The sequence below is a fragment of the Ruminococcus sp. NATIVEDY161 genome, from assembly GCF_045819895.1.
Taxonomy (GTDB): Bacteria; Bacillota; Clostridia; order Oscillospirales; family Acutalibacteraceae; genus Ruminococcoides.
The window spans coordinates 518,791-576,461 of the sequence record NZ_CP162392.1 but is presented as its reverse complement, the minus strand read 5'-3'; the positions used below and the strand labels follow the sequence as shown (position 1 = coordinate 576,461).

Annotated in this window: 55 protein-coding genes and 1 tRNA gene (2 of these 56 only partly in view); 47 read left to right on the top strand and 9 right to left on the bottom strand. The window is 46.5% G+C overall.

Annotation, left to right across the window (positions count from 1 at the left end; all coding sequences use genetic code 11):
* From AB1I50_RS02755 to AB1I50_RS02690, 14 genes are all read left to right on the top strand, one after another.
* Positions 1-132, top strand: partial view of an SDR family NAD(P)-dependent oxidoreductase gene (locus tag AB1I50_RS02755; protein WP_407724682.1) — the 3' portion only. 627 nt of this gene lie to the left of the window's left edge; 132 of the gene's 759 nt are visible here — the last part of the coding sequence; its start codon lies beyond the left edge, outside the window; the stop codon is at positions 130-132.
* Between the two features lie 5 nt (positions 133-137).
* On the top strand, positions 138-1,025 hold the full coding sequence (locus tag AB1I50_RS02750) for a YihY/virulence factor BrkB family protein (RefSeq protein ID WP_407724681.1): 888 nt from the start codon (positions 138-140) through the stop codon (positions 1,023-1,025).
* 30 nt (positions 1,026-1,055) lie between these two features.
* Positions 1,056-2,804 carry an ABC transporter ATP-binding protein gene (locus tag AB1I50_RS02745; protein ID WP_407724680.1) on the top strand — a complete coding sequence of 583 codons (1,749 nt, stop codon included), beginning with the start codon at positions 1,056-1,058 and terminating at the stop codon, positions 2,802-2,804.
* 28 nt (positions 2,805-2,832) lie between these two features.
* The gene (locus tag AB1I50_RS02740; RefSeq protein WP_407724679.1) at positions 2,833-4,719 is read left to right on the top strand and encodes an ABC transporter ATP-binding protein; all 1,887 of its coding nucleotides are present in this window, start codon (positions 2,833-2,835) and stop codon (positions 4,717-4,719) included.
* 22 nt (positions 4,720-4,741) lie between these two features.
* Positions 4,742-5,635, top strand: a complete 894-nt coding sequence (locus AB1I50_RS02735; RefSeq protein WP_407724678.1) for a ComEC/Rec2 family competence protein — start codon at positions 4,742-4,744, stop codon at positions 5,633-5,635.
* Positions 5,636-5,637: 2 nt separating this feature from the next.
* On the top strand, positions 5,638-5,859 hold the full coding sequence (locus tag AB1I50_RS02730; protein WP_407724677.1) for a DUF3006 domain-containing protein: 222 nt from the start codon (positions 5,638-5,640) through the stop codon (positions 5,857-5,859).
* A gap of 91 nt (positions 5,860-5,950) precedes the next feature.
* Positions 5,951-6,034: transfer RNA gene (locus AB1I50_RS02725), tRNA-Leu, on the top strand.
* A gap of 747 nt (positions 6,035-6,781) precedes the next feature.
* Positions 6,782-7,273, top strand: coding sequence for a hypothetical protein (locus tag AB1I50_RS02720; protein ID WP_407724676.1), 492 nt, complete (start codon positions 6,782-6,784; stop codon positions 7,271-7,273).
* Positions 7,263-7,697 carry a dockerin type I repeat-containing protein gene (locus tag AB1I50_RS02715; protein WP_407724675.1) on the top strand — a complete coding sequence of 145 codons (435 nt, stop codon included), beginning with the start codon at positions 7,263-7,265 and terminating at the stop codon, positions 7,695-7,697. The genes AB1I50_RS02720 and AB1I50_RS02715 overlap by 11 nt, the downstream gene beginning before the upstream one ends.
* A 298-nt stretch (positions 7,698-7,995) precedes the next feature.
* Positions 7,996-8,337, top strand: coding sequence for a hypothetical protein (locus tag AB1I50_RS02710; RefSeq protein ID WP_407724674.1), 342 nt, complete (start codon positions 7,996-7,998; stop codon positions 8,335-8,337).
* Positions 8,331-8,588 (top strand): hypothetical protein, encoded by a 258-nt coding sequence (locus tag AB1I50_RS02705; RefSeq protein ID WP_407724673.1) that lies wholly within the window; start codon positions 8,331-8,333, stop codon positions 8,586-8,588. Before AB1I50_RS02710 ends, AB1I50_RS02705 begins: the two co-directional genes overlap by 7 nt.
* 21 nt (positions 8,589-8,609) lie before the next feature.
* A complete protein-coding gene (locus tag AB1I50_RS02700) occupies positions 8,610-8,870 on the top strand; it encodes a PqqD family protein (RefSeq protein WP_407724672.1) in 261 nt (86 codons plus the stop codon).
* 39 nt (positions 8,871-8,909) lie between these two features.
* Positions 8,910-10,040, top strand: a complete 1,131-nt coding sequence (locus AB1I50_RS02695) for a nucleotidyltransferase domain-containing protein (RefSeq protein WP_407724671.1) — start codon at positions 8,910-8,912, stop codon at positions 10,038-10,040.
* A gap of 183 nt (positions 10,041-10,223) precedes the next feature.
* Positions 10,224-10,736 carry an HdeD family acid-resistance protein gene (locus AB1I50_RS02690; protein WP_407724670.1) on the top strand — a complete coding sequence of 171 codons (513 nt, stop codon included), beginning with the start codon at positions 10,224-10,226 and terminating at the stop codon, positions 10,734-10,736.
* Between the two features lie 257 nt (positions 10,737-10,993).
* Here the strand turns inward: AB1I50_RS02690 and AB1I50_RS02685 are convergent, their stop codons facing one another.
* Positions 10,994-11,920 carry a DMT family transporter gene (locus AB1I50_RS02685; RefSeq protein ID WP_407724669.1) on the bottom strand — a complete coding sequence of 309 codons (927 nt, stop codon included), beginning with the start codon at positions 11,918-11,920 and terminating at the stop codon, positions 10,994-10,996.
* Positions 11,921-12,103: 183 nt separating this feature from the next.
* On the opposite strand from AB1I50_RS02685, the gene AB1I50_RS02680 reads away from it, so the two are divergent.
* The gene (locus tag AB1I50_RS02680; protein WP_407724668.1) at positions 12,104-13,369 is read left to right on the top strand and encodes a cation:proton antiporter; all 1,266 of its coding nucleotides are present in this window, start codon (positions 12,104-12,106) and stop codon (positions 13,367-13,369) included.
* A gap of 77 nt (positions 13,370-13,446) precedes the next feature.
* On the opposite strand, the gene AB1I50_RS02675 is transcribed toward AB1I50_RS02680, so the two are convergent.
* From AB1I50_RS02675 to AB1I50_RS02655, 5 genes are all read right to left on the bottom strand, one after another.
* Positions 13,447-14,259: a L,D-transpeptidase family protein gene (locus AB1I50_RS02675; protein WP_407724667.1), complete on the bottom strand. Its 813-nt coding sequence runs from the start codon at positions 14,257-14,259 to the stop codon at positions 13,447-13,449.
* Positions 14,260-14,373: 114 nt separating this feature from the next.
* Positions 14,374-14,604, bottom strand: a complete 231-nt coding sequence (locus AB1I50_RS02670; protein WP_407724666.1) for a hypothetical protein — start codon at positions 14,602-14,604, stop codon at positions 14,374-14,376.
* A gap of 130 nt (positions 14,605-14,734) precedes the next feature.
* Positions 14,735-15,031 carry an STAS domain-containing protein gene (locus AB1I50_RS02665; protein WP_407724665.1) on the bottom strand — a complete coding sequence of 99 codons (297 nt, stop codon included), beginning with the start codon at positions 15,029-15,031 and terminating at the stop codon, positions 14,735-14,737.
* A 17-nt stretch (positions 15,032-15,048) separates the two neighbouring features.
* Entirely contained in the window at positions 15,049-17,010 is a 1,962-nt protein-coding gene (locus AB1I50_RS02660) for a SpoIIE family protein phosphatase (protein ID WP_407724664.1), read from the bottom strand.
* A 118-nt stretch (positions 17,011-17,128) separates the two neighbouring features.
* On the bottom strand, positions 17,129-17,572 hold the full coding sequence (locus AB1I50_RS02655; RefSeq protein WP_407724663.1) for a DUF5684 domain-containing protein: 444 nt from the start codon (positions 17,570-17,572) through the stop codon (positions 17,129-17,131).
* Between the two features lie 373 nt (positions 17,573-17,945).
* Between AB1I50_RS02655 and AB1I50_RS02650 the strand changes: the two genes are divergently transcribed.
* The 14 genes from AB1I50_RS02650 to AB1I50_RS02585 all read left to right on the top strand — a co-directional run bounded on the left by AB1I50_RS02650 (position 17,946) and on the right by AB1I50_RS02585 (position 38,409).
* Complete coding sequence (locus tag AB1I50_RS02650; RefSeq protein ID WP_407724662.1) at positions 17,946-18,254, top strand: hypothetical protein; 309 nt, start codon at positions 17,946-17,948, stop codon at positions 18,252-18,254.
* Positions 18,255-18,275: 21 nt separating this feature from the next.
* Entirely contained in the window at positions 18,276-19,310 is a 1,035-nt protein-coding gene (locus tag AB1I50_RS02645; protein WP_407724661.1) for a V0D/AC39 family V-type ATPase subunit, read from the top strand.
* Between the two features lie 24 nt (positions 19,311-19,334).
* Positions 19,335-21,275, top strand: coding sequence for a V-type ATP synthase subunit I (locus AB1I50_RS02640; protein WP_407724660.1), 1,941 nt, complete (start codon positions 19,335-19,337; stop codon positions 21,273-21,275).
* 19 nt (positions 21,276-21,294) lie between these two features.
* The gene (locus AB1I50_RS02635; protein ID WP_407724659.1) at positions 21,295-21,720 is read left to right on the top strand and encodes an ATP synthase subunit C; all 426 of its coding nucleotides are present in this window, start codon (positions 21,295-21,297) and stop codon (positions 21,718-21,720) included.
* Positions 21,721-21,729: 9 nt separating this feature from the next.
* Complete coding sequence (locus tag AB1I50_RS02630) at positions 21,730-22,038, top strand: V-type ATP synthase subunit F (RefSeq protein WP_407724658.1); 309 nt, start codon at positions 21,730-21,732, stop codon at positions 22,036-22,038.
* 30 nt (positions 22,039-22,068) lie between these two features.
* Entirely contained in the window at positions 22,069-22,659 is a 591-nt protein-coding gene (locus tag AB1I50_RS02625; RefSeq protein ID WP_407724657.1) for a V-type ATP synthase subunit E, read from the top strand.
* Between the two features lie 23 nt (positions 22,660-22,682).
* A complete protein-coding gene (locus AB1I50_RS02620; protein ID WP_407724656.1) occupies positions 22,683-24,437 on the top strand; it encodes a V-type ATP synthase subunit A in 1,755 nt (584 codons plus the stop codon).
* A gap of 12 nt (positions 24,438-24,449) precedes the next feature.
* Entirely contained in the window at positions 24,450-25,823 is a 1,374-nt protein-coding gene (locus AB1I50_RS02615; protein ID WP_407724655.1) for a V-type ATP synthase subunit B, read from the top strand.
* 11 nt (positions 25,824-25,834) lie between these two features.
* Positions 25,835-26,473, top strand: a complete 639-nt coding sequence (locus tag AB1I50_RS02610) for a V-type ATP synthase subunit D (protein ID WP_407724654.1) — start codon at positions 25,835-25,837, stop codon at positions 26,471-26,473.
* Positions 26,474-27,193: 720 nt separating this feature from the next.
* Positions 27,194-34,183, top strand: a complete 6,990-nt coding sequence (locus tag AB1I50_RS02605; protein ID WP_407724653.1) for an InlB B-repeat-containing protein — start codon at positions 27,194-27,196, stop codon at positions 34,181-34,183.
* Positions 34,184-34,197: 14 nt separating this feature from the next.
* Positions 34,198-34,359: a hypothetical protein gene (locus tag AB1I50_RS02600; RefSeq protein WP_407724652.1), complete on the top strand. Its 162-nt coding sequence runs from the start codon at positions 34,198-34,200 to the stop codon at positions 34,357-34,359.
* Between the two features lie 94 nt (positions 34,360-34,453).
* A complete protein-coding gene (locus tag AB1I50_RS02595) occupies positions 34,454-35,329 on the top strand; it encodes a leucine-rich repeat protein (RefSeq protein ID WP_407724651.1) in 876 nt (291 codons plus the stop codon).
* A 72-nt stretch (positions 35,330-35,401) separates the two neighbouring features.
* Positions 35,402-36,106 carry a hypothetical protein gene (locus AB1I50_RS02590; protein WP_407724650.1) on the top strand — a complete coding sequence of 235 codons (705 nt, stop codon included), beginning with the start codon at positions 35,402-35,404 and terminating at the stop codon, positions 36,104-36,106.
* Between the two features lie 149 nt (positions 36,107-36,255).
* On the top strand, positions 36,256-38,409 hold the full coding sequence (locus AB1I50_RS02585) for a GH25 family lysozyme (protein ID WP_407724649.1): 2,154 nt from the start codon (positions 36,256-36,258) through the stop codon (positions 38,407-38,409).
* Positions 38,410-38,484: 75 nt separating this feature from the next.
* On the opposite strand, the gene AB1I50_RS02580 is transcribed toward AB1I50_RS02585, so the two are convergent.
* From AB1I50_RS02580 to hisH, 3 genes are all read right to left on the bottom strand, one after another.
* Positions 38,485-41,112 carry a dockerin type I domain-containing protein gene (locus AB1I50_RS02580; RefSeq protein ID WP_407724648.1) on the bottom strand — a complete coding sequence of 876 codons (2,628 nt, stop codon included), beginning with the start codon at positions 41,110-41,112 and terminating at the stop codon, positions 38,485-38,487.
* Positions 41,113-41,271: 159 nt separating this feature from the next.
* Positions 41,272-42,027, bottom strand: coding sequence for an imidazole glycerol phosphate synthase subunit HisF (gene hisF, locus AB1I50_RS02575; protein WP_407724647.1), 756 nt, complete (start codon positions 42,025-42,027; stop codon positions 41,272-41,274).
* Positions 42,028-42,029: 2 nt separating this feature from the next.
* A complete protein-coding gene (gene hisH / locus AB1I50_RS02570; protein ID WP_407725312.1) occupies positions 42,030-42,644 on the bottom strand; it encodes an imidazole glycerol phosphate synthase subunit HisH in 615 nt (204 codons plus the stop codon).
* Between the two features lie 189 nt (positions 42,645-42,833).
* On the opposite strand from hisH, the gene AB1I50_RS02565 reads away from it, so the two are divergent.
* From AB1I50_RS02565 to xseA, 18 genes are all read left to right on the top strand, one after another.
* Entirely contained in the window at positions 42,834-43,724 is an 891-nt protein-coding gene (locus tag AB1I50_RS02565; RefSeq protein WP_407724646.1) for a MurR/RpiR family transcriptional regulator, read from the top strand.
* Positions 43,714-44,952 carry a BaiN/RdsA family NAD(P)/FAD-dependent oxidoreductase gene (locus AB1I50_RS02560; protein ID WP_407724645.1) on the top strand — a complete coding sequence of 413 codons (1,239 nt, stop codon included), beginning with the start codon at positions 43,714-43,716 and terminating at the stop codon, positions 44,950-44,952. The genes AB1I50_RS02565 and AB1I50_RS02560 overlap by 11 nt, the downstream gene beginning before the upstream one ends.
* 60 nt (positions 44,953-45,012) lie before the next feature.
* A complete protein-coding gene (gene cmk, locus AB1I50_RS02555; protein ID WP_407724644.1) occupies positions 45,013-45,681 on the top strand; it encodes a (d)CMP kinase in 669 nt (222 codons plus the stop codon).
* The gene (locus tag AB1I50_RS02550; protein WP_407724643.1) at positions 45,681-46,313 is read left to right on the top strand and encodes a lysophospholipid acyltransferase family protein; all 633 of its coding nucleotides are present in this window, start codon (positions 45,681-45,683) and stop codon (positions 46,311-46,313) included. Before cmk ends, AB1I50_RS02550 begins: the two co-directional genes overlap by 1 nt.
* A complete protein-coding gene (locus tag AB1I50_RS02545) occupies positions 46,294-48,333 on the top strand; it encodes a bifunctional 4-hydroxy-3-methylbut-2-enyl diphosphate reductase/30S ribosomal protein S1 (RefSeq protein WP_407724642.1) in 2,040 nt (679 codons plus the stop codon). The genes AB1I50_RS02550 and AB1I50_RS02545 overlap by 20 nt, the downstream gene beginning before the upstream one ends.
* Before the next feature lie 68 nt (positions 48,334-48,401).
* Positions 48,402-48,977 carry a hydrolase gene (locus AB1I50_RS02540; protein WP_407724641.1) on the top strand — a complete coding sequence of 192 codons (576 nt, stop codon included), beginning with the start codon at positions 48,402-48,404 and terminating at the stop codon, positions 48,975-48,977.
* A 67-nt stretch (positions 48,978-49,044) separates the two neighbouring features.
* Positions 49,045-51,024 carry an NAD-dependent DNA ligase LigA gene (gene ligA, locus AB1I50_RS02535; protein ID WP_407724640.1) on the top strand — a complete coding sequence of 660 codons (1,980 nt, stop codon included), beginning with the start codon at positions 49,045-49,047 and terminating at the stop codon, positions 51,022-51,024.
* A gap of 81 nt (positions 51,025-51,105) precedes the next feature.
* Positions 51,106-52,047 (top strand): ATPase, T2SS/T4P/T4SS family, encoded by a 942-nt coding sequence (locus tag AB1I50_RS02530; protein WP_407724639.1) that lies wholly within the window; start codon positions 51,106-51,108, stop codon positions 52,045-52,047.
* Positions 52,037-52,531, top strand: coding sequence for a stage III sporulation protein AB (locus AB1I50_RS02525; protein ID WP_407724638.1), 495 nt, complete (start codon positions 52,037-52,039; stop codon positions 52,529-52,531). The genes AB1I50_RS02530 and AB1I50_RS02525 overlap by 11 nt, the downstream gene beginning before the upstream one ends.
* A gap of 18 nt (positions 52,532-52,549) precedes the next feature.
* Positions 52,550-52,744 carry a stage III sporulation protein AC gene (gene spoIIIAC / locus AB1I50_RS02520; protein ID WP_407724637.1) on the top strand — a complete coding sequence of 65 codons (195 nt, stop codon included), beginning with the start codon at positions 52,550-52,552 and terminating at the stop codon, positions 52,742-52,744.
* Entirely contained in the window at positions 52,744-53,133 is a 390-nt protein-coding gene (locus tag AB1I50_RS02515) for a SpoIIIAC/SpoIIIAD family protein (RefSeq protein ID WP_407724636.1), read from the top strand. The genes spoIIIAC and AB1I50_RS02515 overlap by 1 nt, the downstream gene beginning before the upstream one ends.
* Before the next feature lie 3 nt (positions 53,134-53,136).
* A complete protein-coding gene (locus AB1I50_RS02510; protein ID WP_407724635.1) occupies positions 53,137-54,249 on the top strand; it encodes a stage III sporulation protein AE in 1,113 nt (370 codons plus the stop codon).
* Positions 54,246-54,719, top strand: coding sequence for a stage III sporulation protein AF (locus tag AB1I50_RS02505; RefSeq protein WP_407724634.1), 474 nt, complete (start codon positions 54,246-54,248; stop codon positions 54,717-54,719). Before AB1I50_RS02510 ends, AB1I50_RS02505 begins: the two co-directional genes overlap by 4 nt.
* Before the next feature lie 9 nt (positions 54,720-54,728).
* On the top strand, positions 54,729-55,163 hold the full coding sequence (locus AB1I50_RS02500; RefSeq protein ID WP_407724633.1) for a SpoIIIAG-related protein: 435 nt from the start codon (positions 54,729-54,731) through the stop codon (positions 55,161-55,163).
* A gap of 14 nt (positions 55,164-55,177) precedes the next feature.
* Positions 55,178-55,717 (top strand): SpoIIIAH-like family protein, encoded by a 540-nt coding sequence (locus AB1I50_RS02495; protein WP_407724632.1) that lies wholly within the window; start codon positions 55,178-55,180, stop codon positions 55,715-55,717.
* A gap of 116 nt (positions 55,718-55,833) precedes the next feature.
* Positions 55,834-56,259: a transcription antitermination factor NusB gene (gene nusB, locus AB1I50_RS02490; RefSeq protein WP_407724631.1), complete on the top strand. Its 426-nt coding sequence runs from the start codon at positions 55,834-55,836 to the stop codon at positions 56,257-56,259.
* Positions 56,256-57,200 (top strand): peptidase M22, encoded by a 945-nt coding sequence (locus AB1I50_RS02485; RefSeq protein ID WP_407724630.1) that lies wholly within the window; start codon positions 56,256-56,258, stop codon positions 57,198-57,200. Before nusB ends, AB1I50_RS02485 begins: the two co-directional genes overlap by 4 nt.
* On the top strand, positions 57,187-57,671 hold the start of the coding sequence (xseA, locus tag AB1I50_RS02480; protein ID WP_407724629.1) for an exodeoxyribonuclease VII large subunit. It continues 718 nt past the right edge of the window; 485 of the gene's 1,203 nt are visible here — the first part of the coding sequence; the start codon lies at positions 57,187-57,189; its stop codon lies beyond the right edge, outside the window. Before AB1I50_RS02485 ends, xseA begins: the two co-directional genes overlap by 14 nt.

Genomic DNA, 57,671 nt, shown 5'->3' with positions numbered 1-57,671 from the left:
GCAAGACAGGGCAAAATAATTATTATCCCCGGATTTTTGATGAAAACCGTCAAGTTTTTCGAGCATTTCCTGCCCGAAAACTTGCTGACGAGGATTTCCTACAACGTGCAGTCGAAAAAAGAGGGTAAATAATTTCGATGTACAAAAAGGTAAAGAAGTTTTTCGGAGCAATCTCGCCGTTTCTCAAAAAGATTGAGGACGACAATATTTTTGCAATCTCAGGCCAATCCGCATTCTTTTTGCTGTTGGCCTTAATTCCGTTTGCGATGTTCGCGGTATCAATTCTGCAAAACCTGAATATTCCCGTGAGCAAGTTCGACCGCTTTTTCAGGATTATTTTTAACGACGCGGTGTCGGCGCAAATTTCAAACTTCCTAGGCAACGTAAACAAGGGCTCGGTGAGCGTGCCGTTGATTACAATGTTCTTTACGCTGTGGTCGGCGGCGCAGGGCGTTCACGCTATAACAAGCGGACTTAACCGTATTCATCATACATACGAAAACCGCAACTGGTTCTTGGTGCGGTTCAGGGCGATGTTCTACACGGTTGTGTTTGTGTTTATCCTGTTTGCCACAGCCTTTGTAATCGTGCTTGGCTCGTCAATCCAAAACGCCATAGCTCAGCACGTGCCCGAGCTTCCGAATATTGTCGCGGTGTTATACAGGTTCAGGTTTATAATAATCTTTGTTTATCTGGTCTTTTTGTTTTCATTTATCTACCGCAACCTTCCGAACCTCACGCACGAAACCCGCGCGGAATATAAGTTAATATATCAGCTTCCGGGCTCATTGCTGTGCGCCACGGCGTGGATATTGCTCTCGTGGGGAATTTCAATTTACGTGGGCGATTTCAACGGCTTTTCAATTTACGGCAGTCTTTCAAAGGCCGCGGTAATGATGGTGTGGCTGTACTTTTGTATTTTGTTTTTGATGTTCGGAGCGGAAATCAACTGCCACTACCATGTTCAGATTAAGCATTTTATAGATAATAAAATTCTCAGAAAGAATAAAAGGAAGAAACGTTAGGGTATCGGAGTAATTCAAAGGAGAGATAGTATGATAAAAACCTTAGCTGTACATATTAAGGGGTATATCAAAGAGTCGGTGATGACGCCGCTGTTTATGATTCTCGAAGTCGTAATGGAAACCATAATCCCCATGCTTATGGCGACTATGATTGACGACGGCGTGTCAAAGGGCAACTTAAACCACGTTGTCACCACAGGGTTGATAATGATACTCTGCGCGCTTGTGGCGTTATTTGCAGGCTATATGGGCGGAGTGTACGGAGCAAAGGCTTCCGCAGGCTTTGCAAAGAACCTCAGGGAAGCTATGTTTATAAATATCCAGAGCTTTTCGTTCGCGAATATTGACAAATATTCCACCGCAGGTCTTGTTACCAGAATGACAACCGACGTCACCAACCTGCAAAACGCCTACCAGATGATTTTGCGCATCTGCTTCAGAGCGCCAATAAACCTCATCGCGGCTATGACAATGACAATGCTGATTAACGCAAAGCTTGCGACGGTTTACCTTGTGGCAATCGCGTTTTTGGCGGTTGTGCTTATCTTTATAATCAGCAAGACCTATAAGCTGTTCTCCGAGGTTTTCGAGCGTTACGACGACCTCAACGCTTCCGTTCAGGAGAACGTATCATCAATCCGCGTGGTAAAGGCTTATGTCCGCGAGGATTACGAGGTTAAAAAGTTCAACAAAGCGACCTATATGCTCTACAAGCTCTTTGTTAAGGCGGAGAATATGATGGTATCGGTATCTCCGCTTATGATGCTGACAATCTACGGCTCAATGATAGCGATTAGCTGGTTCGGCGCGAATATGATAGTCGGCAGCGAGCTTACCACAGGCGAGCTGACAAGTATGCTGACCTTCTGTATGCAAATTCTTATGAGCCTTATGATGCTCGCGCTGATTTTTGTAATGCTCACAATGAGTATGGCAAGCGCAAAGCGTATCGCAGGCGTGCTTGATGAAGAAACAACGCTTAAAAATCCCGAAAATCCCGACTTCAATGTTCCCGACGGCAGCATTGATTTTGAAAATGTGTTTTTTAGCTACAGCGAAAAAAGCGAACGTCCCGTACTGAACAATATTAACCTAAGAATAAAATCAGGCGAGACAATAGGAATTATCGGCGGAACAGGCAGCTCAAAAACCAGCCTTGTCAACCTTATCGGCAGACTTTACGAAGTAAATTCCGGCTCGGTCAAGGTAGGTGGTAAGGATGTCCGCACATACGACCTCGAAACTTTACGCGATAAAGTATCAGTAGTTTTGCAGAAAAACGTGCTGTTCAGCGGTACAATCCTCGACAACCTCCGCTGGGGTAATGAAAATGCAACCGAGGAGGAGTGCATAAACGCCTGCAAGCTTGCCTGCGCAGACGATTTTATTCAGATCTTCCCCGACAAATACAACACCAAAATCGAGCAGGGCGGTACTAACGTATCGGGCGGACAAAAGCAGAGACTGTGCATAGCCAGAGCGCTGCTCAAAAAGCCGAAAATCCTTATTCTCGACGACTCCACCAGCGCGGTTGATACCGCGACCGACGCCAAAATCCGCAGGGCATTTGCCGAGGAAATTCCCGACACCACCAAGCTCATTATCTCTCAGCGCGTTTCGAGCGTAGAGAACGCCGACCGTATTGTTGTAATGGACAACGGCGAGATTAACGCCGTCGGCACTCACGACGAGCTTATGGACTCCTGCGAAATCTATAAAGAAATCTACGTTGCCCAGACCGTCGGCAACGGCGATTTTGACAAGAAAGGGGAGATGTAGTATGCCGGCACTGCGCGGAAGAAAAAATATGCAGCCCAAACCGAAGGTTAAAAATCCGATGAAAACGCTCAAAAGGCTGCTCGGAATTATTTTCAAAAGATACAAGCTTCACCTTTCAATTGTGTTCGTCTGTATTATTGTCAGCGTGCTCGCGAACGTTCAGGGCACAATGTTTATCCAAAAGCTGATTGACGACTACATCACTCCGATGGTGCAGAGCGTTTCGGCTGGCAATCCTGCCGACTTTACACCGCTGTTGATGGCAATTTCTCGCGTAGCGCTGTTCTATTTAATCGGAGCGGCGGCGCAGTTCGCCTACTCAAAAATTATGGTTTACGTAACCCAGGGCACAATGCGCGACCTTCGCTGCCGTATTTTTGAGCATATGGAAAGCCTGCCGATTAAGTATTTCGACACCCATCCCCACGGCGACATTATGAGCGTATATACAAACGACGTTGATACTCTCAGACAGATGATAAGCCAGAGTATGCCGCAGATGTTCTCCAGCGCAATCACAATCGTATCCGTGCTCGTCAGTATGATAATGCTCAGTATTCCGCTGACAGCTCTTTCAATCGGTATGGTCGGCGTGATGATGCTCGCGACAAAGACAATCGCCTCAAAAAGCGGTAAGTACTTCTTGGCGCAGCAGCAGGACCTCGGTAAGGAAAACGGCTATATCGAGGAAATGATGAACGGCCAGAAGGTTGTAAAGGTATTTAATCACGAGAAAAAGAGCGTTGAGGAGTTTAAGGAGCTCAACGAACAGCTTTTTAACAGCGCCTACAACGCCAATAAATTCGCCAATATCCTTATGCCTGTAAACGCGCAGCTCGGCAATGTAAGCTACGTTTTGTGCGCAATCGCAGGCTGCGTGCTGTTCCTCGTTTCGGGCGGAGCATGGATAACCCTCGGTAGAATAGTCAGCTTTTTGTCCTTTAACAAGAGCTTTTCACAGCCGATTAACCAGCTCAGCCAGCAGATTAACAGCATTGTAATGGCACTTGCAGGCGCGGAGAGAGTTTTTGAACTCCTCGACGAGCCGAGCGAGTCCGACGACGGCTACGTTACCCTTGTCAACGCCGTTAATAAGGACGGCGAGCTTACCGAGAGCGAGACTCGCACAGGTCTTTGGGCGTGGAAGCACGTTCATCAGGCGACAGGCGAGGTCGAGTACAAGCCGCTCGAGGGTGACCTCGTTATGGATGACGTTGATTTCGGATATACCGACGACAAAATGGTGCTCCATAACGTCAGCATTTACGCAAAGCCCGGTCAAAAAATCGCCTTTGTAGGCTCGACCGGCGCCGGTAAAACCACAATTACCAACCTGATTAACCGCTTTTACGATATTCAGGACGGCAAAATCCGCTATGACGGAATCAATATCAACAAAATCAAGAAGGCTGACCTGCGCCGTTCGCTCGGCATAGTCTTGCAGGAGACCGACCTTTTCAGCGATACAATTATGGAGAATATCCGCTACGGCAGGCTTGACGCTACCGATGAGGAAGTTATCAGCGCGGCTAAGCTCGCTAACGCCGACAGCTTTATTCGCCAGCTTCCGAACGGTTATCAGACGGTTATCAAGGCTGACGGCGGAAATCTCAGCCAAGGTCAGCGGCAAATGCTCGCAATTGCAAGAGCTGCCGTTGCAGATCCGCCTGCGCTCATTCTCGACGAGGCGACAAGCTCAATTGATACACGTACCGAAAAAATGGTGCAGGAGAGTATGGATAAGCTGATGAAGGGCAGGACGACGTTCGTAATCGCCCACAGACTGTCCACCGTCAAGAACTCTGACTGCATTATCGTATTGGAGCAGGGCAGAATTATTGAACGCGGTACTCACGACCAGCTTCTTGAGCAAAAGGGCAAGTATTATCAGCTTTACACAGGTAAGGCTTCTTAAAAAGAACAGGAGGATGACAGGATTGAAAATTAAAAGACTAATCTGCGCTGTAGCGTTGTGCTTGGCGGCGATTTTCACCCTGTCATCCTGCGACAGCTTATTTATCTTTGATATCCCGAGGCTGTATTACCCAAACGGCAAAACGCTTGTCTCGCATTACCTTGATGTAGGGCAGGGGGATTCGATTTTCATCGAGCTTCCAAACGGCGAGACTATGCTGATTGACTCGGGAGAGAACTACCACGGCGCGTCAATAATAAAGTATATCGAGGACTGCGGTCGCGATAAAATCGACTACCTTGTCGGCACGCACCCTCATTCCGACCATATCGGCTCGATGGCGTATATAGTTAGGAATTTTGACATCGGCTCGGTTTATCTCCCGAACGCGAGTACAAATACATATACCTATGAAAAGCTCCTCGAAGCTGTCAAGAAAAAGAAGATGAAGGTCAAAAACGGCAAGGCAGGCGTGAATATCCTCAGCGATGAGGAGAATTCGCTGTATGTCAATATCATAGCGCCGGTCGATACCGACGTAAAGAACCTCAACAACACCTCAATAATCATCAAGATTGAGTACGGCGAAACGAGCTTTCTATATACCGGCGACGCCGAGACAGGCGAGCTAAAAACCGTAACCGCAGATGTGTCAGCCGATGTTCTTAAGGTAGGCCACCACGGAAGCGACACGTCGTCTCCGCAGAGCTTTATAGACGCGGTTAATCCGAAAATCGCGGTAATATCCGTAGGAGAGGATAACGACTACGGACATCCGAGTACAAAAACGCTCAAAAGGCTCGAAAACAAGGGCTCTGAAATCTACCGCACAGACGAATTGCAGACAATCGCCGTCACCTCCGACGGAATAAATCTCGACGTTAAATCGGGCTTCAGGACAATGGAAAGAGAATAAATATGAAAAGATTTACCGTAGACAGAATTGAAAACGGCAGAGCTGTGCTCGAGTGCGAAAACGGCGACTTCGTAAGCCTCGACGTAAAATCCCTGCCAAAGAATATCAAGGACGGCGACGTGCTGAATTTTGAACACGGAAGTTGCTTTTTCAACGCCGAGGAAACCGAGCGCCGAAGCAGAAAAATAAAAAAGCTTATGCAGGCACTGTTTGAGGAAGAATAAAAGTTATAAAATTTTTCTTGCTAATTCTATTGACAATTATCCCCGACTGTGATATAATATCGACTGTTGAGCAAAAAAGCTCTTAATAATCGCGAGTGTGCTGGAATAGGCAGACAGGCACGTTTGAGGGGCGTGTGTCTTTGACGTACGGGTTCAAGTCCCGTCACTCGCACCAAAACAAAAAGGACTTCTTCGGAAGTCCTTTTTTTGTTTTGGATTGCGAGTAGGGACTTGAAGGCGACTGTGCCGACCGAAGGGAGGCAAAAACGTCACGGTGTGACGTTTTTAAGGAGAGAGTTACACCAACCTTTACTTTTCAACACGCCGCAACAAACGAGCTGAACCTATACTATAAGCCGAAGCAGTCACTCGTACCAATAGGCGAGTAGGGACTTGAAGGCGACTGTGCCGACCGAAGGGAGGCAAAAACGTCACGGTGTGACGTTTTTAAGGAGAGAGTTTCACCAACCTTTACTTTTCAACACGCCGCAACAAACGAGCTGAACCTATACTATAAGCCGAAGTAGTCACTCGCACCAAAACAAAAAGGACTTCTTCGGAAGTCCTTTTTTGTTTTGGATTGCGAGTAGGGACTTGAAGGCGACTGTGCCGACCGAAGGGAGGCAAAAACGTCACGGTGTGACGTTTTTAAGGAGTGAGTTACACCAACCTTTACTTTTCAACACGCCGCAACAAACGAGCTGAACCTATACTATAAGCCGAAGCAGTCAATCGCACTTTATTATTTAGCATAAATTGGCAGCTTTTGCTTAAGTATTGACATTTTTACTGTTTTGTTGTAATATATACTAAATATGTAAACACATTTCTGATTAATTGGTGCAAATAATGATATTACGGCTTAGTGCTGTATTAATCGGTATTTGTACTTAGATATTTATGTTTTTTATAGGTGAAAGATTTGTCTAAGCTTAATTTGATACTTGTGGCTATTCTTGTTGCTGTTGTTTTATGTTTTTCGGCGTGCGGCGGTAACAAAGACGTTCAATCAAGCAATTCGCAGAGCAGCACAGAGCAACCGGTATCCAAATCACAGACAACGGTTTCATCAACAGGCGCTTCTTCCGCTGAGAGTAAATCGGAAAATTCTGTAAATAAAGAATCAAATAATAACTCTAAAAACGATTCCAATTCAAATCAAAATAACGCAGGCGGCAGTAAATCCGCCAACGGAGATGGCAGCAGCGCTTCACAGATAAATGGCGCAAGCTCGTCTGCTCAGAAAAACGCTGAAAATAACTCACAAGAGAGCGTTAAGCAGGGAACAGAGAGCAAAACAAGTCAGAAGGAGAACAGCAATAGTTCAAAATCCGGCTCTTCTAATCAGGATTCTGCCGCAAAGTCCGGTTCGGGATACAGAGATAACGCAGAGGTGAATATCGATGACCTTTAAAATACGCAAAATCACATTGGCATTGATTAGCGCCGCAGCTTTGTTTTTATTCGGTACTGTTACCGTTTTTGCAGGAAATACGCTTGCGGAAAGCAACAGTAATTCCGAAGGATACATACTCGGTGACGCTAACGGCGACGGTTATGTTACAATTAGCGACGTAACAAGTATTCAGATGTTTCTTGTTGAGCTTCCCGTGGGGGATGATTTTTCGGAATATGCCGCAGATGTTGACGGTGACGGTGAAATTAAGCTTGAAGACGCTGTGACTATTCAAAAATGGGTAGCTGAGATTGAATTACCGTATTCAATCGGAGAATTCTTTGAGTTTCCGGTTGCGACTACTGCTCAACCTACCACCGAAGCGCCCACACAACCACCGACAGATGACGACGGATGGGGACGTATTATTTTTCAACCATAAGATTTGGGAGTGTAATTAATGAAATCTGTTTATAATCGTGAGGATTCAACAATTACATAATTTGATAAAGAAGATGTTATTACCACATCAGAAGTAACGCCCGATCCTGTTAGTCCTGAAGCATTACTTGAAAACTCTTATGTTGCAAACCGGAGTCTGAAAAATCCCGGTAATTGGTTCTAATATAAGGACGTGTATTGATGTCCTTGCTTTGATGCGGCTGTGTTTGCGTTGCAGGCAAACACAGCTATACGTTTTTTTGGAGGATAATATCAAACAGACGTTTTCGCTGAAAAAATTGATTACTGTACTAACGGGATTAATGTTTGCGGTATATGCGGCGTATAATGTTTTTGTTATAATCAGAGGACGAAGCTATCTGCCTGCAATCGGTCTTGTAATTCTTGCAGCCGTGGCGGTGTTGTTCGCAATCCTTTCCGCCTATTTGTTTACGTCGCTGATTGTGTCCGACGATATCCGCTTTTTAATGCTCAGAAGCACAATGTTTATTGTATCTCTGTTCTTTATATTTGTGCTAAAGCTCCGTATGGTAGTGAAGGTTATTGATTTTTTGACGTTTCACACCACGAAACTATTTTGTACGGCTGCGCGTACTTTTTTACGCTTGCGGCTATGGTAATATTGTTCCTATACTACACATTCTTTCTCAGAAGGCTTCCGCTCTTTCCGAGGGCAGTTGTTTTTCTTCCGTTAATTGCTTTGATTTTATTTGCACTTAGTTTGATTATTGAGATTATACTTTTCTTAGCATACGGAATGTTGTTGGAGGACAGCGTACTGAGAACAGTGGTAATCCGTCCGGTGTTCTATCTCGGATTTATCGGCTTGTCGGCTCACTTCCTGTTTCCTCCCGAAATTGTAGACGAATAAAAAATTAATATAGGTGATAAAATGAAACTCAACGATGAATTTTTAGTTCATAAAATCAGCGGTGAAACCCTTTTGGTGCCGACAGCTCAGGCGCCGTTTCACGGCTTGGGACAGGGCAACAATACCGCCTATGTTATTTTGGACTGTCTGAAAAACGATACTACCGAGGAAAAAATTGTCGACGCGCTTGCCGAAAAATACGACGGCAGCCGCGACGAAATGGCAGAGGACGTCCGCTCGGTAATTTCTAAACTAAGGAAAATCGGAGCAATAGTCGAATAAATAATCAATTGCTTTTTGGCAAAAACAGGACTACTTGATATGGCAGATTATTCTAAAACAGCTGAAACGCTTATTTATCTTATCTCTTGCGCGGTAAATAAAAAGAAATGTGAGCTTAAGCCCGGTGAAATTGATTTTGACGGGCTTTATTTGCTTGCGAAAAGACACTTTTTATGCGCGGCTGTTTCGTTTGCACTCGAAAGCGCAGGAATAGAGGAGCGCCGTTTTACTCAGGCAAGGCTTAAATCAATGCGCAAGCTCGGGCTGTTTGACATTGAACGCGGCAAAATCTGCGAAAAATTAAACGAAGCAGGCATTTGGTATTTGCCGCTCAAAGGGATTGTTATAAAGGACTTTTACCCTGAATTCGGAATGCGCGAAATGTCCGACAACGATATTCTCTGCGACGCCTCAAAAATGGCGCAGGTCAGGGAGATTATGGAAGCGTTTGGCTACGAATGTGAAGAATACCGCTTAACTAATCACGATAATTATAAAAAACTGCCTACGCTTGAATTTGAAATGCACCGTTTGCTCTTTGAAAAGGACGCAGTTCCCGAATTTGACGCTTACTATGAGAATATTATTGAAAAAGCGGTGTGCAAAGAAAACTGCGAATACGCATTAACCGACGAGGATTTTTACATCTATATTTTAGCGCATACATATAAACATTTTACCTACAGCGGCACAGGACTTCGCCCTTTGCTTGATATCTATGTATATCTGAAATCGCATACCGAGCTTGATTTTGACTATATCCGCCGTGAGCTTGAGATACTCAAAATCGAAAAATTTGAACGCAAATGCCGTGAGCTATCATTAAAACTATTCGGTTTTCAACCGCTCAGCGGCGAGGATACCGAGCTGCTCTCGGAGTTTTTGTATTCATCTCTTTACGGCTCGGTCGCTCAGGGGGAGTATAACGGCTTAACCCGAAGTCTTGACGGCAAAGACACAAAAGGCGCAAAGACCAAGTACCTGCTCGACAGAACCTTTATAAGCGGCAAGGCGCTTGAAAAACAGTATCCGTTTTTTGCGCGTCACAAGCTTCTGCTTCCGGCGTTGTATATATACCGTCCGGTTAAGGGTATAATTAAACGTCCCAAGTATATTCTGCGCGAAGTTAAGAAAGTAATAAAATACAAGTCACCGAAAAATAGATTGTAAAAAATCAATATTTATCTGTTTATCTACTGATAATCTGCAAAAAAATTAAAGAAATTTGTCGAATTTACCAACAAATCTATTGACTTATTTGAAATTGATTGATATGATAATATATGTAATATGTATAAAGCCGAAAGTCGGCGGTGTGTGTATTATACAATTTTTTACCGGAGAGGTGTATTTATGAACGTACTATTCATCATTTTAGGTATCTTAATGGTAATTGGCGGATTTTCATGTATGTTTACTCCCGTACTTACCTTTATGAGCACCGGCTATTTCCTTATCATCATGGTTACCGTTTACGGTGTATTCGGCATCATTAACGCAATCAGATTTAAGAGATTCGGAATTGGCTTTGTATTCAGCATTTTGAGTGTATTGCTCGGTATCGCTTCTTTCTGCGTACCCAATATGTTCCTGCTCGCAAGCGGTGTTATGCTTTACATCGTTGCAGGTTGGTTTGTTGTTATGGGTATTGTTGATATCTATACTTCAATCGCAATCACAAGAAAAGCGATCCCCACAGGACTTTGGATTTTACAGCTAATCCTCGGAATTATCGCAGTCCTGATTGGTATTTACTCATTCTTCCGTCCTGCTGCTCTTGCAATTACAGAGGGCGTACTGATTGGTATCTTCTTCATTGAGACAGGTCTCTCAATGATGTTCCTGCCCGCAATCAGAAGAAATTAATAATTCTTAGCTTTAACGCGCGGCGGCTCCGGCTGCCGCGTAATTTTTTTGCCTATAAAAACGGGCAGGAGCGTAATACTAATACCTAATAAAAAGTAGACAATCTTTGCGGACTATTTTCCGCAATACTGCGTTGTCGTCCTTGCAAGGCGCCAGCCTTGCGGCGTCCTCCGCCTTGTCTTGCGAAAAATATCTTCGCAAAATATAAGTCTACTTTCTATCAGGAATTAGTATAAATATAAAAATCACGCAGACTATTAAGCCTGCGTGTTGTTTTGTTTATTTGATTTTTGTTTTTGTTTAATGGGGATTTGAACCAGAATAATAGCCGCGAACATCACCGCGCAGCCTATCAGCTCGCGCACGCTCATTTGCTCGTTCAGGAACACCGCGCCTGCAATTACGGCAAATACCGATTCAAGGCTCATCAGCAGCGAGGCGACCGTCGGGTCGGTAAACCTCTGCGCGACGATTTGTAGTGTGTAGCCGACTCCGCCCGAAATTATTCCGCAGTAGAGAATCGGTACAGCCGCCGAGATAATTTTATCAACACTCGGTGCTTCCATAATAAACGCCGCTATCCACGACACAGCCGCCGCGGTGACAAACTGCATTGCCGACAGCTTAACAGGGTTGCATTTTTCAACAAAACGGTCGCAGCACAGGATGTGTCCGCTGAACATAAACGCGCAAATTACAACGTAGGTATCGCCCTGCGAAAGGCTGAAACCGCCGTTCATACACAGCAGGTACATTCCGAAAATGCCCATAAGCACGGCAATCCACACCGTAAACGGACTGCGCTTTCTGAATATTATAAGGTTTAGTATGGGGACAATCAGCATATACAGCGCGGTGATGAACCCTGCCTTGCCTGCGGTGGTATAAACCAGTCCGATTTGCTGAAATATACTTCCCGCGGCGAGGAATATTCCGCAGAGTATTCCGCCGATTACCGTGTTTTTACGCCTTGCTTTTTTTATTTCCTCACTGTAGGAGGGAGCAGAGTCCTTAAAAAACAGCGACACAATGCCTATCGCGGCAGCCGCCAAGGTCATTCTTGACGCGCTGAAAGTGAGCGGTTCAATCTGCTCCATTCCCGTCCGCTGAAAAACAAACGCCGTACCCCAAATAACTGCTGTCAAAACCAGCAGTAAGCTTCCGAGTAATTTTTTCTTATCCATTTTTTTATTATACCATGGCTGCCAAAATATGTCTATCTGTTTTTATTTTAGCCGATTATTAAGGCTGATTGGTGATTTTATTAAAAAATGTATCAATTTATTTAAAAAGGTTGTTTTTATTCACAATATTTGTTATATTATAATAGTAAGAAAATTGTTTTTATAAGAGGAGGAATGTAGTATATGGAAACAATGTATATTTTCGTCGGTGTAATTGCGCTTGTCTGCGTTCTCGGATTTTTCAATGAGAAGGTTACAAAGCTCACCTACGAAATAGCTCTTATGCTGTTTGCGACGATACTCGGCGTGCTTGTGCTGGTAGGCACAATCGTGTTCAGCGACACACCTGTCGGAAACATTATGAAAGAAGTACAGAGTTTCGACATCCATGATTTTCTTATGCACGGAGTGCTGTGCTTTATGCTGTTTGCCGGCTCATGTAATATGAAGCTTAAGGACTTCAAGGAAATGGCAAGACAGGTAACGGTGCTCTCGCTCGTGTGCACCCTGCTCGGAGCTGGTTTTTACGGACTGCTCATCTACGGCGCAAGTATGATTTTCAACTTAAATCTCTCACTGCCCGTATGTCTTATGTTCGGCAGCATTATCGCGCCGACCGATCCGATCGCGGCTACGGGAATTTTGAGCAAGTTCGGTCTGCCGAAGAAAACTTCGTTCCTTATTCAGGGCGAGTCGCTCTTTAACGACGGTATCGGCGTTGCGCTGTTCGTATGCTTCTCAGGTATGGTTAAAGCCTCGGGTTCATCGGACCAGAGCTTCCTCGGCGTAATGTTCAGAGAGGTAATCGGCGCTGTTGTTGTAGGTATTGTTGTAACGGTAGTCTGCTTCCTGATGTATCGCTTCAGCAAGCATAAATTCCTCAAAATCTTCATCAGCCTGCTCACCGTTTCGCTCGCTTATTCACTCTGCGAGGTGTTCCACTTCTCGGGCGCTATTGCGTCGGTAATCTGCGGAATTCTGTTCTCAGAGCTCCGTTCAAGATTTTGCGAGAACGAGGAAAAGGAACACGCGGAAATTTTCGATTCGTTTTGGGAAACCCTCGACGTTTTCCTCAACTCACTGCTTTATATCCTGCTCGGTCTGTCGTTTATAAGCATTCTGAGAATGGAGCACGTACTCCTGCTCTCGGCTATCGCGATTATCGCAAACCTGATTTCACGTTCAAGCAGTCTTGCGATTTCCTCGCTGTTTATGGGTAAAATCCCCGACAACTTCACCCGCGGCGGCTTTATAACGCTGTTCACGTGGGGAGGACTGCGAGGCGGACTTTCGGTAGCGCTTGCGATGAGCACAAAGGATATGGTGCCTGAGAACATTTACTTTATCATTCTCGGCTGTACCTACGCTGTAGTATTCTTCACAACGGTAATTCAGGGACTTACCATGAAGCCCGTTTATAAGAGAATCAGCAAAAACCGCACGGCTTAACAGTTATTTAGACAAAACACAACGCGCCTTGCTTAACAGCAGGGCGCGTTTTTATTTGTATCAGGTAACGTTATATATTAGAATTCTCCGCCGAGCTTTTCGAGCGAATCAATAACAACCGCGCAATTCGGTTTAACGTTCTGCATAACGAACTTCATCTGGTTTTCGGGAATCGCCACACAGCCGCCGGTGTAGGGCTTGTTAGGACCTAAGCAGTGCAGGAAAATCGCTGAGCCTGCGTCTGTTTTGCAATCTGAATTGTAGCTGATGTTCAGGCAGTACTGATACTGTCTGGTGTAGTCGATGATGTGCTCAGAGCTGTCCTTGTCAAGATTTGGGTAGTCCTTTATGCTGACCATCTTGTTGTACTGCATTCCTTCACGTACATCGCCCGACCAGTAGGTGTTATCGTCAACCTTGGTGTAGGGGATAGAGCAGCCCGGGTCGCTTGCAATTCCGAACGCCGCGTTAAAGCCGAAGGTTCCTACAGGAGTTTTGCCGTCGCCTTCCTTTGTCTTTCCGAGTCCGTTTTTGCCGATGTAGCCGGGAGTTGACATAACCATCTGCCACTTGCCGTCCTTATCCTTTTCGTGCAGCGACACCCAAGCGGTTGTCTTTTCGTGAGCGGCTACAACAAAAAGCTGATCGGCACTTTTGGCGGCGTCAAGCTTTGTCACCCATTCGGGAGATTCACCGAGCATCGCGGTTGTTGCAATGTCCGCGGCAGCGGTTTCTGTTGCTGTTTCTGTTGCGGATTGAGCGGCGGTTTCACCTGTCTTTGATGACGCCTGCTCCTTTGCGCAGCCCGTAAGAGCGGCGGCTGAGGTTAACGCGGTAATCGCGGCGAGTGATAACGCGAGGATTTTGCCTTTGATTGATATTTTTTTCATGATGTTGACTCCTTATTTTTATTGTAGCCTCATTATATCATACAGACTATAACAAAACCATTACAAATATAAGTATTAAAAAAGGCGCTGTTACATAACAGCGCCGCAATAATATTAAAGCCAAAATTGATTTCTTACAAATCCGGCAATCTTATCGTAGTTTTTGGCAACAACAAAAGTTCCGCCGACAACTACTCCTGCAATAATAAGATTTCTGATTATCTTTCTTCTGATTTTTTTAACGATTGTCTTTTTGAACTTGTCCTCAATAGCCTGTTCAACAATTTCCTTTATTTTTACCTGAGCGTCATAGCTCAAATCCGCCTTAACGTCGTTTCCAAACATCGGTAATTCCTCCTAAATTTTTATTAGCTTGCACTGTCAGTATTCGGCAAACTTCATCATTTATATGCTATCATAAAAGTATAATTTAGTCAAGATTACAGAGAAAGATTTGTTTAGTTATTACTAAAGATTATTCAATATTGAATTTTTTTCTGAAGCCGGTCATGGTGATGATGGTATCGACGTTTTTGTTGAGGTTTTTGAGCACGAGGCCGCCCTTCTGCTCCATCTTGCGGTGAGCGACCAGAATAACGCGCAGTCCTGCCGAGGAAATGTACTCGGTTTTTGCAAGGTCAAAAATCATCTTGTCGCATTTTTCGGAGTATTCCTCAAATGTCTGCTCAAACTGCGGCGCGGTTAGGGTATCAACCTTGCCCTCAACAGCTAAAGTGCATACATTGCCTTCTAAATTTGCGTTAATATTCATATATAGCTCTCCTTTTCTCAAACATTCTCTTGAATATTTTTTATTATTTTTAAGATGTTTTTATTGTCTTTGCGTTCGTATGAATAATCATCGGCCATTGAAAATGTTATGAACCTTCCAAGTCCGCCGACGGCGTTTTCGGAATCGTAATCCTCAATGTCAATGACGTTTTCGCCCTGATTAAACGGAATTCCGCTGTCCTCAAAGGTCAATGTGACCTTGCCGTTTTCGTTTTCGATAATCACGTCAACCTCTCCTGCCGTTTCGGGATAGGAGTACGAGCAGATGTTAACGAAAATTTCCTCAGCGATAATGTTGAGCTGAACGCGCATTTCTTCGCTTAAATCAAGTGCTGAAATTTTATCCTCAATCTTTACGAGGTTTTCGGTTTTCGCTTCAAGGCGCAGGCGGTTGCCGCTCTCGGAATTTATTTGAAGTGCCAGCATTGTTACGTCGTCAAACTGCTCCGCACCGCTTACAAAGGCTTTAATCTCATCGTTAATGGCGTTTACAACACCTTTTGCGCCTGAGCTTTTGCTTTCAAGCAAAATTCTTTCGAGCGTTTCCTCTCCGAAAAATCCGCCGTCCCTGTTCTGTGCGTCGGTAACGCCGTCAGTGTACAAAAACAGCATATCTCCGTCGTTTAGCTTAATTTCAAATTCGGGATAAGCTTCATCCTCAAACACACCTGCCGCCGAGCCGATTTCGTCATCGAGCTTAATCAGCGTATCCGAGATGATATACGGAACATTGTGGCCTGCGTTTGAGTAGGTCAGCACCTTTGTTTTCGGGTTGTAAATCGCCGCAAAGGTCGTGATAAACATCAGGTTCGGGTTGTGCTTTGCGAGGCTGTTGTTGTACTCGTAAAGGATTTTGGACGGTGAATAGCTGAGCTTTGCATACTGGTGAAGCATTGTGACAGCCCTCGCCATAAACAGTGCCGCCGTAACGCCCTTGTCCGAAACATCGGCAATTGACACAAAAATGTTGCCGTTGTCGAGCGCGCAGTAATCGTACAAATCTCCGCCGACAATCTTTGCCGCAACCATAGAGGCGTTGATTGTGACGTATTCATTTTCAAAATCGGGCTTTTCCAAAAGTCCGCGCTGAATGTTTTTTGCGATGTTCAGCTCGGCTTTTTGACGGTTAAGCTCCGAAAGGTCGGTAATAAAACGGTCGATATCCTCCGCCATATTGTTGAACGAGTTGGACATTTCCGCAATTTCGTCCTTGCCCTTAACAGGAAGCTTTTCAAAAAACGCGCCCTTCTGCGAGACGAAGTTTTTCATCCTTCCGCTTATTCTTTTCAGCGGTTTTGAAACCCTGAAATACAGGACAATTCCCGTCAGTATTAAAATTACAATGGTAGCGCCGACAATCGTTGCCGCTAAGTTGAGATATTTCTGGTTGAAGTTTGCCAATACACTTTTAATCGAAATCTCGGCGCATACCATGCTTTTAATCTCGTTTACAGTGGTTTGCTTTGCTTTTGACCAGTGCTTTTTGACCGGTGTATAGCAAATCAGCGTATCGTCATACTCGTTTTTTTCGTGTATAACAACACATTCCTCGCCGTTCATAACTCTGATTTGCTCGTCTCTCAGCACTCCCTTGGCAAGATACCCCGAATAACGGTGGTTAATATATTCTTCCGAGGCGTTTCCGCCCCAGCCCCTTGCGAGGTACAATTCATCTTTCGTCTCGATATCCGGCTTAAGTACATATAAATATGTTATGCCCAAGCCGCTGCAGACGCCGTTAAGGTAATCCTCGCAGCCGATAAAGTCATTCAAGTCATCAGGATCGTAGGTTTCAAGCGCGAGTGCCGACGACGACGCGGCAAATTTAATGTCTTCCGTTGAGTCTTTAATCGTGTGGTCGTAGGTGTACTGATACAAAAATATCAGTACGCCTGTTTCGGCAAGCGTTAAAACTATGGTTAAACCTAAAATAATTTTCCAAAATACAGAGTGTCTCATAAAGATATACTCCTTTTGACCTTTTAATAAAATAATTATACATCAAAAAACAACAAATGTCACTAAATATTTTATGATGAAAAAACAACAACTCCGCCGTAAAAGCGGAGTTGTAATTTCAGTGTTTGTCAGGCCTTTTGAATTTTGCTTTGCCGTAGGCGAAAATCATTAAGAACACCTCGGTAAACAGAATTGTTCCGATTTTGTAGCCTATGCCTTTTCTGAAGCAGTCGCACAGCTTAATTGCGTAAATCACCTCGGAAAGCGCGGTGATAACGATGGTCGGCACGGCGAAAATCAAACCGAAAACAGGTGGAATACCGTGGAATACTTCGAGCACAATCTCGGTAATCCAGCAAAAAATTTCAAGTATAAACCAGACGTGGCTCATTCCGACAACGTGGTGCGCGGTAAAAACATTGTAAAACGGTATCAGCGCCTTCCACCACTTTTCGCCTGCTTTTGTCATCAGCTTAAACTGAGCGATGACGTAAAGTATATAAAATGCAAGTAAGCAGATTAGTATTATAATCGTAACCAGAGATGTAAAATCAATCCGCATTTCAAAACCTCCCTAATTTTCATTCAATAATGATTATACATTTTTATGTGTAAAAACGCAAGTTACATATTCTTAATTAATTGAAAACGCCGTTTTACTTATCTTCTAAAGCCTGCCGCTTTAATAACAGAGTTGAATTATTGAATAATATATTAAAGGAAAGTAAAAAATCTTTTCGTGTATATTGACATTTTAACAATAAAAAAGTATAATAATGACAATCAAAATTGCCCTCTTTTTGGCGCTCGCCGCCGTAAAGCGCTGAAGAAATTACCCACTCGGGGAAGAAGAGCAATCTTCTTCCTTTTTTTACGTAAATTGAGCTTTTTAGGGCAGAAAATATTGATTATTTCATCATTAGGAGGTGAATTGTTTGCAGGATATGATTAAAAGAATCGTCGAGGCCGACGCCGAAGCCCAGGCGCTTGAACAAGCCAACAAAAAGGCTGCCGAGGAAGAGCGGCGGAGGATTGATGAGGAAGCTGCGGCGATTTATCAAAAATACATGGATAACGCCAAGGAGGAAATCGCCAAAAGCGAAGCCTATCTTGAAAAGCGGACCGACCGAAAGTTCAGGGATATTTCCGTTAAGCAGGAATCATCGCTGATTAAGCTTAAGGCGGACTACGAACAAAACCGCGACAGATGGGTGGATGAAATCGTCAGCCGCGTAATCGGCTGATAAACACAGGGAGGTGATTGTATGTCCACCACTTCCTACGCTGTACTCGCCAAAGCGAGGTCAAAATACAGCAGATTTTTGAGCGACCGCGATTACTCGGGACTTTTAGCGTGCCAAAGCGTGCCCGAGGTTATGGTGTATCTTAAATCACATACCCACTTTGCCTCGGTGCTTTCCGAAATTAACGAGCGCGACGTTCACCGCGGACGGCTCGAACAGCTCTTGCGGCAGTACCTTTTTAACGAGTTCGACTCGCTTTGCCGCTACGATTCAAGCGTAAGCGCAGGCTTTTCGCGGTATGTTGTAGAGAAAACCGAGGTCGAGCAGATTGTAAGATACCTTATTTTGCTCAACTCAAACTCAACCGAGAAGTTTATTTTTCAGTTTCCGTCGTTTTTGTCAAAGCATACCGAGCTCGATATGGTGCAGCTTGCCAAGGCTGAAAGCTACGACGACTTTCTTCAAGCGCTCAGCCGCACGCCTTATTACGACATTGTAAAGGTATACAAGCCCGATTCAAAGGGTATGCTTCCGGTTTCTACCATTGAAAACCGGCTGTACGGATGCATTCTTAAAAATATGCTGGAGCTTATTAAAAAGAAAACCAAGGGCAGTGAACGCACCGAGCTCGAGTCAATGTTCCGCACAATGAACGATTACAGTATTTTTTCAAGAATTCTGAGATTGAAAAAATATTATAACCTTCCGCCCGAGGTAATCAGAGCCAATATGCTGCCTGAGTTCAGCTCACTGAGCCCAAGGCTGATTGACCGTATGTGTCATGCGGAGTCCTCGGCAGAGGTGTTCCAAATTATGCAGAGCACAGGCTGCGGAAGATTAATCGGCAAAATCGGCTACAATCACGCAAGCGACATCAGTCCGCGCGTGCAGTATAAACTGGCAAAAAAGAATATACATTTTTCAAACAACCCTTCGGTCGTTATGATATCGTTTATGTTCCTCTCCGAAATCGAGCTGATGAATGTTATCAGCTTAATTGAGGGAATAAGATATCAGCTCGACACTAAAACCATTCAGTCTCTGATAATTCACTGACTGGGATAAAGAGGTGAACTAATTTTGGCGGTATCATCCATGCAGGCCGTGAACGTAATCGGATTGATGGACCACATCGACGAGGTCATCACGGTACTTGGAGAATCCGGTGTGTTTCATCCGGACGAGGTGGATAACTTCTATCCCGACGTAAAGGATTTTACGCACCTGCAAACAAAAAACAGCTATGCCGAGCCTCTGACAAACCTTAAATCCGCGCTTAATCAGACAAAACGCAGCTTTCCGCTGACAGACGTGAGCGATTTCAGCCCGTCGTTTGAGGAGCTTGAAAGCTTTTCAAAGGAAACTACGGCTGAAATCGACAAGCTGATTGATGCGCGCGAGACAGCGGCAAAGGATTTGGCGAATGCCAAGCAAAACCTCAGTGTTGTTCAGCACTTTTCGGGGCTTGATGTCCAAATCGAAAAGGTGCTCGGCACAAAGTTTGTCACCGCAAGGTTTGGCAGACTGTCCAAGGACAGCGTGCAAAAGCTCGAGGTTTACAAGGATAACGAGTTTGTCGACTTCGCCGTTTGCACAGAGGACAAAACCCATAGCTGGGGCGTGTATTTCGCGCCTAACGACAAGCTTGACGAGATAGACAAAATTTTTGAGGGCTTGTATTTTGAGCCTACCGATTTGGTCGGTACGGACGAAACTCCCGCCCAGAAAATCGAGAGCTATAAAAGCGAAATTCCGCAGCTTGAGCAGCAGTTGAGCAGTGCGGAAAAAGAGCTCGATAAATATTTGGACGAAAATACAGAGCGCATTACGCGCTATCTTTCAAAGCTCGAGGAGCTGTACCTTTACGCGGGAATCCGCAGTAAGGCGTTGCAGCACAACAACAGCTTTATTATAGTCGGCTGGATCCCGACGGAAAATAAAAAGCAGCTTAAAAAGCGTCTTAAGAAAATCCGCAGTGTTGAGCTCGACTTTTCCGACGCTAAAAATGAGATGGACAAACGTCCGCCCGTTAAGCTCAAAAATATTTTCCTTGCAAGGCCGTTCGAGTATTACACCGAAATGTACGGTGTTCCGAAGTATAACGAGATTGACCCGACCTTGTTCGTCGCGATCACCTACGTAATAATTTTCGGAATAATGTTTGCCGACCTCGGTCAGGGCTTGTGTATCGCAATCGCAGGCCTGATTATGTGGAAGCTCAAGAAAATGCCGATCGGCAGAATTCTTTTCCCGTGCGGTATCTCGGCAATGGTATTCGGAACCCTGTTCGGCAGTGTGTTCGGCTTTGAGCACGCGCTCGACCCGATGTTCGTAAGGCTCGGCTTTAATGAAAAGCCGATTGAGGTTATGGCGCCAGAGTTTACGATGACGATTATCTTCACCGCCGTAGGCATAGGCGTGTTCCTGCTGATTGTCGCGATGTGCCTTAACGTCTACACGTCGTTTAGGCAGAAAAACTACGGCAAGGCGCTGTTCAGCACCAGCGGAGTCGCAGGAATTCTCTTTTACGGCTCGATTGTTTTCGGTCTTGTCGCAGAGCTTTTCCTCGGAATTCACGTTATGACCTTACCGTATATCCTCGGACTTATCGTCCTTCCGTTCATACTGATTTTCTTTTCCGAACCGCTCGGAGATTTGGTAAACGGCGAAAAGGACTGGCAGCCCGAGAGCTGGGGCGGATATATCGTGGAAAATCTTTTTGAATCCATCGAGGTTCTTTTGGGCTACGTAACAAACACAATGAGCTTTTTGCGTGTAGGCGCGTTTGTGCTGGTTCACGCAGGTATGATGAACGTTGTGTTCGTCCTTGCCGAATCCGTCGGCAATCCCGGTTCGGTCGGATTTATAGCAATAGTCGTAGTCGGCAATATCATCGTTACAGTGCTCGAGGCGCTGCTTGTATCAATTCAGGTATTAAGGCTTGAGTATTACGAGATGTTCAGCCGTTTCTATTCGGGCGAGGGCAGACCGTTTGAACCCGTAAAAATAAAATCGGAATAATCTTTGGAGGTTTAATATTATGACAATTTTTGATTTCTTATTTATGGCTTTACCCGTTGTATTTTTAATCGCTTCGGTTCTTATCGCAGTTAAGGCCGTATCGACAGGCAAAAGCAGAAAGAGAACCCTGCTTATGCAGCTCGCTTCATTCGCTGCGGTATTTGCAATTTGTATGGTATGTCCTTTCGCTGTAAGCGCTGCTACAGGCGACGCCGCTGTTTCTGACGGCGCTGCAGGTATGAACTATATCGCTGCTGCGGCTGCAACAGGTCTTTCTTGTATCGGCGGCGGTATCGCTGTTGGTAACGCTGCTCCTGCGGCAATCGGCGCAACAAGCGAGGATCCCAAGGCGTTCGGTAAGGCAATCATCTTTGTTGCACTCGGTGAAGGCGTTGCGCTTTACGGTATGCTTATTTCTATCCTTATTCTCAACAAGATTGGCTAAGTGATATAAATGAAATTCTATTTAATCAGTGATAACGTCGATACAAAAATGGGAATGCGCTTTGCCGGAATTCCGGGCGTGGTTGTCCACGAGGAGGACGAGGTAAGAGCCGAGCTTATGAAGGCGATTGAACGCGAGGATATCGCGGTAATTCTAATGACCGAAAAGCTTGTGTCGCTCTGTCCCGACATCGTATACGATCTAAAGCTCAACCGCAAAAAGCCGCTGATTGTCGAAATCCCCGACCGTCACGGCAACGGCAGAACCAAGGACAGCATTACCAAGTACGTTCAGGACGCAATCGGCGTCAAGCTGTAAGCGTTATTACGAAAGCTGAGAGGTAAACTTATGCCAAAAAATAAAACCGATAACTTTTTAAAGGCGATAAAAAAGTACGCAGGCGCTCAGAAAAAGGCGATGGAGGGCGAGGTAAAACAGCTCAAATCCGAACGCCTTAAGGAAGCCGAGGAAAAGGCGAAGCGCGACAGCGAAGCGCTCAAAAAGCAAAAGCTCAACGAGGTTCACAACAGCCAGACCGCAAAGCTCGCCACCAAAACCCAGGAGGGGCAAAAGCAGCTTTACATCGCAAGGGCGCAGATGACCGAGGAGGTCTTTAAGCTCGCTTCCGACAAGCTCAAAGCCTACGCTCAGACCGCTGAGTACCGTGCAAAGCTCAACGACAGCGCAAAGGCAGTCGCGGAGCTTTTCGGCGGAAAAGACTGTATTATATATGTAAACGAGCGCGATATCGCTGAGGCGGAGCAGTTCAAAAGTCTGTTCAGCGCAGGCTCGGAAGTTAAAGCTGACAAGACAATCCAAATCGGAGGCGTTAAAGCCTACTGCGAGAGCATGGGCATTATTGCCGACGAAACCCTCGACAGCAAGCTTGACTTACAGCGCGAGTGGTTTGTCGAAAACGCGGAGCTCTCCGTACTCTAAAGCATTTGAAAGAGTGAATGATTATGAACGATAATGTTATTTACGGAATCAACGGCCCTGTTGTAACTGTAAAAAACACCGACAGCTTCGAGATGATGGAGATGGTGCACGTCGGTGAACAAAACCTCGTAGGCGAGATTATCGGTATCACCGACAAGCTCACCACAATTCAGGTGTACGAGGAAACAACAGGTCTTAAGCCCGGCGACCCGGTTACGGGTACAGGCGCGCCGATGAACGTGCTTCTCGGCCCGGGCATCCTTGACAATATTTTTGACGGTATCGAGCGTCCGCTTAAGGCGATTGAGGAGCAGTCAGGCGCGTTTATCAGCAGAGGCGCGTCGGTATCCTCGCTCGATCCCGACAAGCTCTGGGCAGTTACCATGAAGGTTAAGCCCGGCGACAGGCTCGAGGGCGGACAGATTTACGCAACCCTGCCCGAAACGCCTATTATCGAGCACCGTCTTATGCTTCACCCCGATTTGTCGGGAGTTGTAAAAGAGGTTAAGCCCGACGGCGAATACAAGCTTTTCGATGTTGTAGCCGTTATCGAGGACGACCTCGGAGAAAGGCACGAGCTCACGCTCTGCCAGCAGTGGCCTATCAGAACCGCCAGACCTGTTAAAGAAAGGCTAACCCCGACAATTCCGCTGATTACCGGTCAGCGTGTAATGGATACGCTGTTCCCGATTGCAAAGGGCGGCACAGCGGCGATCCCGGGCGGCTTCGGTACAGGAAAAACAATGAACCAGCACCAGCTTGCAAAGTGGTGCGACGCCGACATTATCATCTACGTAGGCTGCGGAGAGCGCGGCAACGAGATGAGCCAGGTTCTCGACGAGTTCTCAGAACTGATAGACCCTAAGTCCAACAGACCTATGACCGACCGAACAACCCTTATCGCCAACACCTCGAATATGCCTGTTGCGGCTCGTGAAGCCTCAATCTACACAGGCATCACCCTCGCGGAGTACTACCGCGATATGGGCTATCACGTTGCGATGATGGCGGACTCCACCTCGCGTTGGGCAGAGGCTCTGCGTGAAATCTCGGGACGACTTGAGGAAATGCCTGCCGAGGAAGGCTTCCCGGCGTATCTGCCCTCACGTCTCGCGGAGTTCTATGAGCGCGGCGGCAGAGCCGACGTACTCAGCGGCGGAGAGGGAAGCGTTACGCTTATCGGCGCGGTTTCTCCCCAGGGCTCGGACTTCTCGGAGCCCGTAACCCAGAACACCAAGCGCTTTACGCGCGTATTCTGGGCGCTCGACAAGGCGCTTGCCTACGCCCGTCACTATCCTGCAATCAACTGGATAGACAGCTACAGCGAATATTTTAACGACCTCGACCCGTGGTTTAAGGAAAACCTCGGTGAGGATTTTGTACAGTACCGCAACCGCATAAGTGCGCTGCTTCAGGAGGAAGCCTCGCTTATGGAGATTGTAAAGCTCATCGGTTCGGACGTTCTGCCCGACGACCAAAAACTCGTAATCGAGACGGCAAGGGCAATCCGCGTAGGCTTTTTACAGCAAAACGCCTTCCACGCCGAGGACACCTATGTTCCGCTCGAAAAGCAGAAAAAGATGATGCAGGTCATCCTGCACCTTCACGAAAAGGCAAAAGAGGTTGTCGCGCGTGAAATCCCAATCTCAAAAATCATTCAGCTTGGTCTGTTCGATAAGCTCACCAAGATGAAGTATGATATTCCCAACAGCCGCCTTGATATGTTCGACGATTATCTTAAGGAAATCGACGACAAGCTTGGCGAATTACTGAACTAAGGAGGAAACGCTTTGATTATAGATTATGTAGGCGTAAAAGAAATCAACGGCTCGCTGATTGTTTTGGACGGCGTAAAGGGCGTTTCCAACGAAGAAATTGTCGATATCAAGCTCGAAAACGGTACAGTCCGCCAGGGACGTGTGGTGCAGATTGAGGGCGAAAAAATCGTGGTTCAGGTTTTTGAGGGCACAAGAAGAATAAGCCTTAAAAACACAAGAACGCACCTGACAGGCCACCCTATGGAAATGCCGCTTTCTCCCGAGCTTCTCGGCAGAGTGCTCGACGGCGCAGGCAGACCGATTGACGGCCTCGGCGACATTTTTCCGGTAAAAAAGGCGAACATCAACGGCACGCCGATTAACCCGGTATCGCGCGTGTACCCGAAAAACTACATCAACACAGGAATTTCCACAATCGACACGCTTATGACGCTTATCCGCGGTCAAAAGCTCCCGATTTTCTCAGGCTCAGGTATGACGCATAACGACTTGGCGGTGCAGATTGTACGCCAGGCGAAAATCAGCGGAGCCGACAGCAACAACTTCGGCGTAGTATTTGCAGCAATGGGCGTTCAAAAGGATGTCGCGGAGTATTTCCGCCGCAGCTTTGAGGAAAGCGGCGTATTGTCAAGAGTTGTAATGCTCCTTAACCTCAGTAACGACCCGATTATCGAGCGTACACTGACGCCGCGCTGCGCCCTGACAATCGCTGAATACCTTGCGTTTGAGCTCGATATGCACATTCTCGTAATTATGACGGATATGACCTCCTACGCCGAGGCTCTGCGTGAGTTCTCGTCCTCAAAGGGCGAAATCCCCGGCAGAAAGGGCTATCCCGGCTATCTTTATTCCGACCTCGCTTCGCTCTACGAGAGAGCAGGTATGATTAAGGGCAGACCGGGCTCGGTAACTCAAATTCCGATTTTGACAATGCCGAATGACGACATCACCCACCCGATTCCCGACCTTACAGGTTATATTACCGAGGGACAGATTGTTCTCGACAGAACGCTCCAAGGTCAGGGACTTTATCCGCCCGTAAGCGTACTTCCGTCGCTGTCGCGACTGATGAAGGACGGCATAGGCGAGGGCTATACCCGCGCTGACCATCAGGCGCTTGCAAATCAGCTATTTGCTTCATACGCAAAGGTAATCGACGCCAGAGCGCTTGCTTCGGTTATCGGCGAGGAGGAGCTTTCTCCGATTGATAAAAAGTACATCGAGTTCGGCAAGCTGTTCGAGGCAAAGTTCGTAAACCAGGGCTTTACCGAGAACCGAAGCATTGAGCAGAGCCTTGACCTCGGCTGGGAACTCCTTTCAACCCTGCCAAGAGCAGAGCTTGACCGTGTAGACGACGCGGTGCTTGACGTATATTATAAAGGTTAAGGGGTGTAATCATGGCTGTACAGGCAGTGCCCACCAAGGGCAACCTGATGAATTCAAAAAAGTCGCTTGCTCTCGCCAAAAACGGCTATGAGCTGCTCGACCGCAAGCGCAATATTTTAATTCGCGAGATGATGACGCTTATCGACCACGCAAACAAGCTCCAGTCCGAGATTGACGGCGCGTATGAGGAAGCGTATATCGCGCTCCAGACCGCCAATATCACAAACGGCTTTTGCGAGGATATCTCAAACGCCGTGCCTGTTGAGGACGGACTTCACCTTGACTCCCGAAGCGTAATGGGAGTAGAGATTCCGATTCTCACAATGGACGAAAACGAGGTTCACAACTTCCTGCACTACGGCGCAAGGAGCACAAACTCCGCGGTAGACAAGGCGTTTATACTATTTAATAAGGTAAAAACCCTCACCGTCGAGCTTGCGGAGATAGAAAACAGCGTTTACCGCCTTGCCGTGTCAATCAAAAAAACGCAAAAGCGCGCCAACGCGCTTAAGAACATTATGATTCCGCGTTTTGAAGAGACCGTCAAGTTTATTACCGACGCCCTCGACGAAAAGGATAGGGAAGAGTTCAGCCGCCTGAAGGTCATCAAGCGCAAAAAGCTCAGAGACAGCGCAGAAAGCGCAGAATAATTATTAACAATCAATACCTCTCCCGGTATATTTCGGGAGAGGTGATTATTATTTAAAGTTTGATTTCTATTTAAAGCCTCCCCCATGACAAGTAATGGGGGAGCCTTTAAACCTCTGCGAAATGCACACCCTGCAAATATCAAATATCAATTATTTAACTCTCCTCTCAGAACAGAGGAGGGTATTTTTTTGCCAATTTTAATTAGCATATTGTCGAAATGCACATAATTAAATGTTTAAATTTATGTATATTAACGAAATGATTATATATACCGGCGCATATAATTCTAATAAAGAACCATAATAGATATTTTAAACAAATAATATAAAATCGACAAAAACAGTATTGAAAATTTACAATTTTAATGTTATAATTAGTCTAACTAAATGTGGGTTGTTATACCCTTTTTCAGCCGGAACAATTGGCAAATGTTGTGCCTGTAGGGGCGGACCCGCGTGTCCGCCCGCGGGCGGGCAATGCCCGCCCCTACAAAAATAACAGCTTGTTTTCCACTGAAGGTCAGGCAGTAAAAGCTGAACGTCCGAAGAATCAGAGCGCATGGTCGTTAGTCGTGAGCCGTTAGAAACGGAACACCAACTGACGGCTGACGACTGACGACTGACGGCACATCGGCAAAGGGAATACCACCACATTAGGCAAAATTTCATATGCGGTTAAAAATATACTAACCGCAAATTTGAAAGAATGGAGGAAAAATTATGAAAACAAAGATAAAACGCCACTCACGCGCGGTTATGTCTGTTATCCTTGCTGTCAGTATGCTCATTTCGTGCATGACAGTTGGCTTGATCGCGACCGACGCGGCGAAGGTGACAGGCGATGAAGAACTCGGCGCGACGTATTATATTTGGAAGGCCGAAAGCGGCGGCAGCACAGCAGACAATTATACCTGTCTCGGAACATCGCCGCAGACTTTTTCTGCAACCTACGGAAAGAATTATTACATCGCTATCAGCACTTCTGCTACAGATATTTCGACGGGTACAGTATGGCTGACGGGCGCTGATGTAAGTGGACTTTCCACTTCTGCTGTAGATACTCAGGGCTTTGACGGAAAGCAGGGCGTATATTTTGCAATGGCTTCTGCAGATACAGTTAAGGTTTCTTACAGCTCCGGCTCAAAGATTAAACTCGAGAAGGGTACGGCAAGCAGCTCTTGTACCACCAATCACAAGATGATTGTTACCGGTGATCAACAGCTTACAAATACTACAAACTGGCAGAATACTTGGTCGGGAGCGGGCACTCGCAACCAGATGACCTACAACAGCGCTGTTGGTAAGTATGAGATTAAGTATACAAATATCAATGCGAGCAAAGACGCATCAAGTTATTTCCGGTTCCGTATCCTTGACCTTACTACAAAAGGTGATCCCGATACTTCTTGGGAGACTGACAAGGGTTATGAACAGGGCAAAGGCGCAATCACTGACGCTTCCAACATCTTGCAGGGAACGAGTAAAACAAATGCAGGCGCTGATAATACCTTCAAGTTCTCGCTTAAACAGAATGCAAACATAACAATCTACCTTGATGACTCAAAGCTTTCTACAACCAGCGCAATTGAAGTTATCGTTAATCCTGCGGTTTCAACCGTTACGGCGGGCAGCGCGAAGGTTGGCGGCGAAGTTACTGCTGCGGCGGGTACAATCAATGTAACAAACGGTACAAACGTACCTTACGGCGGCACGGTTAACCTGTCCGCAATCGCAGGCACTGACTATGTATTCAGCCAGTGGGAAACTAACGCAAACCTTTCCTACGCAAACAATAAGTCAGCAACAACCACAGCTACCGTAACAGGCAGCACAACCGTTAACGCTATCTTTGTACCCAAGAGCTATTCAGTATCTAAGGGCACTGGAACGGGCTTTACTATAACCGAACCTTCTTCAACTCAGTCGAAACAGTGGGGTGCCAGCGTTACCGTAACAGCGAAAGCTGACAGTCTTTATGCGCTTGATTATCTGTATTATCTGAATAATAATAACGGTTCAGAAGTAAAGATTGGCTCGAATGCGAATAATACGGAAATCACGAATGGTACAATGACGCGCACTCTTTCTTCTATGCCTAAAAATAATATTACAGTTTACGCAAAAGTACATGCTAAAAACAGCAACACTATCACCTACGGCGTATGTACGGGTCAAAGTGGCTACGGTTATGTAAATGTCGGTTTGTATCATAATTCAGCGTCCACAATCAAATATACAATTGACAGTGGTTCTAAAGTTCTTGAAGGTGACAAGGTCAACTTCTGTGCAAGACCTGCTGCAGGTTATAAATTTGTCGGCTGGTATGATAATGCTGCCGGCAGTGGCACGGCACGGAGCACCAGTCAGGATTATACCGTAACCAGTCCGTCCGGAAATTATTATGCTAAATTTGACGAGTTTGCAAAGCCTGAAACAGGCAAGATCAAACTCTTGATCAGATCTGCCACAAACGCCAAGCAGGTATATTGGACAGATAATAATACAGCGTATGATATCACAACAACAGATGCTAATTCTATGACATATGGCGGATATACATGCTATCTTTATACAAGAAGTTATACCGGTTCTACAAATGTAATTATTAGAGATAGCAGTAGTTGGACTTACCAGACTGTAGATTTAGCTGTATCCAGTGGAAAGACATATTTTATTAACTGGGATGGAACAGGGCAGAAGGCAGGAGGAACAGTTGCTGAAGCATCTGACGAGTATTACCCCGTTAAGTATTATGTCACCAACCCTGATAAGGGTGATATGGCAAACACATATACCAATGCTTTTGCAAAGAAGAGCACCGGCACTACTTTGAATTTCAAACCTTCCGATACAACTAACTGGAAGACTAAGTTAACAACAACCGGATTTACATCGGATGATACTGATGATGAAACAACAGAAACTTCGCGTTCTAAGACGATGTATTCAAGTTATCGTGAACATAAAGCTACAGTTACTTTTATTGAGAAGAAATATTATAAAGTTAACTTCTCAGCCGGTGCAGGCGGTACAGTCTCTGCGACAGCAGGCGGAAAGACAATCACCTCAGGTACTCCTGTTATGGAAGGCACTTCCGTAACAATCACAGCATACCCGAGCACCGGCAATTCTGTTAAAGGCTGGACAGGAAGCGGCACCGGTACCGGAACGACCAGAACCATCTCTTCTTTAAGCGGCGACGCTACTGCTCGCGTATATTTCACCGCAAGCAGGGGTACTGAGACAGATGCTACTTGGTTTGGTTACGGTTACAGCAACGATCCAAATTACTGGACTTTCTCAAAGACTTATGTCCGTGATGGTCATGTTTACGCCTATATTGATACAATAGGCACAAATAAAACATTTTATATCGGTGCATATAAGGTGAACCCCGATAACACTGAAAAAAAATACAAGCAAATGTATTATTTCAATGATACAGGTAAAGTATGGTGTTCAACAGAATTTAGCAATTACGTTACCGATTTAGGTAGAGATGAAAACAAAAAGTACTTCGAGGAAAAATGCTGCGAAGGTAAGTTCACTGTATCTTCTGACGTTAAGGCTTTGATTATCGACCTCGGTCCAGATGACGGCAGCGGTCATGCGCAAACGTCTAAAGGCGACGGCAACCACAGCTTCAAGGCAAACAACTACCGCATTATTCCTGTGTTTAACACGGATATCAGCAAGGTAAGCGTTTACGCTAAAGACGCTTCCTACCGTAATCACACTGATTATGATTATCTGCCCAGTATTGCCGACACAAAGATTACAGCAGTAACAGGTGTTGTTACCAATGTAACATCTCACAGCGAGTTTGAAACCGCTGTTGCAACTAAGGGACAGAGCATTACCGTTACCACAACAATCGCCCCAACTTACACAACCAATTACTATGTAAAGGGCTTCTCTGTCAACGGTGTAACTCCCGAGCTGTATACATGGAAATCAGGCGGCGAATATTCAATGACCTTCAATATTCCTGCTGATTTTGACAAGGATTATTTGGAAATTACCCCGATTTATTACCGTAAGGACTTGTCTACCGTTCAGTTCTATATTGAAAACTACGACGAGGCATTCCAGAACACAGGTTGGGGCAATACCCTTTCGATCTATCCTTATTATCAAAACACTGAAAATAAGAATAACGCATTCGGTGGATATCCCGGTCAGCCGGTTATCAACTACGGCGGACGTCGCTTTATTGAGATTCCGACATCTTATAACAGCAAAACAATTCAGGGTGTTACACTGTCTAACGATTACTTCGATATTGTACACCGCGACTATTGCCGTGAGGTAGACGACCACCTGCAGACCTATGACTACGATGACTTCTATAAGATTTACAAGGAGACATCCGACGGATACGAACCTAACGGTAAATCGACAACAACAAACAAGAAGGCGGCAGACCAGATTACTTTTGCGTTTAAGCACAGGACAGTAACAAACAACTTCTCAGATAACACTACAACTCAGAAATATAGTGATACCGGTAACGCATATGTTCCTGCTCCTTACGAAAGCTTTGCAGTAGCTAATAAGGACACATTGTTTGAAAACGGCTGGGAGCCGCTGCTCGATTACCACGACAGACCTGTTGACCTGTTCGGCAAGCAGCTTTCAAACGCGGATCAGACAAAAGAACCCTTGCTTGTAGTTTCGGACGACTATGCGATCACATACGCAGGCCGTTATGCTACAACTTGGACAGTATACCGCAAGGACGGTTCAAATTATACAAAGATTACCGAAATTGCTCCTTCCGCGCTTATCGTAGGTACACAGGCAAGGCTTGGCACAGGTACTTATCCTGCTGTTACTGACAAAGATGGTTTCCCGTCAACAACCGGTCACAAGCTTGCTGACTACGCTGATGAGTACGAGGCTTTGTTGGCGTACAAGGAAACTCCCGCATTAATAACCTATGAAAGCGCAATTCAGAATAATAGTTCATATGCAAAATTCTGGAGTATGACCAATGGAAAATCTGAAATTGCTACACGTAATGACGGACGTTGGCTTTATTCTTACGAAGGTGAAGAAATTAACGCAGACCTGCGTATTGACTACACCAACGAGTACACAGGCGATACTACCGTTTGGACTACAGATACCTACAAAGGCGACTCCAACACCGGTACAGTAACCGGCGCTACCGTTCACTTTACAAATAAATCGTCAGATAACGATGGCCCGTACGAATTAGAGAACTTCCACGATACAGCCGATTATAACGGTAAAATTTATTCAAACTTTAACCATTACTACAAATTTGCTGCTACCAAAGGCTCAGGATATATTTTCCAGGGCTGGTACATGGAGCGTGACGGAATCTCGACCGCGGTAAATGCTGATGACATCAAGAAACTTACCGGTAAGTCACAGATGACATCTAACGCGACCTTCGTAGCGCGTTATGTCAAGAACCCGGCAGGTCACTTGACTATTAACCACACAATGGCTGATGGTTCTACCGGTACCGGCACCACCTATATCGGTGTAGAAAAGAGCACCGACGGCACAAACTGGACATGGATTACCGGCAATGGTACAGATCACTTTGTGAGAGCGGATATGTTCTCTGTTACCGATACCAACGTTATGTCATATAACTCAGGCTATACCCTCAGAGTTACTCTTAAGACAGTTGTAGAGAGCGACACTTCATTTGATCGCTTTAGCGCAAATGATGACGCACATTCTCCCAACTACTTCTCGTCTGATGTTACAACCTCAGGCACTACATCAACTACTTCATTCGAAGTTCCCGTTGACGATTTGTTCGAGATTGAGGAAGGTTTCCCGAAGCAGCAATTCGATACGCTTACCTACTTCTCGCATACCGTTAAACGCCCCGAGCTTACAATCAACCATAATATTGACCCAACATCCGACTCAACAGCCGAGGGTGACACATATGTTAAGGTTCAGGTTCTTTCTGCCGCCAACAATGTTGTTGCAACCTACGGCGGTGACGAGGCAGACGGATACGCTAAGGGCAAGGATCTTGTTGTACCTTCTGACTATTTTTACAGTGGTTCTGACTACAGAATCAAGGTTTATCTTAAGACCGAGATGAAAGGCTTTACTCAGTTTGATCATTTCAGCATTCTTGGTAATGTAATCACCAACGCTCCCGGTCCTCATAGTGAAACTGTTGAATTATCATCCAGCACAGATCAGCGCACAAAGTATGCGACTATCACATTTAATGCAGGCGCTTGCTTTGATAGGAGAGAGTTTGTTCTTCCGTATCTTTCAAAGCTGATTGTTCCCGATTATAAATATGTGCTTAAGTACACTTATCCCGCTTATGTTAAGTCATACGGTGATCAGTCCTATACAGCTAAGGGTTCATTTGCTCCTGAGGACCTTACTGAGTATATGACCTTGAATAACGGCGATCTTGCTTTCCAGAATGACACTAAGAAACTGAGCTTCATTTGTAAGAAAGCTCCGTATGAGGATAACTTCCAGAAAACGATTGACTTCAGCAAGAATTCAACTATTACCGGTAGAGGATATAGCTCTTCGGATTATACTATGCAGCTTGCTATCAGCGTAGAAGCTGAAAACAATCAGCTTAGCGCTTACTTTGATTTCCCGTACGCGACAACTCAATCTAACGAATTTATACCTGTTGAAAATGACGGTAAGGTAATGAAGGCCGATACCAACAGACAGGGTAAGACTGACATTTACGGCCGCGACTGGTTCGTTACAAATGACGTAAGACACGAGGGAATTGCCGGTAAACCTGAATTCGTTAAGGCTCCGCTTATTATTTACGAAGAAAACACACCGAAGTACTTCAAGTATTGGAGTGTAAAAACTGAAGCAACTGCAAATAATGCTGCAAGAACATACACACGCTGCTACGATTACGAGTTCAACCTCGCAATTTTCCAGAACTGTGTAATTACTCCGATGTATGATGAAGTCTCCTTTGCAACAAGAGGAATGCCATCACCTCCGACATCGTATAACGATTACGGCAGATTTGATCCCGATGTAAACAGAGCACGTTATGCGGTTGACGGCAACGGCGTAAGCATTACCTTCATCGAGAACTCACGTAACCAGTACAACAATGGCGACGCCGGTACAGGTGTTCCCAACAGTCGTACAGGTGCTGCAGACCGTATTTACTCCGACTTCTTGCTCACCTTTGATAACAATCCAAAGGTACAGTTGAATCAACTTCCTGCAGGACAAAAACAAGCCGGATTAATTATTCAGCCTGTTGCATACTTGGAGAAAGTTAATGGCGAATATGTTGTAAAAGATGACACTTATTACTCTTCTGCTGCGGGTTACGGCGGTTTAACACCGGATGAAGTTAAAGCAAGGATTGAAGCAGGTAATTTCAACGGATTAGCAAAATCTCAGTTTGATGTGCATCAGAATCCTAACGACCTAAACAGCGGTTTGGATAATAAAAACCGTATGCAGTACTATTACGGATTGAACAATGCAACACCTAAGACACAAAGTCAGGCAGATGCTAACGGCGACATCAATGTTGGAGATCTCAATAAAAACCATACCATTGTCTACAAGGCGTTTGCTTACATCGGTAACGGTGATGGTACCGGCAACCTGACCGATGTCATCGTCAGCCAGCAGCCTGTTTACTTCACCATTTACAATGATGCAACCATCGCACCCGGCCGTTATATGCCAAACGGCAACTAAGGAGGATGATATCAATGAAAAAAGAATACGCTTCTCCTGAATGGGAATTTTACTCATTTAAGTTGAAGGAGGATCTTTTGACCGCATCGTATGATCCGGAGAAATATGATCCGAAGCCGGAGAATCCCGGCCGTACCGGTGATGATTACGGTAACGAGGAATTCAATTTAGGATAAAATTCCTCTAAAGCTTAACCGGCTTGACTCTGTACAGGCAGTACATCCACTGTGCTGCCTGTACTTATATCAATGAATAAACATGGTGATGAATATGAAAAAGATATTCAAAAGACTGTCTGTTCTGCTGGTGGCGGTGCTGATTGGCTGCGTTTCATGCTCTGCCGCGTTCGCGGAGACCATTTACTATGATAACGGCTTGCTTTACACTTATCTTAACAATGATGAGGTTACAATCTGCGGCGCAGCAGAGGGCGTTACCGAGGTTCAGATTCCTTACTATATCAACTATAGGTATGTGGTGGATATACGTAACCGCGCATTCCTTAATAATACGGAAATCACTTCCGTTGATTTTTCAAACATTGCTTTTCTCAGACGAATCGGCAGCTTTGCGTTCAGCGGATGTACTAACCTCGGCGGTGAGGTGACCATTCCCTCTACGGTCACTAGCTTTGAGACAGCAGCATTTCAAAACTGCACTTCGCTTGAAGCTGTTAATATTCAGTCTCAAAACGGCGAAGTTCCTAACCAATGCTTCCAGGGATGTTCATCGTTAAGCTCTGTAACCCTGAATGATTCCATTACAAGAATTGGTTACTATGCTTTTGACGGCTGTTCAAGCCTGAATTATATTGAGATTCCTGCTACGGTTACTGATATCGCAAATTCTGCTTTTCAGAATATCGACGACATTACTCTCGGCGTTGAATATGGTTCGTATGCCTATGAATACGCTATCAGGCGTAATATTCCGTATGTTTTGACCGGAATAAAACTCGGCGACGTTAATGATGACAATGAAATTGACGTGCTTGACGCTTTGATGGTTCAAAAATATGCAGCAGAAACAATTGTTTTCAGCGAGGTTGAATTTGCGCGTGCTGATGTAAACCGCGACGGTTATGCTGACGTTCTTGACGCGCTTTTAATTCAAAAACATGCTGCAGGCTTGATTGTTATCGAGTAATATTCTATAAACGAATTATACTAATACAGGCTCACCTTTTGTGAGCCTGTACTGTTATTTGCCGGAGAGTCTATGAGATATTTAATTGCGGATTTTGTTACGGAATTCAACGCAAAATATGATAATACAAAGCGACTCGCTGAGCCGTTTATTTATTGCGGAGAAAGGGAAACAGATTTTTGTTTAGAGGTTTCTGAAAACTATCTGCAACAACTGATGAGCAAAGCTGCAGTGGGTACAACCATAGGTCAAATAGAAAATTTGGCTTTTAGCGGTGTTTTCAACAGAAAAATTATTAAATATAATACAATGCTCGTCCATTCGTCGGCTTTGATTTACAATAACGGAGCGTACCTTTTTTCTGCCGATTCGGGAGTAGGAAAGAGCACTCACACCAAGCTATGGCTAAAGGCTTTCGGGGATAAGGTGCATATAATGAATGACGACAAGCCTGTCGTCAGGCTTTACGACGACCACGCTCAAGCTTACGGCACGCCGTTTGACGGCGGAAGCGGTATCGCGCTGAATGAAAGTTATCCGTTAAAGGCGATAATCTTTGTCGAGAGGGGAGAGGAAAATTCCGTAAGAATTCCCGACAACAAAGAGATTATACAAAAGCTCTACTTCCAAACCGCGCGTATGGTAAACCGCGAAACAGCCGAAAAAATGCTCGTCAATTTGGAGCGTTTGCTTCATCTTACAAAGTTCTATGTGCTGACCTGCAATATGGACATTTCCGCCGCATATACGGCGTATAATTCTATAATAGAAAAATAATCCACCACAGCCTGAAACATTTACCTGTTTTAGGCTGTATTTTATTAGTGTTATATTTTGTTTTGTTTTGTCATTCTATTGACAAATTGACACTGTTTGATATATAATTTAATACGCATAAAGAATTAAAAACGTATTGAAGGAGTTTTATGTTAGTAAAAACAAAAAGAATAATATCCGCTTTACTTTCAGCTTTTGTAACGCTCTCGGCAGTGTCGTGCGTTTCGGGTTTTGCCGCTGAAAGTGAAGAATGGGTAGAAATGAGCGACAGCAGGTCTTACCATTTTGACGTAAAGGACGCGACCGTAATACAGCGCTACTGCGCGTATATGGAGGAGCTTACCGAAGCGAAGTCTACGCTTTACGACGTTAATTTTGACGGGTTCGTAACGGTAACCGATGCGTCGCTTATACAAATGCACACGGCAGGGCTTGTTAACATTAACAGCGACGAATACCAGAGCTATCGCGATAACGGTCCTGTTGAGCCTACCTTTGAGAACACCACGGCTCAACAGTCAACTGAGATTACGGAAGAAGTGACTGAGGAAGAAACGACCGAAGAAGTAACCGAACCGTTGACAACAGAGGAAGTTACCGAGGAAGTAACCGAACCCCGGACAACAGAGGAAGTTACCGAAGAATTAACCGAACCGTTGACGACAGAGGAAGTTACCGAACAGCCTGTTACTACAGAGCCTGCCACAGAAGCTTCGGAAGATATTAACGCTTCATATCTGTCATTTGACGAAAAGCTCGTTTATATGGGCATTAACGAGACGTATTTTGTCAGTTTGTCCACCGACGCGGCAGAGGTTACATATACATCCTCGGATGAAAGTGTTGCGGTAATTAGTGACAGCGGAATGATTATCCCTCATAAAACGGGAATAATAACCGTTACCTGCTCCGCGGCAAACGGCTTGCATGACGAATGTGTTGTGTATATAGGACTGGAAGCCGAGGCGCTTATTATGAACACGCCGTCGCTTGTTGTCGGTTTGGGAGAAGGCTTTGACCTCAACAGCTTTGTTGTCGGCAACGGTCATTTCGCCGCCAACAGATTTTTCTACTCTACCGACGAAAGCGTCGTAGACGTAGATTACCGCACAGGCGAATTCACCGCCGTAGGCTTGGGAAAAGCAAAGGTAGTCTGCAAGCTTATTAACGGCGTAACCGCAAAATGTGAGGTTGAAGTAAAAGAACTATCTCCTACGGTAAGGCTTAACGTTTCCTCCGTAACCGCAGGCGTGGGAGAGATGCTCGGTTTTGTAAGCTACGCCGAGGACGGCAAGGCGGTAATCTCCAAGGAATATTATTCCGAGAATGAAAATATCGCGGTAATCGGCAGGACAAACGGACTTATGACAGGCGTTTCCGCTGGAAAAACCAGAATTTACTGTCAGCTTCAAAACGGTTTCAGGGCTTACGCGGATATTACCGTTAAGCCTGCTCCGAAAACCGTAACGCTCAACGCGACGAAATGCAATATCAAGGTGGGCGACGTTATCCGCCTTAAGGAGTTCTTCAACGACGGCTCGTACAACACGCCCTATACTCTCGAGTGGACAAGCTCAAACAAGGCTGTCAGCATTGAGAGCCGCTCGGGATATCTTGTAACGCTTAAGGCAAAGGCGCTCGGCACAGCCGTAATAACCGCAAAGACATATAACGGCGTTACCGCAAAGTGCACCGTGACAGTCAGCGGAAGCAACATAAAATGCGTTGACGTTTCGTCCTGGCAGGGCGGAAATGTTGACTTTAACAAGCTAAAGGCGTCGGGCATAAATTACGTTATTGTCCGCGCAGGCTTCAAAACCACCGCGGACAATCAGTTTGTGAACAACTACAACAAGGCTCGTGCCGCAGGACTTAAAATCGGCTCATACTGGTATATGTGCGCCGAAAACCTTAGTGAAGCAAAGGCTGAGGCTCAGGCGTGTATAAAGGTGCTCGGCGGAAGAAAGCTTGATTTGCCGTTCTATTACGACGTAGAGGATCCGTATTCCCTGAAGATAAACTCACAGGCAACGCTTACGAATATGTCGGTTGCATTTTGTGACGCTCTTAAGGCGAAGGGCTACAAGGCCGGCATTTATGCAAGCGGAAGCGTTTTTGCTCATAACAACAAGCTGAATACCGACTTGTTCCGTCAAAAGGGCTATTCAATTTGGGACGCCGAATGGGCAAGCTCAAACTCCGTAGCCTGCGACGTTTGGCAGTACTCAGACAACGGTTATGTAGGCGGAATTAACGGCAACGTTGATATGAACTATATTTACAACCTCTATATTGAGGGCTGAATAACTCAAACATAAAAACAGCTGTTACCCTAAGCGGATAACAGCTGTTTTGTTATATGTGGTTAATTATTCAGCTTATGCCTTTTTGTCAAATTCAGTAATCTTTTCTACAGAGTACTTCTGAATTTGCATAGCGTCGATAACGTCAACCTGTCCGTCGTCGTTAACGTCGGCAACATAGAGCTGCTCGTCGGTGAGCTCAACTTTGTCGGTTGTGTATCTCTGAATGAGGATAGAGTCCATAACGTCAACTATGCCGTCGTTATTAACGTCTCCGATTAATGCCTTGGGCTCCTTGTCCTCTTTAGCTTTCTTAAGGGCTTCATAGGTCTGCTCAGCCTGAACAAGATCGTCGTAATTCCATACGCGCTCCTTTTCGCCGTCGGTCAAGGCGTCGTAAGCCTCACGGGCGGAGTCAATCTTCGCCTTGCACTCGTCGGTGAGCTCAACCTCTCCGATTGCCTTAATCTTCTCGATGGTATCAATGATTTCATCCGTGTATCTTACGGTGTGGGGAACAAAGTCTGTTCCTGCCTTGCCGTCAAGGTCTTGCTTTGCCATCTGACCGAGCTCAAAGTAAAGCAACATCGGCTCGGTAGCGATAGTTGAGTAGTTCGCAGTGAGCTTGTACTCAGGTCTGTCGGCAAGCGTTGTGTTCCACATATCAACAGCGCCGGAAGCGCAGTTCTTGTTAAAGAGGGAGTAACGGTTGTTCTCGGGATTCGCAAGATAACTCTTCATCAATTCGAGCTCGTCGGCGGTGATTTCAACCTCGTAGTAGTTGTTTGGAAGCTGTGAGTCGTTGCGTCTAAACTGGTTATATATCTCGCGGTTAATGGTCATACCGCCCTCGGATTGACCGTCCGCAGGGTTATGACCCATTGAGCCTGATACCGCAAACATCTGTTTAAGAGTATCAACAAGGCTGTCAAATGCCACTGCTCCGTCAAATTCCTCGCTGCCTTCGGAGTACAAATTCATCTGCTTTACAAGCTCCTGAGTTGCTTTGCTGTCCTGGTAAAGACTACCCTCAAGCGCCCTTCTGATAGCAATCATATTTGTCGGGTCAAAGCCGTAGTTTGATACGGTAATGCTTTCGCCTGCAACCAGCGAAATGTTCTCAGGCTCTGAGTTCGCGCCCTTGGGATTGGTTGTAAAGTAAGACATCCTGTCCTCTAATCCCAAATCGTTGTCGTTGTAAATAGCCGGATCCGAGGTGTACTTCTCGGGATTCTTCATATAGTCAACCATAAGGTCGTTATATCTGTCGTCAGGTCTGTAGTAGTCGTAGTAGCTTGTGTTCAAGTCCACATCCTCATAGGTTGTGAAGGTGAGACAGCCGTGCGACATAAATTCTTTCGTGGTGATCCTGCGCGAGGAAATTGTCATCTTACCTACAACGCGCGAGCCCTTGTAATCACCGAGGGTTACCTTTGTCATGGCGGATACGCTGTTGCCGCTTGAACCGGCATACGCGGTAACATAAACCACCTTGCCGTCCTCGGGAATATCCCCGACTACGGTGATAAGACCGTTTTCGTCAACGCTTATTACAGGATCAGAGATTACGTATGTAATGCTCTGATCATACGGAGCGACAAAGCTTAACAAGCCTGTGTACTTGGCAGCCGCATTAAGCCGGTAAGTATCGCCCATAGCCTTAAGCTTAATCTCCTTGGGCATACCTGTCATTTCTGCGTCGGCGTAACGAACCTTTACCTCGGTATCCGTATTAACCGTCAGCTTTTCGTTGGGCATTACGTAAGAATCGTTGGCAGTAATCCAGAATACCGCCTTGCTTTCTTCGGGAACAGGTATAATTGTTACTTCTGAGCCCTTCTTTACAAGGTATCCGGAATAGGGGATAACTACGGTACCGCCGTCATTCTCATATGTATAGATGGTCTCTCTGCTGCTGTCGTCAAAGGAGAACTTCACCATATCCTCAGCGTTTTCATAAACCTCAATATCGTAGATAACAGAGATATTATCGTTTGCCTCGCAGCTTGCCAAAACCATGGCCTTGCCTGCTTTTTCCAGTGTTGCCCAAGCGGAGCTGTTCTTGATAGAACCCAGAGCCGCCTGCGGAACGCTCAGGTCAAAGTCGCGGTACATACCGATGGTAACAACCTCTCCGCGGTTAAGGGTGACAGACTTTGTTGTGTCTGAGAAGGTGAAGTACTTGTCGGTGTTTTTGTCTGTGTGGTTAGAACCGTTCGCGATATCCTCGTTAATGTCCTTATAATATTGGTCGTCAATAGTATAAGCGGCATAAAGGTCGGGAACGTTGATTGTCACACCGTCATGGTATGATGTAAAGATAAGATAAACATGGCCGTCATAAAACTGCATTGAGTCGTTGAAACGGGCAAGAATCTTAAGATTACCGGCAACTGCCGAACCGTCGGTGTAATCTGATACGGTGACGGTGTACTCGGTGGTATCGTCGCCGTTCGGAACGGTAATTGTTGCCGTACCGGTTTTGAGCGCGTTGAGGCTGCCGTCATTGTCAACCCACGCGACGCTTGGATCGGAAGAAACACATTCTGAGTCAGCGGCGGCAAACTCTTTAATTACGTCGCCCTCTGTCATAGAAACGGTTTCGGTAATTGTTTCAGCCGAAGCCTGGAAGGGTATGCACGATACGATAAGCATCAGGCATAGTACCACAGCCGGAATACGGCTAATACTTTTTGCTCTCATAGATTGTATAACCTTTACATATCTATACATATTAATTGTATCATACATATAATCGGAACATAATCGGAACACAATCCAAAAATAAGCATGTTTTTTTAGTGAAAATGTATATATAAAAATAAGACCTTGTCTGTCATCGACAAACAAGGTCAGTTTTTATTATAGCCTTACGGGGATGTCTTTTTCGTTGAGATACTTTTTTAGCTCGGGGATCGGGATTTCACCAAAGTGGAACAGCGAAGCCGCCAAAACCGCGTCGGCTTTGCCGACGGTGAAGGCGTCGTAAAAATGCTCCAGCGCTCCGGCGCCGCCGCTTGCGATAACAGGGATTCCGACTTTTTCGGATACCGCCCTTGTGAGTGCAAGGTCATAGCCCTTTTTCTGTCCGTCCTCGTCCATACTTGTCAGCAAAATTTCGCCTGCGCCCAAGCTTTCGCACTTAACAGCCCACTCAACCGCGTCAATGCCCATCGGGGTTCTGCCGCCGTTAACATAGACCTCCCAGCTGTCGCCGCTGCGCTTTGCGTCAATCGCCGCGACAACGCACTGACTGCCGAACTTATACGCCGCCTCGCTGATAAGCTCGGGACGGTGAACCGCCGCAGAGTTTACCGAAACCTTGTCGGCTCCTGCCCTGAGCAGCGCGTTAAAGTCGTCAACGCTCCTGATTCCGCCGCCTACGGTGAAGGGGATGAAGATAGTATTCGCGACCTTTTCCACCATATCAATAGTAATATTTCTCGAATCGCTCGACGCGGTGATGTCGAGGAACACAAGCTCATCCGCGCCCTGAACATCGTACTGCTTTGCGCACTCCACCGGATCGCCTGCGTCAACGAGGTTTACAAAGCTCATACCCTTTACAACTCTGCCGTTTTTTACGTCGAGGCAGGGGATAATTCTTTTTGCGTACATCTTTAACCTCCTACAATATCGACAAAGTTTTTAAGAATTCTCAGTCCTGTGTTTCCGCTTTTTTCGGGGTGGAATTGGGTGGCAAAAACGTTGCCCTTTTCAACAGCCGCGTCAATCGTCACGCCGTACTCGGTCTGAGCCGCAACAATGCTCTTGTCGGCGGCGTTGAGGAAGTACGAATGAACAAAGTAAACGTAGGGGTTTTCCTCTATACCTTTAAAGAGGCGGCTGTCCTTTGTGATTTTCAAACTGTTCCAGCCCATATGCGGAATTTTCAAGCCGTCGCCGTTAGGGATTTTGGTAATCGTTCCGTCAAAAACTCCCAAGCCCTCAGCGCCTTCGCTTTCCTCGCTTCCTGGGAAAAGGAGCTGTAAGCCTAAGCAAATTCCCAAAAACGGCTTGCCGCTGTTTATGAACTCGATAACAGCCTCTTTAATTCCGTATTTATTAAGGCTGTCAACGGTGTCTCCGAACGAGCCTACGCCCGGCAGAACCGCGCCGTCGGCAGATAAAATCTCATCCTTTTTGTTGGTGATAAAGCAGTCGCAGCCAATGTGCTTAAGCGCCTTGCTCACGCTCTGAATATTGCCTGCGCCGTAGTCAATAATCGCAATCATCATATTCTCCCAATGTAAATTTGTTAGTTGATATGCTAATCTTACCATAATTGCCTTATTTTTGCAATATAAACAGCCGCTAATTTCAAAAATATTATTAAAATTTTGTATTTTACCTGCAAAATTATTGAAAAATGCAGGATGATGTGATAAAATGAATGTCAGACTAAAAAGTTAGGGAGTAAGTAAATGATTACACATCTTCTTACAAGAATAGATTTGATGATGAACAGCTTCTCGAAGGGACAAAAGCGAATTGCCCTGTACATCGAGGAGCATTACGATAAGGCGGCGTTTATGACCGCCTCTAAGCTCGGAGAAACAGTCGGCGTTTCCGAGAGTACTGTCGTAAGATTTGCGACCGAGCTCGGCTACGACGGCTATCCCAAGCTTCAAAAGGCTATGCAGGAGATGATTCGCAACAAGCTCACCTCGGTGCAGAGAATTGAAGTTACTTCGAGCCGTATCGGTAACAACAACGTGCTCGACAGCGTGCTGAATCAGGATATCGAAAAAATCCGCAGGACGATTGAGGAGACCTCGCACGAGGACTTTGACCGCGCTGTTGACGAAATTTGCAAGGCTAAGAGAATTTACATCTTCGGAGTGCGCTCAACCGCCGCAATCGCAAGCTTTTTGGCGTATTATTTTGAGCTGATTTTCGACAACAACGTTATCGTTATCAACACCACCAGCGCAACTACCACATATGAAAATATTTTCAGAATGACAAGCGACGACGTGATTATCGGAATTTCGTTTCCTCGCTACAGCAAAATGGCGATAGAGGCTATGGACTTTGCGCGCCGCCGCGGCGCACATTCAATCGCAATCACCGACAGTATGGCTTCTCCGCTTATCAGCTCGGCAGACTCCGTGCTCATCGCGCGCAGCGATATGGCTTCAATCGTCGATTCGCTCGTAGCGCCGCTCAGCCTTATCAACGCGCTGATTGTCGCCACGGTTCTTAAGAAAAAGGACGAGGTTACCGAAACCTTCCGCGAGCTCGAGCAGGTTTGGAACCGCGAGGACGTTTACGCAAGCCACGACGAAAACGAGAAGAAAACCGATGACAAGTAAAAAGGTAATAGTAGTCGGCGCAGGCGCGGCAGGCTTGATGGCGGCAGGAACAGCCGCACAGCTCGGCGCAGGCGTTACGCTGATAGAGAAAAACTCCAAGGTCGGCAGGAAGATTATGATAACCGGCAAGGGCAGGTGCAACCTGACAAATAACTGCGATAACCAGACTTTTATTAATAACGTCCCCGTCAACGGCAGGTTTTTGTACTCCGCAATTAACAACTTTTCCACCGCTGACGTTATGGGCTTTTTTGAAGGCTTAGGTCTTGAACTCAAAACCGAACGCGGAAACCGAGTGTTCCCCGTATCCGACAAGGCGGTTGACGTTGTAGATACGCTCTACGGCTTTGTAAAGGACAGCGGAGTTAAAAAAGTTCACGACACTGCAAAGACGCTGATTATCGAGGACAGTTATATCGCAGGCGTAAAGTGTGAGGAAAATACCTTCTACGCCGACAGCGTTATTGTCTGCTGCGGCGGAAAAAGCTATCCGCTCACAGGCTCGACAGGCGACGGCTATCTGCTCGCAAAGCAGGCAGGGCATACCGTTACAGAGCTTAAACCCTCGCTTGTACCTCTTGAAAGCCCCGACGGAGAGTGCAAGTCAATGCAGGGCTTGGCGCTTAAAAATGTAGGCTTGAAAATAGTCGATAATAATTCTAAAAAAGAAGTATACTCCGATTTTGGTGAAATGCTCTTTACACATTTCGGCATAAGCGGCCCGATGATTCTCTCCGCAAGCTCGCATATCAGGGATATCAAAAAGGGCGAGTACACCGCGGTAATCGACCTCAAACCGGCTCTCGACTTTGCGCAGCTTGACAAAAGGCTTCAAAACGAATTCAGAATAAACGCGAACAAGGACGTTTCAAACTCGTTCTCAAAGCTCTTGCCGAGGAAGATTATCATTCCCGTGCTAAAGCGCTGGGGAGTGCCGTTTGACAAAAAATGCAATGTAATCACAAAAGAGGAACGCCATGCCCTCTGCGAAATCCTAAAGGGCTTTACGGTAGAAATCGGCGGTTTCCGCCCGATTGAGGAGGCAATCGTCACCTCGGGCGGAGTAAAAACCTCGGAAATTAACCCGAAAACAATGGAAAGCAAGCTTGTAAGCGGACTTTACTTTGCAGGCGAGGTAATCGACTGCGACGCTTACACAGGCGGCTTTAACCTTCAAATCGCGTGGAGCACCGGCAGGCTCGCCGGACAAAACTCAGCTTATCTATAGGCAGCACCGCACACCGGAATTATGCGGTATTGCCTATAATAACGGAAAGGAATTTATATTATGTATACAGCAGTCGCACTTGACGGCCCTGCAGGAGCAGGCAAATCTTCAATCGCAAAACGCGCCGCAAAAGCGCTCGATTTTATCTATGTAGACACAGGCGCGCTTTACCGCACTATCGGCTACGCCGCAACGCTCGACGGCATTGAACCCGTCGATTCTCCCGAAGTTGACGCGCTTTTGGCAAAGACAAAGGTTGACTTGACCTTTAACGATAAGGGTGAGCAGATTGTCCTGCTTAACGGCGAGGACGTGTCGGGCTTTATCCGCACTCCCGAAGCCTCAATGACGGCTTCAAAAATCTCCGCAATCCCCAAGGTAAGGGCGTTTTTGCTCGACTTGCAGAGGAATATGGCAAAAACCCACAACGTAATTATGGACGGCAGAGACATCGGCACGGTCGTACTTCCCGACGCTCAGGTCAAGATTTTCCTGACAGCCTCGCCCGAGGCAAGGGCTCAGCGCAGATACAAGGAGCTTTTGGAAAAGGGAATGGACGTAAATTACGAGGATATTTTAAGCGACGTTAAAGAGCGCGATTATAACGATTCCCACCGCGCGACAGCACCGCTAAAGCCTGCCGAGGGCTGCGTGATTGTCGATACCACCGAGCTCGACTTTGAGCAGAGCGTGGAAAAAATCATTTCTGTCATAAAGGAGACTATCTGATGGCTCAGTCAAAAATACTTTATACTATCGGCAAGGTTATCCTGATGCCGGCGTATAAGCTTTTGTACCGCTATAAAAATATCGGCAGCGATAATATCCCCAAGCAGGGCGGTTTTATCCTCGCCTGTAACCATCTTTCTTTTTCGGATCCCGTACTGCTCGGGCTTTGCATTAAAAGAAGGCTCTATTTTATGGCGAAGGTCGAGCTTTTCAAAAATAAATTCGCAGGCGCTGTAATCCGCGCTCTCGGAGCGTTTCCGGTTGACCGCGGCGCAGGCGACGGCAAGGCGATTAAAACCGGCGAGGACATTATCCGCGAGGGCAACGCTATGACAATCTTCATCGAGGGCGGCAGAAGCAAGACCGGCGAGCTTATGCGTCCCCGAAGCGGCTGTGCGCTTGTAGCCCAGCAAATGCAGGTTCCCGTTGTTCCGGCGTGCATTACAATCGTCGGCAATCCCAAGCACACCTTTGCAAAAAGGGTAATTCACTTCGGCAAGCCGCTCTCTGCTCAGGAGCTCGGACTCACCACGGCAGGCGACCGCCGCGAGCTTAAAAAAGGCACTACAATGATTATGGACGAAATCAAAAAGATGAGGGAGCAGGACCTTAATGATTATAAAAAAGGCTGATTCCGCAGGCTTTTGCTACGGCGTAAACCGCGCAATCAATATAGTAAACGATTTAATAGGCGAGGGGGCAAGGGTATGCACCCTCGGACCGATTATCCACAATATGGAGGTAGTCCGCGAGCTAAAGGAGCGCGGCTGCCGTCCGATTGAGAGTATCGACGAGCTAAAGGAAGGCGAAACGCTTGTCATCCGCTCGCACGGAGTTAAAAAGTCGGTTATCGACGAGCTTAACGAAAAGAAAATCGACTACCGCGACGCGACCTGTCCGTTCGTCAAAAAAATCCACCGCATTGTGTCGCAGGCAAATCCCGAAACAGACGTTGTACTCGTCGCAGGCAACCCGGAGCATCCCGAGGTTGAGGGTATTATAAGCAACTGCAAGGGCGACTTTTACACCTTCAACAATGAGGAAGAATTAGACAAAATTTTGGATATAATTCCTGAAAAGAATTATAAACAGGTAAAAGTTGCCGCTCAGACCACTTTTGACACAAAAGAATGGAAAAAATCTGTAAAAAAGATAAAAAAAGTATGTACAAATGCAAAAATATTTGATACAATATGTAATGCTACGTCAGTTAGGCAGAGCGAGGCGGAACAGATTGCCGCTCAGTCGGACTTTATGATAGTTATAGGAGATCGTCACAGCTCCAACACAGGCAAGCTTTTTAACATCTGTAAAAGGCAGTGCCCCGGCACGGTTTTGATAGAAACCGCAAATGAGCTCGATTTGTCACGCGTCCGCGCTGCAAAACAAATAGGCGTAACTGCAGGCGCTTCAACACCTGCAAGGATAATAAAGGAGGTACTGGATACAATGAGTGAAGAGATTAAATCCGGTGAAACAACAAATTTTGAAGAATCTTTTGAGGAGATGCTTGAAGAATCCCTCAAAAATTTAAATACTAATGAGAGGGTAATGGGTACAGTCATCAGCATCGCGCCTAATGAAGTACAGGTTGACGTTGGCAGAAAACAGACAGGCTTTGTTCCTGTAAGCGAGCTTTCCAACGATCCTAACGTGAAGCCTGAAGATGTAGTAAAGATTGGTGACGAAATTGAACTGCTGATTATGAAGACAAACGACCAGGAAGGCACAATTATGCTTTCCAAGCGCAGAGTTGACGCTCAGAAGGGCTGGGAGGAGCTCCAGGATAAGGTAGACTCTCAGGAAATCCTCACAAGCAAGATTGTCGAGGCAGTTAAGGGCGGCGTAATCGCTGTTTACAACGGCGTAAGAATCTTTATTCCGGCTTCACAGGCTACCGCTTCTCGCGACGAAAAGCTCGAGGATCTCGTTGGTCAGGAAGTTGATTTCAGACTTATCGAGGTTTCACAGCGCGGCAGATTTAAGAGAGCAATCGGCTCAATCCGCAGCGTACTTAAAGAGCGCAGAGCCGCTCAGCGTGAGGAATTCTGGAAGACCTGCGAGGTTGGCAAGCGTTACAAGGGCGTTGTTAAGTCGCTCACAAGCTACGGCGCGTTCGTAGACCTCGGCGGCGTATTCGGTATGATTCACATTTCCGAGCTTTCATGGACTCACATCAAGCATCCTTCCGAGGTTGTTAACATTGGCGACACCGTTGACGTTTACGTTAAGGACATCAACGAGGAGACAAAGAAGATTTCTCTCGGCTTTAAGAACGCTGAGGACAATCCGTGGGAGATCCTTAAGAGAGATTATCCCGAGGGCACGGTTGTTGAGGCTACAATTGTAGGCCTTACAACCTTCGGCGCTTTCGCTAACATCATCCCCGGTATCGACGGTCTTATCCACATTTCTCAAATTGCAAACAAGAGAATCGAAAAGCCTGCTGACGTTCTTTCTGTAGGCGAGAAGGTTCAGGCTAAGATTACTGCAATCGACTTTGACAAAAAGCGCGTAAGCCTTTCAATGAGAGCTCTCCTTCCCGAGGACGAGCAGGCTCCTGCAAAGGCAGCTCCCGTAGAGGAAGCCGCTGAGGAAGAAGCCGCTCCTGTTGTAGAGGAAGCTGCTCCTGCAGAGGAAACCGCTGAATAATTTGCTACATAACAGGGCACTCCTAATGAGTGCCCTTTTTACTAATAAGGCTTGAGGAGGGTATCATTATGACCGCCAAGGAAGAATTTATTGAGATTTACAATCAGTATATCAACCGCAAGGGCGCTGATGAGCTGCTCGAATGGATAGAGCGTACCGACTTTTTCACTGCGCCTGCAAGCACACGTTACCACTGCTCGTGCGAAGGCGGTTTGGTAATGCACTCCGTCAGCGTTTTTAATACGATGATGGAAAAGCACTTTGACGAGGAAACCGACAGCATAGAGAGCTTTGCAATCTGCGCACTGCTCCACGATTTGTGCAAGGCTCAGTTCTATAAGGTGTCAACCCGTAACGTCAAAAACGAAGAAACAGGTCAGTGGGAGAAGGTTCCCTACTACGCCATTGAGGACCAGTTCCCCTACGGACACGGCGAAAAATCCGTGTTCCTTATCGAGCGCAAAATGCGCCTAAAGCTCGACGAGGCTATGGCAATCCGCTGGCATATGGGCGAGTTCGGAGACAAAAACAGCAACGCCATCAGCCAGGCATACGACGCTTATCCCTTAGCGGTTAAGCTACACCTCGCCGATTTGGAGTCAACCTACCTCAGAGAAAAAGGCACATCGGCAGTAAGACGCTAAACTTATATAAATTATTGTAGCGGCGAGCAATGCTCGCCCCTACTTTTTATTATTATACGGTGATATTATGGACATTTCACAAGCAAAAATCAGGGTAGAGGAGCTAACCAAAACCCTTGAATACCACAACAATCTGTATTATAATCAGGATGCGCCCGAGATTTCGGACTTTGAGTATGACAAAATGCTCCGCGAGCTCGAGAATTTGGAGGAAGAATTTCCGTCGCTGAAAAAGGCTGATTCCCCTACAAACAAGGTCGGCGGAAGCGCAGGCGAAAAGTTCTCGCAGGTCGTTCACGCTGTGCCGATGGAGAGCCTGCACGACAGCTTTTCCGACGACGAGCTAAGAGATTTTGACCGTAAGGTTCGCGAGGTTTCTCCCGACGTAAAGTACGTTGTTGAGCCTAAGTTTGACGGACTGAGCGTCTCCTGCGAATATCAAAACGGCGTATTTGTCCGCGGTTCAACACGCGGCGACGGCGTAACGGGCGAGGACGTAACCGAAAACCTTATGACAATCAAAAGCCTGCCCAAGCGCATCCCAAACGCTCCCGAGTACCTCGAGGTCAGGGGAGAGGTCTATATGTCCTTTCAGAGTTTTGAGGCGCTTGTAAAGCGGCAGGAAGAAAACGAGGAAAAGAACATCGCGAAAAATCCGCGCAACGCCGCCGCAGGCTCGCTCAGGCAGAAAAACGCCAAAATCACCGCCGAGCGTAACCTCGATATTTTTGTTTTTAATATTCAGCAGGCGCGCGGAATTACAATTAATTCCCACGTTCAGGGGCTTGATTACCTTTCCGAGCTCGGCTTCCCGACCTCATTTTATAAGGTCTGCTCGACCGTTGACGAGGTGATTGAGGAAATTCAGAGGATTGGCGACAACCGCGGAAGCTACGACTACGCAATTGACGGCGCTGTCGTTAAGGTTGACGACTTTGAACAGCGCACGCTTTTAGGCAGTACCGCCAAATATCCCAAGTGGGCTGAGGCGTATAAGTATCCGCCCGAGGAAAAGCCCACAAAGCTGATTGACGTTGAAATTAACGTCGGCAGAACCGGCGTTTTAACCCCTGTCGGAATTTTTGAGCCCGTACTGCTCGCAGGAACAACCGTCAGCAGGGCAACGCTCCACAATAAGGATTTTATCGAGGAAAAGGGCATTTGCGTAGGCGACACCGTGATTATTCGCAAGGCAGGCGAGATTATCCCTGAGGTGCTCTCGGTTAAACAGCACGCCGAAAACGCGGTGCCGTTTGAGTTCCCGAAGCTCTGCCCAAGCTGCGGAAGCCCGGTTACTCAGGACGACGAGGCGGCAATCCGCTGTACCAACACCGAGTGTCCGGCTCAGCTTATGCGCCACCTTATCCACTTTGTCAGCCGCGACGCCATGGATATCGACGGCTTAGGCCCTGCCGTGCTTGAACAGCTCGCGGAGCAGGGGCTTGTAAAAACCCCTGCCGATTTGTACAGGCTAAAGGCAGAGGATATCAGCTCTCTCGACCGCAAGGCGGAAAAGTCCGCGAATAACCTTATCTCCGCGGTTGAAAAGTCAAAGCACAACGAGCTTTACCGCCTGATTTTCGCACTCGGAATACGAAATATCGGGCTTAAAGCGGCAAAGCTTATCTGCGAAAACTTCGTCACGATTGACGACATTATGAGCGCCAAGGCTGAGGACTTTGAAAAAATCGAGGGCTTCGGCAAGATTATGGCGCAGAGCCTTGAGGACTATTTTTCGCTCGACGGCACATCCGACCTAATCAGCCAGTTTAAGGAATTAGGGCTTGATATGAAGCCGTCGGAACAGCGCAAAAAAGGCGGAGCTTTCGAGGGTATGACCTTCGTGCTGACAGGAACTCTGCCGACTATGAAGCGCAGCGAGGCAGGAAAAATTATTGAGGAAAACGGCGGAAAAACCAGTTCCTCGGTATCAAAAAAGACCACTTATGTTTTAGCCGGCGAGGACGCCGGAAGCAAGCTTACAAAGGCGCAAACCCTCGGAATAAATATAATTTCCGAGCAGGAATTCCTCGATATGCTCAAATAAAAATAAACAATCGACCTTTCGTTTTTCGGAAGGTCTTTTTTTATGCTTGTCTGCATAGAATAAATCATCGGAGGAATTCTTATGCAGATGAATTATAAAAAGATACTCTCGGCGGTCAACTGCCTAAGTCCGCCCGTAAAGCGGTTTTTGGAACCGCATACGGACTTTATTGCGAAAAATGCTTCTGACATACGCCTTCGCCTTAACCGTCCGCTGTCAATCTCCGCGCGAGACGGAGTTTATTTTCCGTCAAACGACGGCGGACTTTTACAAGCTTTACCGGACAAGGCTGTTATAATTACCAAGGCAGATTTGATTGACAGCTTCAACAGAATTTGCCGTTACTCGGTCTACTCGGTGCAAAACGAGCTTATCAACGGCTTTGTGACCGTCAGCGGAGGACACCGCGCCGGCGTTTGCGGTACGGCGGTTGTCGAATCGGGAAAAATCGTGAATATCCGCGATATAAGCTCGATTAACCTGAGAATTGCCAGAGAGGTAAAGGGCTGCGCCGATAAGTTGATTTCGCAAATTGAAAATATGCAAAACGGAGTTTTAATCTGCGGCGAGCCTTGCTCGGGAAAAACCACAATTTTGCGTGATTTGGCAAGATATATTTCTGAAAAAGAAAATAAAAACATTTCCCTAATCGACGAACGCGGAGAGCTTGCCGCGCCTGTCTGCGGAGTTAATCAAAACGACGTCGGCTTGTGCGACGTGTTCTGCGGTTATCCAAAGCACAAGGCGGTCGAGCAGGCACTTAGGTGTATGTCGCCCGAGTACATAATTTGCGACGAAATCGGCACGACAGAGGACTTAAAAGCCGTGGAAAGCTGCGTTAACAGCGGAGTTTCGGTAATCGCCGCCCTGCACGCGAAGAACAAGTCAGAGCTACTCGGCAAGCCTAACGCTGTAAAGCTCCTTAAAACAGGCGCGTTCGGCACGGTTGTTTTCTTAAAAAGCCGTAAAAACGCAGGAGAGATAAGCGCTGTGGAAAGGGCAGGTGATTTGCTTGGTAATTAAGCTCATCGGCTGTCTGCTGATAGCCTCGGCAGGCTTTTTCACGGGCTGTGTCTTAACCCAAAGGCTCAAAAACAGGCGCGATTTTTACGACAAATTCTGCGTGTTTATCTCGCTATTGCAAACGCAAATCAGGTACAACAGCGCAGATATTTTCTCGCTCGTAATTTCAAGCGCAAGAGGCTCGGGCTTGGAGCTTTTTGATACTCCCAAAACCGATGTTCCTTTTACGGCTTTTTGGGATAATTCGTTAAGTGCTTTGCCGAAAAAATACGGCTTAAATAATTCTGATAAAGAATTATTATACAAATTCGGCTCAGCCCTCGGCACAACGGATATCGAAGGTCAGCTAAAGCACCTTGGGCTGTACGGCGAGATTTTCCAAAACAGGCTGAGCGAGTGCGAAAACGCGCTAAAGGATAAGTCGAGAATATACAGGGCGCTGGGATTGTTCGGCGGAATATCAACGGCAATTATTATTCTCTGAAAGAATAAAGAGGTTTAAATGGACGTAGAGTTAATTTTCAAAATCGCGGCTGTCGGCATAATCGTGGCGGTGCTCTCCCAGCTATTAATCAGGAGCGGCAGGGAGGAACAGGCAATGCTCACAACGCTTGCCGGGCTGATTGTGGTGCTGACAATGATAATCACGCAGATAAGCTCGCTTTTCGAGACTATCAAGCGGATGTTTAACTTTTGATGAGCATAGTTTCAGTCTGCGCGTTGTCGGTCGCCGCGGTTATAATCGCCCTCACATTAAAGCCTAAAAACGCCGAAATCGCGTTAATGCTCGGATTGTGCGCCTCGGTTGTGATTTTATTTTCGCTGTTTTCAAACGTCGCGCAAATCACGGACAAAATCAGCGAAATCACCGCCGCCTCGAGCATAAGCACAGGCTATATCGCAATTCTTTTGAAGGTTATCGGCATTTGCTTGGTGACGGAATTCACCGCCAACGTCTGCCGCGATTCGGGCAGTTCTTCGCTTGCAGGCACGGTAACGCTCACGGGCAAAATCCTCGTCACAATCGCCGCTTTGCCGCTGTACTCGGACATTTTAAATGTCGTTTTGGAATTAATCAAGAGGTAAGACGTGAAAAAGTTTTTGACAATTATAACAGTGCTAATCGCACTTTTGAATATATCCGCCCTGACGGTCAGCGCCGAGGAATACAAATACGATTTTTCCGAGGTTTACGGCAGCTTGTCGGACGAGGCGAGGGAGCATATGCTCAGTATTGGAGCTGACAGCGCCGACGCAAACGCTCTTTCAAATTTGAGCTTTGATAATATTATGAGCGAGATTGAAGGCGTCGCCGCGGACAGTTCAAAATCACCGCTGTCGGGGTTAATCTCGATAATCGCACTGCTTCTTATTTGCTCAATGCTCAGCGCTTATAAATCATCCCTCAGCCCTCAAATCGGTGAAACGCTCAACACCGCCTCGGCGCTGTGCATATGCTGTTCGGTTTTGCCGCCGTCAATAGGCGCGGTCAATACGGCGTGCGATGTTATAGTAAACGCTTCAAATTTATTACTCGCCTTTGTGCCGATTGCTGGAACGCTTATGGTAACGTCAGGTCAGGCGTTCGGCTCGGCGGCGTACTGCGCTTCGGTAATCGCGGCAGGGCAGGGGGTGGCGCAGACCGCTCAAAAGATAATCGTGCCGTTTTTGAATATGTTTTTGGGAATCAGCATATCGGGCGGACTTTCGCCGGGCATTAACCTTAACGGCTTTACGTCGTTTATCTCAAAGGCGTTCAAGTGGATTTTGGCGTTTGTAATGACAATTTTCACTTCCGTACTCGGCATAAAGCAGGTGCTCGCAGGCTCGCTCGATAACGTATCGGGCAGGACGGTGCGCTTTGCGCTAAGCTCCTTTGTGCCCGTGGTTGGCTCGGCTCTTTCGGAAGCGTACCGAACGGTGTCTGGCAGTGTGTCGCTCTTAAAATCGGGCTTGGGAGTATTTGTGGTAATCGCCGTCGGCGTGACTTTTTTGCCGATAATCATAAACTGCCTTCTCTGGTCATTGTCGCTTAAAACAGGCAAAGCCGCGGCAGAGGTTATGGGGCTTAATCAAAGCGCCGTTCTGCTCGACGGTATCGGCTCGGTTTTCTCAGTGTTAATCGCTGTTTTGCTCTGCATCGCCGCGGTGTTCATAATCTCCGCCGCAATGATTTTTTTAATCGGCGGAGGGGGAGTATGAGCGGCTTGGGCGCAGTCGCGGTTTCGGTATGCTGTGCTTCATTAATATGCGCGCTGGTGTCAAACTTCGTAAGCGACAGCTCGGTAAAAAGAGTGTTAAACCTCGTACTCGGGGCGTTTATGGTCTGCTCGCTGATTTTCCCGGTAAAATCCGCGGTGCAGGGAATAAGGGAAGAAATTCCCGAAAGCTCACAATCAGCCGTACAATCCGCAACCGCAGACGAAGCTCAGTATAACCGCCAAATCGTCGCGGAAACGCGGAAAAACCTTGAAAATACCCTTACCGCTCTGCTTAACCAAAACGGCATTTACCCCGAAAGCGTAGAAGTTATTTTATCCGTTAAGCACGACAACAGCATAATTATCTCGCGTATCGGCATATACATAGACAAAAGCTGTACGCAGACGGATAAGATACTTGAGCTCACCGCTCAAAATTTCGGAATCACCCCGAACATTATTACGGAATAGGAAGCAAAAATGACAGACCGGATAAAAAAGATTTTTGACAGCGGCAAGCTCCGCAAAATCATCATAATCTGCGGAATTGCAGGAATAGCGCTGATTTTTTTATCAAATTACATAAATCCCGTCTCACACGGGAACGAAAGGACTGATGTTGTTTCGACAGAGGAATACGGCAAGCGAATTGAAAGCAACCTCGAAACGCTGATCACCCATATTCAGGGCGTAGGCGCGGCAAAGGTAATGCTCACAATGGAAAACAGCGTAGAAAATGTTTACTTAAAAGACAGCACAACCAAAACCAAGGAAGTTGAGCCTGTAATCAGAGGCGTGCTTGTCGTATGCGAAGGCGGTGACGATCCTGTTGTTGTTGAGCGCGTGACCCAAGCGGTAACAAAAGCCCTTGACATTTCGGCAGCAAAAGTATGTATTACAAAATTATCAGAATAAAGGTCGGTAGTATTATGAAATTTCAAAAAAAGTACGTAATTGCGGCGGCGCTTGTCCTTGCCTTAGGCGCGGCGGTGTATGTTAACTGGCAGTTTACCACGAACAACAATACAAGCGTCAAGGAGCTCGGCGCGGCTTCATACGTAAACGCGACGGCAGCGGCAACCGCTGACGAAGCCAAGCAGACCGCGGCGCAGTCAAAGGAACAGCAGAGCTACTTTGCCGCCGAGCGGACAAAACGCCAGAGCACTCAGGACAAAATCCTCGACGAAGCAAAGGAGATTTTTAACCTTGAAAACGCCGATGAAGCGGATGTTTCCGAAGCGCAAAAGAATGTGGAGAAGGTTCTTAAGAGCTTCACAATCCAAGACAGTATCGAAAGCATAATCAAGGCGAAGGGCTTTTCGGACTGCCTTTGCTATATCAGCGACGAGGGCGTGTCGGTAATCGTACCCGAAAGCGAGCTTAACGACAATTCCGTGCTCGTAATCGACGACGCGGTTGTGTCGCACTACGACGTCGCGTATGAAAATATCTCAATCGTCGGCGCGTAAAAAATCCTTTGGACTGGCTTATTACCGTAAAGGTTTTAAGTCAGTCTTTTTCTGTTTACTTTTTCGCTTGTATGTGCTATAATATACCCTGAATAAAAATGTAAAGTTGGGATAATATGTGTAAAGAAGATGTTAAGCTTACAAGGAGCGAAATGCGTGAGCAGGCTTTTATGCTTTTGTTCTCAAAATCGTTTGACGACGAACCGCTCGAAGCCACAATCGACGACAACGCCGAGATGTTCAAGGGCGGAGTGTGCGCCTATGCTCAGGCTGCTGTATCGGGAATTGAGGACAAGCGCGATGAAATCGACGAGATAATATCCTCAAAGCTCAAAAAGGGCTGGACGCTGCGCAGACTTTCCAAGCCGTCGCTTGCAATTTTACGCCTTGCGGTTTTTGAGATTATGTACCTCGACAACATCCCCGACGGCGTTGCCGTTAACGAGGCGGTAGAGCTTGCCAAAAAGTACACAATCGACGAGAGCGGCTTTATCAACGGAATTCTCGGCTCAGTCGTAAGGGACAAAGAGGGCGCAAAATGAGCCTGTTTTTGGGGATTGACACATCAAACTACACAACCTCGGTCGCCCTTTACGACAGCGAATCAAAGACAGTAATTCAGCGCAAAAAGCTCCTTCCCGTCAAGGAAGGACAGCTCGGACTTCGCCAGAGCGACGCGGTGTTTCACCACACGGCACAGCTCCATTCGCTTTTTGAGGAGCTTGTAAAGGATGTAGATACAAAGCAAATCGCTGCGGTTGGCGCGTCGTCAAGACCGCGCCCGGTGGATGGCTCATATATGCCGTGTTTTTCAGTTGGGCTGAACACGGCAAAAATTATTTCTGCCGCGCTAAAGGTGCCTTGTTTTGAGCTTTCGCACCAGGAGGGGCATATCTCGGCGGCGTTGTTCAGCGCCGGCAAGGAGGATTTGTTCGACAAAAAATTCCTCGCCTTTCACGTCAGCGGCGGAACTACCGAGGCGGTAATTGCCGAGGGCAACGGCTGCGGATTTTCCCTTGAAGCCGCTGCAAAAACGCTCGACCTAAATGCAGGACAGGCTGTCGATAGGGTAGGGCTTATGCTCGGCTTAAAATTTCCGTGCGGAGCGGAGCTTGAAAAGCTTGCGCTTAAAAATACCGAAAAAATCAAGGTTAAACCGACCTTAAAGGGCTGCGATTGCTGCCTCAGCGGAGTTGAAAACCTCTGCCAAAAGCATATTAAAAACGGCAAAAGCCCTGAATATACAGCGGCGTTTTGCATTGAGTATATCCGCAGAACGCTTGAAGAAATGACCGACAAAATCCTCGCCGAACACGGCAAAATGCCTGTGGTTTACGCTGGTGGAGTGATGTCGAACACAATAATAAATAATTCTTTTACAGAAAAATACAACGCGGTATTCGCAATGCCTGAGTATTCCTCAGACAACGCCGCAGGTACCGCGCTGTTATGCTACAGGAAATATAACAATGTACACACCTGACATTCAAAAACCTAACGTCCTGAGCGTTTCTCAGGTAACAAACTTCATAAAGTCGCTTATTGAGGGTGAGCCGATGCTTCGAACCGTCTATTTGTCGGGTGAAATCTCAAACCTCGGTTGCTACTCCTCTGGGTTTTACTTTTCTCTTAAAGACAGCAATTCGGTAATCTCAGCCGTGATGTTCAAGTACCAGGCGCAGCGCCTGCGTTTTGAGCCGAAAAACGGTCAAAAGGTGCTCTGCGTGGGCAGAATAGAGCTTTACGCGCCGCGCGGCGCTTACCAAATTCTCATCGAAAATATGCAGCCCGACGGCGTAGGAGCGCTCAACCTCGCCTATGAACAGCTTAAAGAAAAGCTCGAAAAACAGGGGCTGTTTGACGAAAGATACAAAAAGCCTATTCCAAAAATGCCCAAGACCGTAGGCGTGATAACCTCACCCTCGGGCGCGGCGGTTCAGGATATAAAAAACGT

Coding starts and splice junctions, on each gene's coding strand:
- AB1I50_RS02690 (WP_407724670.1), top strand. CDS start 10,224: ATGAACGTACTATTCATCATTTTAGGTATCTTAATGGTAATTGGCGGA.
- AB1I50_RS02730 (WP_407724677.1), top strand. CDS start 5,638: ATGAAAAGATTTACCGTAGACAGAATTGAAAACGGCAGAGCTGTGCTC.
- AB1I50_RS02590 (WP_407724650.1), top strand. CDS start 35,402: ATGAGATATTTAATTGCGGATTTTGTTACGGAATTCAACGCAAAATAT.
- AB1I50_RS02610 (WP_407724654.1), top strand. CDS start 25,835: ATGGCTGTACAGGCAGTGCCCACCAAGGGCAACCTGATGAATTCAAAA.
- AB1I50_RS02715 (WP_407724675.1), top strand. CDS start 7,263: ATGACCTTTAAAATACGCAAAATCACATTGGCATTGATTAGCGCCGCA.
- AB1I50_RS02565 (WP_407724646.1), top strand. CDS start 42,834: ATGATTACACATCTTCTTACAAGAATAGATTTGATGATGAACAGCTTC.
- AB1I50_RS02635 (WP_407724659.1), top strand. CDS start 21,295: ATGACAATTTTTGATTTCTTATTTATGGCTTTACCCGTTGTATTTTTA.
- hisH (WP_407725312.1), bottom strand. CDS start 42,644: ATGATTGCGATTATTGACTACGGCGCAGGCAATATTCAGAGCGTGAGC.
- AB1I50_RS02540 (WP_407724641.1), top strand. CDS start 48,402: ATGACCGCCAAGGAAGAATTTATTGAGATTTACAATCAGTATATCAAC.
- AB1I50_RS02695 (WP_407724671.1), top strand. CDS start 8,910: ATGGCAGATTATTCTAAAACAGCTGAAACGCTTATTTATCTTATCTCT.
- AB1I50_RS02605 (WP_407724653.1), top strand. CDS start 27,194: ATGAAAACAAAGATAAAACGCCACTCACGCGCGGTTATGTCTGTTATC.
- AB1I50_RS02665 (WP_407724665.1), bottom strand. CDS start 15,031: ATGAATATTAACGCAAATTTAGAAGGCAATGTATGCACTTTAGCTGTT.
- cmk (WP_407724644.1), top strand. CDS start 45,013: ATGTATACAGCAGTCGCACTTGACGGCCCTGCAGGAGCAGGCAAATCT.
- spoIIIAC (WP_407724637.1), top strand. CDS start 52,550: ATGGACGTAGAGTTAATTTTCAAAATCGCGGCTGTCGGCATAATCGTG.
- AB1I50_RS02705 (WP_407724673.1), top strand. CDS start 8,331: ATGGTAATATTGTTCCTATACTACACATTCTTTCTCAGAAGGCTTCCG.
- AB1I50_RS02485 (WP_407724630.1), top strand. CDS start 56,256: ATGAGCCTGTTTTTGGGGATTGACACATCAAACTACACAACCTCGGTC.
- AB1I50_RS02700 (WP_407724672.1), top strand. CDS start 8,610: ATGAAACTCAACGATGAATTTTTAGTTCATAAAATCAGCGGTGAAACC.
- AB1I50_RS02675 (WP_407724667.1), bottom strand. CDS start 14,259: ATGAAAAAAATATCAATCAAAGGCAAAATCCTCGCGTTATCACTCGCC.
- AB1I50_RS02600 (WP_407724652.1), top strand. CDS start 34,198: ATGAAAAAAGAATACGCTTCTCCTGAATGGGAATTTTACTCATTTAAG.
- AB1I50_RS02680 (WP_407724668.1), top strand. CDS start 12,104: ATGGAAACAATGTATATTTTCGTCGGTGTAATTGCGCTTGTCTGCGTT.
- hisF (WP_407724647.1), bottom strand. CDS start 42,027: ATGTACGCAAAAAGAATTATCCCCTGCCTCGACGTAAAAAACGGCAGA.
- AB1I50_RS02645 (WP_407724661.1), top strand. CDS start 18,276: ATGTCCACCACTTCCTACGCTGTACTCGCCAAAGCGAGGTCAAAATAC.
- AB1I50_RS02595 (WP_407724651.1), top strand. CDS start 34,454: ATGAAAAAGATATTCAAAAGACTGTCTGTTCTGCTGGTGGCGGTGCTG.
- AB1I50_RS02550 (WP_407724643.1), top strand. CDS start 45,681: ATGGCTCAGTCAAAAATACTTTATACTATCGGCAAGGTTATCCTGATG.
- nusB (WP_407724631.1), top strand. CDS start 55,834: ATGTGTAAAGAAGATGTTAAGCTTACAAGGAGCGAAATGCGTGAGCAG.
- ligA (WP_407724640.1), top strand. CDS start 49,045: ATGGACATTTCACAAGCAAAAATCAGGGTAGAGGAGCTAACCAAAACC.
- AB1I50_RS02580 (WP_407724648.1), bottom strand. CDS start 41,112: ATGAGAGCAAAAAGTATTAGCCGTATTCCGGCTGTGGTACTATGCCTG.
- AB1I50_RS02745 (WP_407724680.1), top strand. CDS start 1,056: ATGATAAAAACCTTAGCTGTACATATTAAGGGGTATATCAAAGAGTCG.
- AB1I50_RS02495 (WP_407724632.1), top strand. CDS start 55,178: ATGAAATTTCAAAAAAAGTACGTAATTGCGGCGGCGCTTGTCCTTGCC.
- AB1I50_RS02500 (WP_407724633.1), top strand. CDS start 54,729: ATGACAGACCGGATAAAAAAGATTTTTGACAGCGGCAAGCTCCGCAAA.
- AB1I50_RS02740 (WP_407724679.1), top strand. CDS start 2,833: ATGCAGCCCAAACCGAAGGTTAAAAATCCGATGAAAACGCTCAAAAGG.
- AB1I50_RS02560 (WP_407724645.1), top strand. CDS start 43,714: ATGACAAGTAAAAAGGTAATAGTAGTCGGCGCAGGCGCGGCAGGCTTG.
- AB1I50_RS02625 (WP_407724657.1), top strand. CDS start 22,069: ATGCCAAAAAATAAAACCGATAACTTTTTAAAGGCGATAAAAAAGTAC.
- AB1I50_RS02670 (WP_407724666.1), bottom strand. CDS start 14,604: ATGTTTGGAAACGACGTTAAGGCGGATTTGAGCTATGACGCTCAGGTA.
- AB1I50_RS02655 (WP_407724663.1), bottom strand. CDS start 17,572: ATGCGGATTGATTTTACATCTCTGGTTACGATTATAATACTAATCTGC.
- AB1I50_RS02630 (WP_407724658.1), top strand. CDS start 21,730: ATGAAATTCTATTTAATCAGTGATAACGTCGATACAAAAATGGGAATG.
- AB1I50_RS02505 (WP_407724634.1), top strand. CDS start 54,246: ATGAGCGGCTTGGGCGCAGTCGCGGTTTCGGTATGCTGTGCTTCATTA.
- AB1I50_RS02530 (WP_407724639.1), top strand. CDS start 51,106: ATGCAGATGAATTATAAAAAGATACTCTCGGCGGTCAACTGCCTAAGT.
- AB1I50_RS02515 (WP_407724636.1), top strand. CDS start 52,744: ATGAGCATAGTTTCAGTCTGCGCGTTGTCGGTCGCCGCGGTTATAATC.
- AB1I50_RS02545 (WP_407724642.1), top strand. CDS start 46,294: ATGATTATAAAAAAGGCTGATTCCGCAGGCTTTTGCTACGGCGTAAAC.
- AB1I50_RS02585 (WP_407724649.1), top strand. CDS start 36,256: ATGTTAGTAAAAACAAAAAGAATAATATCCGCTTTACTTTCAGCTTTT.
- AB1I50_RS02685 (WP_407724669.1), bottom strand. CDS start 11,920: ATGGATAAGAAAAAATTACTCGGAAGCTTACTGCTGGTTTTGACAGCA.
- AB1I50_RS02620 (WP_407724656.1), top strand. CDS start 22,683: ATGAACGATAATGTTATTTACGGAATCAACGGCCCTGTTGTAACTGTA.
- AB1I50_RS02660 (WP_407724664.1), bottom strand. CDS start 17,010: ATGAGACACTCTGTATTTTGGAAAATTATTTTAGGTTTAACCATAGTT.
- AB1I50_RS02750 (WP_407724681.1), top strand. CDS start 138: ATGTACAAAAAGGTAAAGAAGTTTTTCGGAGCAATCTCGCCGTTTCTC.